Annotated in this window: 54 protein-coding genes and 1 riboswitch (1 of these 55 running past the window's edge); of the genes, 29 read left to right on the forward strand and 25 right to left on the reverse strand. The window is 72.6% G+C overall.

What is annotated here, in order from left to right; genetic code table 11:
- Window positions 1-49: 49 nt before the first annotated feature.
- On the reverse strand, window positions 50-325 hold the full coding sequence (locus ACFWYM_RS22135; RefSeq protein ID WP_384839692.1) for a GlsB/YeaQ/YmgE family stress response membrane protein: 276 nt from the start codon (window positions 323-325) through the stop codon (window positions 50-52).
- Window positions 326-537: 212 nt separating this feature from the next.
- Here ACFWYM_RS22135 and ACFWYM_RS22140 point away from each other — a divergent pair, with 212 nt between their 5' ends.
- The 3 genes from ACFWYM_RS22140 (at window position 538) to ACFWYM_RS22150 (ending at window position 1681) form a co-directional block, all read left to right on the forward strand.
- Window positions 538-924, forward strand: a complete 387-nt coding sequence (locus ACFWYM_RS22140; RefSeq protein WP_384839696.1) for a DUF3099 domain-containing protein — start codon at window positions 538-540, stop codon at window positions 922-924.
- 188 nt (window positions 925-1112) lie between these two features.
- Window positions 1113-1349: a hypothetical protein gene (locus ACFWYM_RS22145; RefSeq protein ID WP_384839699.1), complete on the forward strand. Its 237-nt coding sequence runs from the start codon at window positions 1113-1115 to the stop codon at window positions 1347-1349.
- 209 nt (window positions 1350-1558) lie between these two features.
- Window positions 1559-1681 carry a hypothetical protein gene (locus ACFWYM_RS22150; protein ID WP_384839702.1) on the forward strand — a complete coding sequence of 41 codons (123 nt, stop codon included), beginning with the start codon at window positions 1559-1561 and terminating at the stop codon, window positions 1679-1681.
- 203 nt (window positions 1682-1884) lie between these two features.
- On the opposite strand, the gene moaA is transcribed toward ACFWYM_RS22150, so the two are convergent.
- The 3 genes from moaA to ACFWYM_RS22165 all read right to left on the reverse strand — a co-directional run bounded on the left by moaA (window position 1885) and on the right by ACFWYM_RS22165 (window position 5063).
- Window positions 1885-2889, reverse strand: coding sequence for a GTP 3',8-cyclase MoaA (gene moaA, locus ACFWYM_RS22155; protein ID WP_384839705.1), 1005 nt, complete (start codon window positions 2887-2889; stop codon window positions 1885-1887).
- A gap of 180 nt (window positions 2890-3069) precedes the next feature.
- Entirely contained in the window at window positions 3070-4695 is a 1626-nt protein-coding gene (locus ACFWYM_RS22160; RefSeq protein WP_384839708.1) for a cation acetate symporter, read from the reverse strand.
- On the reverse strand, window positions 4692-5063 hold the full coding sequence (locus ACFWYM_RS22165) for a DUF485 domain-containing protein (protein ID WP_384839711.1): 372 nt from the start codon (window positions 5061-5063) through the stop codon (window positions 4692-4694). Before ACFWYM_RS22165 ends, ACFWYM_RS22160 begins: the two co-directional genes overlap by 4 nt.
- Before the next feature lie 360 nt (window positions 5064-5423).
- Here ACFWYM_RS22165 and ACFWYM_RS22170 point away from each other — a divergent pair, with 360 nt between their 5' ends.
- The 4 genes from ACFWYM_RS22170 (at window position 5424) to ACFWYM_RS22185 (ending at window position 11249) form a co-directional block, all read left to right on the forward strand.
- Window positions 5424-6983 carry a S8 family serine peptidase gene (locus tag ACFWYM_RS22170; protein ID WP_384839714.1) on the forward strand — a complete coding sequence of 520 codons (1560 nt, stop codon included), beginning with the start codon at window positions 5424-5426 and terminating at the stop codon, window positions 6981-6983.
- Between the two features lie 14 nt (window positions 6984-6997).
- Window positions 6998-8572, forward strand: a complete 1575-nt coding sequence (locus tag ACFWYM_RS22175) for a S8 family serine peptidase (protein WP_384839717.1) — start codon at window positions 6998-7000, stop codon at window positions 8570-8572.
- A gap of 133 nt (window positions 8573-8705) precedes the next feature.
- A complete protein-coding gene (locus tag ACFWYM_RS22180) occupies window positions 8706-10112 on the forward strand; it encodes a CoA transferase (protein ID WP_384839720.1) in 1407 nt (468 codons plus the stop codon).
- 81 nt (window positions 10113-10193) lie between these two features.
- Window positions 10194-11249: a CopD family protein gene (locus ACFWYM_RS22185; RefSeq protein ID WP_384839723.1), complete on the forward strand. Its 1056-nt coding sequence runs from the start codon at window positions 10194-10196 to the stop codon at window positions 11247-11249.
- 62 nt (window positions 11250-11311) lie between these two features.
- Here the strand turns inward: ACFWYM_RS22185 and ACFWYM_RS22190 are convergent, their stop codons facing one another.
- The 8 genes from ACFWYM_RS22190 to ACFWYM_RS22225 all read right to left on the reverse strand — a co-directional run bounded on the left by ACFWYM_RS22190 (window position 11312) and on the right by ACFWYM_RS22225 (window position 19163).
- A complete protein-coding gene (locus tag ACFWYM_RS22190) occupies window positions 11312-12355 on the reverse strand; it encodes a zinc-dependent alcohol dehydrogenase family protein (RefSeq protein WP_384839726.1) in 1044 nt (347 codons plus the stop codon).
- A 21-nt stretch (window positions 12356-12376) separates the two neighbouring features.
- Window positions 12377-13099, reverse strand: coding sequence for a lysoplasmalogenase (locus ACFWYM_RS22195; protein ID WP_384840032.1), 723 nt, complete (start codon window positions 13097-13099; stop codon window positions 12377-12379).
- A 23-nt stretch (window positions 13100-13122) separates the two neighbouring features.
- Window positions 13123-14016 carry a sterol desaturase family protein gene (locus ACFWYM_RS22200; RefSeq protein ID WP_384839729.1) on the reverse strand — a complete coding sequence of 298 codons (894 nt, stop codon included), beginning with the start codon at window positions 14014-14016 and terminating at the stop codon, window positions 13123-13125.
- 147 nt (window positions 14017-14163) lie between these two features.
- Complete coding sequence (locus ACFWYM_RS22205; protein ID WP_384839732.1) at window positions 14164-14898, reverse strand: VIT family protein; 735 nt, start codon at window positions 14896-14898, stop codon at window positions 14164-14166.
- Window positions 14899-14945: 47 nt separating this feature from the next.
- Window positions 14946-16172 (reverse strand): amidohydrolase family protein, encoded by a 1227-nt coding sequence (locus ACFWYM_RS22210; RefSeq protein WP_384839735.1) that lies wholly within the window; start codon window positions 16170-16172, stop codon window positions 14946-14948.
- Entirely contained in the window at window positions 16169-17464 is a 1296-nt protein-coding gene (locus ACFWYM_RS22215) for an amidohydrolase family protein (protein WP_384839738.1), read from the reverse strand. The genes ACFWYM_RS22210 and ACFWYM_RS22215 overlap by 4 nt, the downstream gene beginning before the upstream one ends.
- A 17-nt stretch (window positions 17465-17481) precedes the next feature.
- The gene (locus ACFWYM_RS22220) at window positions 17482-18366 is read right to left on the reverse strand and encodes an SDR family NAD(P)-dependent oxidoreductase (protein ID WP_384839741.1); all 885 of its coding nucleotides are present in this window, start codon (window positions 18364-18366) and stop codon (window positions 17482-17484) included.
- Window positions 18366-19163 (reverse strand): acetoacetate decarboxylase family protein, encoded by a 798-nt coding sequence (locus ACFWYM_RS22225; protein WP_384839744.1) that lies wholly within the window; start codon window positions 19161-19163, stop codon window positions 18366-18368. Before ACFWYM_RS22225 ends, ACFWYM_RS22220 begins: the two co-directional genes overlap by 1 nt.
- 164 nt (window positions 19164-19327) lie before the next feature.
- Here ACFWYM_RS22225 and ACFWYM_RS22230 point away from each other — a divergent pair, with 164 nt between their 5' ends.
- From ACFWYM_RS22230 to ACFWYM_RS22250, 5 genes are all read left to right on the forward strand, one after another.
- Entirely contained in the window at window positions 19328-19951 is a 624-nt protein-coding gene (locus ACFWYM_RS22230) for a TetR/AcrR family transcriptional regulator (RefSeq protein WP_384839747.1), read from the forward strand.
- Window positions 19952-19982: 31 nt separating this feature from the next.
- Entirely contained in the window at window positions 19983-20993 is a 1011-nt protein-coding gene (locus ACFWYM_RS22235) for a DEDDh family exonuclease (protein WP_384839750.1), read from the forward strand.
- Window positions 20994-21096: 103 nt separating this feature from the next.
- Window positions 21097-21330, forward strand: coding sequence for a hypothetical protein (locus ACFWYM_RS22240; RefSeq protein WP_384839753.1), 234 nt, complete (start codon window positions 21097-21099; stop codon window positions 21328-21330).
- 95 nt (window positions 21331-21425) lie between these two features.
- On the forward strand, window positions 21426-22208 hold the full coding sequence (locus ACFWYM_RS22245; RefSeq protein WP_384839756.1) for an SURF1 family protein: 783 nt from the start codon (window positions 21426-21428) through the stop codon (window positions 22206-22208).
- Between the two features lie 65 nt (window positions 22209-22273).
- Window positions 22274-23029 (forward strand): SDR family oxidoreductase, encoded by a 756-nt coding sequence (locus ACFWYM_RS22250; RefSeq protein ID WP_384839759.1) that lies wholly within the window; start codon window positions 22274-22276, stop codon window positions 23027-23029.
- A gap of 40 nt (window positions 23030-23069) precedes the next feature.
- Here ACFWYM_RS22250 and amaP read toward each other — a convergent pair whose 3' ends face one another.
- The 5 genes from amaP to ACFWYM_RS22275 all read right to left on the reverse strand — a co-directional run bounded on the left by amaP (window position 23070) and on the right by ACFWYM_RS22275 (window position 25449).
- Window positions 23070-23648: an alkaline shock response membrane anchor protein AmaP gene (gene amaP, locus ACFWYM_RS22255; protein ID WP_384839762.1), complete on the reverse strand. Its 579-nt coding sequence runs from the start codon at window positions 23646-23648 to the stop codon at window positions 23070-23072.
- 3 nt (window positions 23649-23651) lie between these two features.
- The gene (locus ACFWYM_RS22260) at window positions 23652-24344 is read right to left on the reverse strand and encodes a DUF6286 domain-containing protein (RefSeq protein ID WP_384839765.1); all 693 of its coding nucleotides are present in this window, start codon (window positions 24342-24344) and stop codon (window positions 23652-23654) included.
- On the reverse strand, window positions 24341-24685 hold the full coding sequence (locus ACFWYM_RS22265; RefSeq protein ID WP_384839768.1) for an Asp23/Gls24 family envelope stress response protein: 345 nt from the start codon (window positions 24683-24685) through the stop codon (window positions 24341-24343). Before ACFWYM_RS22265 ends, ACFWYM_RS22260 begins: the two co-directional genes overlap by 4 nt.
- A gap of 3 nt (window positions 24686-24688) precedes the next feature.
- Complete coding sequence (locus ACFWYM_RS22270) at window positions 24689-24877, reverse strand: hypothetical protein (protein WP_363275329.1); 189 nt, start codon at window positions 24875-24877, stop codon at window positions 24689-24691.
- Between the two features lie 83 nt (window positions 24878-24960).
- The gene (locus ACFWYM_RS22275; RefSeq protein WP_384839771.1) at window positions 24961-25449 is read right to left on the reverse strand and encodes an Asp23/Gls24 family envelope stress response protein; all 489 of its coding nucleotides are present in this window, start codon (window positions 25447-25449) and stop codon (window positions 24961-24963) included.
- Between the two features lie 103 nt (window positions 25450-25552).
- Between ACFWYM_RS22275 and ACFWYM_RS22280 the strand changes: the two genes are divergently transcribed.
- A complete protein-coding gene (locus ACFWYM_RS22280) occupies window positions 25553-26302 on the forward strand; it encodes a nucleopolyhedrovirus P10 family protein (protein WP_384839774.1) in 750 nt (249 codons plus the stop codon).
- Window positions 26303-26437: 135 nt separating this feature from the next.
- On the opposite strand, the gene ACFWYM_RS22285 is transcribed toward ACFWYM_RS22280, so the two are convergent.
- The 4 genes from ACFWYM_RS22285 to ACFWYM_RS22300 all read right to left on the reverse strand — a co-directional run bounded on the left by ACFWYM_RS22285 (window position 26438) and on the right by ACFWYM_RS22300 (window position 30390).
- Window positions 26438-27217, reverse strand: a complete 780-nt coding sequence (locus ACFWYM_RS22285; RefSeq protein WP_384839777.1) for an enoyl-CoA hydratase/isomerase family protein — start codon at window positions 27215-27217, stop codon at window positions 26438-26440.
- A gap of 114 nt (window positions 27218-27331) precedes the next feature.
- Complete coding sequence (locus tag ACFWYM_RS22290; protein WP_016645426.1) at window positions 27332-27553, reverse strand: helix-turn-helix domain-containing protein; 222 nt, start codon at window positions 27551-27553, stop codon at window positions 27332-27334.
- A 335-nt stretch (window positions 27554-27888) separates the two neighbouring features.
- Window positions 27889-29487 carry an ABC-F family ATP-binding cassette domain-containing protein gene (locus ACFWYM_RS22295; protein WP_384839780.1) on the reverse strand — a complete coding sequence of 533 codons (1599 nt, stop codon included), beginning with the start codon at window positions 29485-29487 and terminating at the stop codon, window positions 27889-27891.
- A 114-nt stretch (window positions 29488-29601) separates the two neighbouring features.
- Window positions 29602-30390, reverse strand: coding sequence for a hypothetical protein (locus tag ACFWYM_RS22300; protein WP_384839783.1), 789 nt, complete (start codon window positions 30388-30390; stop codon window positions 29602-29604).
- A gap of 233 nt (window positions 30391-30623) precedes the next feature.
- Here ACFWYM_RS22300 and ACFWYM_RS22305 point away from each other — a divergent pair, with 233 nt between their 5' ends.
- Window positions 30624-31514 carry a neutral zinc metallopeptidase gene (locus tag ACFWYM_RS22305; protein WP_384839786.1) on the forward strand — a complete coding sequence of 297 codons (891 nt, stop codon included), beginning with the start codon at window positions 30624-30626 and terminating at the stop codon, window positions 31512-31514.
- A 23-nt stretch (window positions 31515-31537) separates the two neighbouring features.
- Here ACFWYM_RS22305 and ACFWYM_RS22310 read toward each other — a convergent pair whose 3' ends face one another.
- From ACFWYM_RS22310 to ACFWYM_RS22320, 3 genes are all read right to left on the reverse strand, one after another.
- The gene (locus ACFWYM_RS22310) at window positions 31538-32995 is read right to left on the reverse strand and encodes a hypothetical protein (RefSeq protein ID WP_384839789.1); all 1458 of its coding nucleotides are present in this window, start codon (window positions 32993-32995) and stop codon (window positions 31538-31540) included.
- A gap of 68 nt (window positions 32996-33063) precedes the next feature.
- A complete protein-coding gene (locus ACFWYM_RS22315; RefSeq protein ID WP_384839792.1) occupies window positions 33064-34200 on the reverse strand; it encodes an alpha/beta hydrolase family protein in 1137 nt (378 codons plus the stop codon).
- A 225-nt stretch (window positions 34201-34425) separates the two neighbouring features.
- A complete protein-coding gene (locus tag ACFWYM_RS22320; protein ID WP_384839795.1) occupies window positions 34426-35127 on the reverse strand; it encodes a class II aldolase/adducin family protein in 702 nt (233 codons plus the stop codon).
- A 189-nt stretch (window positions 35128-35316) separates the two neighbouring features.
- On the opposite strand from ACFWYM_RS22320, the gene ACFWYM_RS22325 reads away from it, so the two are divergent.
- The 10 genes from ACFWYM_RS22325 to cobI all read left to right on the forward strand — a co-directional run bounded on the left by ACFWYM_RS22325 (window position 35317) and on the right by cobI (window position 49280).
- The gene (locus tag ACFWYM_RS22325; protein ID WP_384839798.1) at window positions 35317-36057 is read left to right on the forward strand and encodes a lysozyme; all 741 of its coding nucleotides are present in this window, start codon (window positions 35317-35319) and stop codon (window positions 36055-36057) included.
- Between the two features lie 212 nt (window positions 36058-36269).
- Window positions 36270-37565, forward strand: coding sequence for an anion permease (locus tag ACFWYM_RS22330; protein WP_384839800.1), 1296 nt, complete (start codon window positions 36270-36272; stop codon window positions 37563-37565).
- Between the two features lie 12 nt (window positions 37566-37577).
- Window positions 37578-37808 (forward strand): hypothetical protein, encoded by a 231-nt coding sequence (locus ACFWYM_RS22335; protein WP_384839803.1) that lies wholly within the window; start codon window positions 37578-37580, stop codon window positions 37806-37808.
- 190 nt (window positions 37809-37998) lie between these two features.
- A riboswitch (cobalamin riboswitch) is annotated at window positions 37999-38082 on the forward strand.
- A 126-nt stretch (window positions 38083-38208) separates the two neighbouring features.
- On the forward strand, window positions 38209-39183 hold the full coding sequence (locus ACFWYM_RS22340; RefSeq protein ID WP_384839805.1) for a cobalamin biosynthesis protein: 975 nt from the start codon (window positions 38209-38211) through the stop codon (window positions 39181-39183).
- The gene (locus tag ACFWYM_RS22345) at window positions 39180-40688 is read left to right on the forward strand and encodes a cobyric acid synthase (RefSeq protein WP_384839808.1); all 1509 of its coding nucleotides are present in this window, start codon (window positions 39180-39182) and stop codon (window positions 40686-40688) included. The genes ACFWYM_RS22340 and ACFWYM_RS22345 overlap by 4 nt, the downstream gene beginning before the upstream one ends.
- Complete coding sequence (gene cobN, locus ACFWYM_RS22350; RefSeq protein WP_384839811.1) at window positions 40685-44335, forward strand: cobaltochelatase subunit CobN; 3651 nt, start codon at window positions 40685-40687, stop codon at window positions 44333-44335. The genes ACFWYM_RS22345 and cobN overlap by 4 nt, the downstream gene beginning before the upstream one ends.
- A 127-nt stretch (window positions 44336-44462) precedes the next feature.
- The gene (locus ACFWYM_RS22355; protein WP_384839814.1) at window positions 44463-46511 is read left to right on the forward strand and encodes a putative cobaltochelatase; all 2049 of its coding nucleotides are present in this window, start codon (window positions 44463-44465) and stop codon (window positions 46509-46511) included.
- The gene (gene cobO, locus ACFWYM_RS22360) at window positions 46511-47110 is read left to right on the forward strand and encodes a cob(I)yrinic acid a,c-diamide adenosyltransferase (RefSeq protein ID WP_384839817.1); all 600 of its coding nucleotides are present in this window, start codon (window positions 46511-46513) and stop codon (window positions 47108-47110) included. The genes ACFWYM_RS22355 and cobO overlap by 1 nt, the downstream gene beginning before the upstream one ends.
- Window positions 47104-48549, forward strand: a complete 1446-nt coding sequence (locus ACFWYM_RS22365; protein ID WP_384839820.1) for a cobyrinate a,c-diamide synthase — start codon at window positions 47104-47106, stop codon at window positions 48547-48549. The genes cobO and ACFWYM_RS22365 overlap by 7 nt, the downstream gene beginning before the upstream one ends.
- Complete coding sequence (gene cobI / locus ACFWYM_RS22370; protein ID WP_384839823.1) at window positions 48546-49280, forward strand: precorrin-2 C(20)-methyltransferase; 735 nt, start codon at window positions 48546-48548, stop codon at window positions 49278-49280. Before ACFWYM_RS22365 ends, cobI begins: the two co-directional genes overlap by 4 nt.
- Before the next feature lie 37 nt (window positions 49281-49317).
- Here the strand turns inward: cobI and ACFWYM_RS22375 are convergent, their stop codons facing one another.
- Window positions 49318-50049, reverse strand: a complete 732-nt coding sequence (locus ACFWYM_RS22375) for a ZIP family metal transporter (protein WP_384839826.1) — start codon at window positions 50047-50049, stop codon at window positions 49318-49320.
- A 214-nt stretch (window positions 50050-50263) separates the two neighbouring features.
- Between ACFWYM_RS22375 and cobM the strand changes: the two genes are divergently transcribed.
- The 5 genes in view from cobM to cobC are tightly spaced (each overlapping or abutting the next) and all read left to right on the forward strand, a layout consistent with a single transcriptional unit that may run on beyond the window.
- Window positions 50264-51148 (forward strand): precorrin-4 C(11)-methyltransferase, encoded by an 885-nt coding sequence (gene cobM / locus ACFWYM_RS22380; RefSeq protein WP_384839830.1) that lies wholly within the window; start codon window positions 50264-50266, stop codon window positions 51146-51148.
- Window positions 51145-52476, forward strand: a complete 1332-nt coding sequence (cbiE, locus tag ACFWYM_RS22385) for a precorrin-6y C5,15-methyltransferase (decarboxylating) subunit CbiE (protein ID WP_384839833.1) — start codon at window positions 51145-51147, stop codon at window positions 52474-52476. The genes cobM and cbiE overlap by 4 nt, the downstream gene beginning before the upstream one ends.
- On the forward strand, window positions 52473-54263 hold the full coding sequence (cobJ, locus tag ACFWYM_RS22390) for a precorrin-3B C(17)-methyltransferase (RefSeq protein WP_384839836.1): 1791 nt from the start codon (window positions 52473-52475) through the stop codon (window positions 54261-54263). The genes cbiE and cobJ overlap by 4 nt, the downstream gene beginning before the upstream one ends.
- Window positions 54260-55207, forward strand: coding sequence for a sirohydrochlorin chelatase (locus tag ACFWYM_RS22395; RefSeq protein ID WP_384839839.1), 948 nt, complete (start codon window positions 54260-54262; stop codon window positions 55205-55207). The genes cobJ and ACFWYM_RS22395 overlap by 4 nt, the downstream gene beginning before the upstream one ends.
- Window positions 55191-55508, forward strand: partial view of an Rv2231c family pyridoxal phosphate-dependent protein CobC gene (gene cobC / locus ACFWYM_RS22400; protein WP_384839842.1) — the 5' portion only. It continues 798 nt past the right edge of the window; only the first 318 of its 1116 coding nucleotides appear in the window; its start codon is at window positions 55191-55193; the stop codon falls past the right edge of the window. Before ACFWYM_RS22395 ends, cobC begins: the two co-directional genes overlap by 17 nt.

A 55508-nucleotide genomic window follows, 5' to 3' on the forward strand; every position in this document is an offset into this window, starting at 1 on the left:
GCCGGTCATTGTGGACCGGCCCCGCTTCATGTGTGTCCGCCGCCGGCGCCTAGGCCGCCTGTCTGTCGCCCTTGATCGCCTTGTAGATCACGTCTCCGACACCGACGATGACGACGGCCGCCGCGAGCTGCAGCGCGTGCCGCCCCCAGTCGATGCCCTTGGTCTCGTTGATGCCGAACTTGGTGGCGAGCCAGTTGCCCAGGACTCCGCCGATGATGCCGAACACGGTGGTCAGCCAGAGCGGGCTGTGCTGCTTTCCGGGCAGGATCGCCTTGGCGATCAGCCCCAGCACGAGTCCCACGATGATCGCCCACAACCAGCCCATAGCTGCCTCCTCATACGGCTCGACATGAGCAGTACGCCCAGTTTCGACCCGTCCGCCATACGGCGCATGTCGGACACCGCCATACGTGGCACGGCGCAGCCACGTCGCCGAGGTCAGAGGTGCCCCGGTCTCGTAGGCGGCGGAGCCGCGGCGTAACGTGAGGGATGTCCGGGCCGGGGAGAGCTCGGCGACAGGGCAGGTGGTGGAACGTGATGCGGAAGCAGAGCAGCGCCGAGGTCTTCCGGATCACGGGGGCCAGGCAGGGGCTCGCGGACGATGTGCGCGGCAGGCAGCGCCGGTACGTGATCTCCATGTCCGTCCGTACGGTTTCGGTCATTGCGGCGGCCGTGCTGTGGAACGTGGAGCGTCATGTCGCCCTGGTCGCACTGGTGCTCGGCATCTTCCTGCCGTACGTCTCCGTGGTGATCGCCAACGCGGGCCGGGAGAACGCGCCCTCGCTGCCGTCGACCTTCGTACCGGCGCCGTCGCGGCCGATGCTCGCGGCGCCGTCACCGAGCGCGGCCGCGGAACCCGTCCCGGAGGATGCCGCGGGCGCCCCGCGCGAGGAGCGCGGCGCTTCCGCGCCGGAGCAGGGCTGACCGTCGACGATGCGCCAAGCTCAAAGAAAGCTCAGATCAATCATGTAGTTCCGGTGCCAGGCACCGGGTCCCCCATGACATACTTCGTACGCGCTCCGCATCCCCCGTCGGAGCGACAGACCGACGCCGGGCAGCTCCCCCCGTGGCTGCTCGGCGTCGCCTTGTTTTGAACGCACTTGGATGTACGTGTGAGTGACGAAATCCCGATCTGTTCGGCCAAGGGCTGCCGCGCCGCCGCGGTGTGGGTACTGGCTTGGAACAACCCGAAGATTCACACCCCGGAGCGCCGCAAGACGTGGCTCGCATGTGAGGAACACCGCGAGCACCTCTCCCAATTCCTGGGCGTGCGCGGAATGTTGAAGGAAGTGGTGACTCTCGAGGAGTGGGAGTCCCGCGACGGCGGTGGCCCGGACGCGGAGCGCTGAGCGACCGGACACGGAGCGCTGAGCGGACCGCCCCGTACGCCAACTACCCACCCTCCAGGGGCTATTGGGCCGCTCTGACCTGCCGCCAAGCTCAAGAAAAGCTCAGATCAATCATGTAGTTCCGGTGCCAGGCACCGGGTCCCCCGTGACATACTTCGAGCGCTCCGCGTCCCCCGCCGGAGCGGCGACAGCCGAAGGGGGGTGAACAAATGAATGATCGTCAGCGGAAGCCGCGCAAGCGGTGGACCGGCCCCGAGAAGTGGCAGGTCTCCATCGGATTGCTCGGCTTACTCGTAGCGATCACCGGATGTGTGGGGCAGTACGTCCAGTAGGGCGCCCACGCACGGCACGGCCGCAACGACCGTCGCTGCACACGCAGCGAGCCCGGTCGAGTCTTGGGCGACCGGGCTCGTGAACTACTGCGCGGAGGGCCTCACTCTTGCCGGAGTCGGGGCCTTCCGTCGTGACCGGCGACGGCCGCTCACAACGCTGGGAATACTACAGCGCGCGGCACGTCCCCGTTAAGTTATAAGGGTCATCCGCCGATCGCCGACATCGGCCTCTCCGGCTGCAGGAACGACGGGTCGTCCAGGCCCGAGCCTGCCTTCTTGCCCCACATCGCGAGCTTCCAGATGCGGGCGATCTCCTCGTCCGCCGCCTGGGTGTCGGGGGACTCGGTGCGCAGGGCCACTCGCAGGTCCGTCTCCTCCGTGGCGAACAGGCAGGTGCGGACCTGGCCGTCGGCGGTGAGGCGGGTGCGGTCGCAGGCCGCGCAGAAGGGGCGGGTCACGGAGGCGATGACGCCGACGCGGTGCGGGCCGCCGTCCACGATCCAGCGCTCGGCGGGGGCGGAGCCGCGCTCGCCCGCGCCCTCCTCCGTGAGCTCGAAGCGGGTGCGGAGCGAGGTCAGGATGTCACCGGCGGTGATCATGCCGTCGCGCTTCCAGCCGTGCTGGGCGTCCAGGGGCATCTGCTCGATGAAGCGGAGCTCGTAGTCGTGCTCCACGGCCCAGGCGAGGAGGTCGGGGGCCTCGTCCTCGTTCAGCCCCGGCATCAGGACCGTGTTGACCTTGACCGGGGTGAGTCCCGCGTCGCGGGCGGCCTCGAGGCCCTCCAGGACGTCCTTGTGGCGGTCGCGGCGGGTGAGGGTCTTGAAGACGTCGGGGCGGAGGGTGTCCAGGGAGACGTTGACCCGGTCGAGCCCGGCGGCCTTGAGGGCCTTCGCGGTGCGCTTGAGTCCGATGCCGTTCGTCGTCAGGGACATCTTGGGGCGGGGCTCCAGCTGGGCGCAGCGCTCGACGATGCCGACGAGGCCGGGGCGCAGCAGGGGCTCGCCGCCGGTGAAGCGGACTTCCCTGATGCCGAGGCGGGTGACGGCGATGCGGACGAGGCGGACGATCTCGTCGTCCGTCAGCAGGTCCGGCTTGGCCAGCCACTGGAGGCCCTCTTCGGGCATGCAGTACGTGCAGCGGAGATTGCACCGATCGGTCAGTGAGACCCGCAGATCGGTGGCCACTCGGCCGTAGGTGTCGATGAGCACGTTGGGCCCCCTCCCCTGTTCCGGATCAGTAGTTCGGCTCTGCATCTTCGAGCCTACGTGACGGCACTGACACGAGCAGGGGCCCGATCCCACGAGGAGCGCGCGGGCCGTGTCGTAGAGATCTACGACTCTCTACGACACGGCCTCTGACGTGCGCGGATCCGGTCAGCTGCGGTTCACTCAGTGCGCCCCGGTGCCGGTGAGCGAGCGCACCTCCAGCTCGGCGTACTTGCCCTTGTCCGGCTCCTCCTTCGAGAGCATCGTGCCGAGCCAGCCGAGCAGGAAGCCGACCGGGATCGAGATGATGCCGGGGTTCTCCAGCGGGAACCAGTGGAAGTCGACGCCCTTGAACATCGACGACTTCGGGTTGCCGGAGACGACCGGGGAGAAGAGGACCAGGAAGACCGCCGTGAACAGGCCGCCGTAGATCGACCACAGCGCGCCCTGGGTGGTGAAGCGCTTCCAGAAGAGGCTGTAGAGGATCGTCGGGAGGTTGGCGGAGGCGGCGACCGCGAAGGCGAGGGCCACCAGACCGGCCACGTTCATGTCGCGGGCGAGCGCGCCCAGGGCGATGGAGATGATGCCGATGACGACGGTGGCCCCGCGCGCGGCGCGCAGCTCCTCCTTCTCTGTCGCCTTGCCCTTCTTGATGACGTTCGCGTAGATGTCGTGCGCGAACGAGGAGGACGAGGCGAGGGTGAGGCCCGCGACAACCGCGAGGATCGTGGCGAAGGCGACCGCCGAGATGGTGGCGAGCAGGATGGCGCCCCAGTTGGAGTCGGTGCCTCCCAGGTGCAACGCCAGCAAGGGAGCCGCCGTGTTGCCCGCCGGGTTGGACTTGATGATCTCGTCGGGCTTGATGAGCGCGGCGGCGCCGAAGCCGAGCGCGATCGTCATCAGGTAGAACGCGCCGATGATGCCGATCGCCCAGTTCACGGACTTACGGGCGGCCTTGGCCGTCGGCACCGTGTAGAAGCGGATCAGGATGTGCGGCAGGCCCGCGGTGCCGAGGACCAGGGCGATGCCGAGCGAGATGAAGTCCAGCTTGCTGGTGCCCGTCTTGCCGTATTTGAGGCCGGGTTCGAGGAACTTGCTGCCCTGGCCGCTGTTGTCGGCCGCCGTGCCGAGCAGGTCCGAGATGTTGAAGTCGAACTTCAGCAGGACCAGGAAGGTCAGCAGCAGCGTGCCCGCGATGAGCAGGACGGCCTTGACCATCTGCACCCACGTGGTGCCCTTCATGCCGCCGATCGTCACGTACACGATCATCAGGACGCCGACGAGGGCGACGATGCCGACCTTGCCCGCGTCGCTCTTGATGCCGAGCAGCAGCGAGACGAGGACGCCCGCGCCCGCCATCTGCGCGAGCAGATAGAAGATCGAGACGACGATGGTGGAGGTGCCCGCCGCGGTGCGCACCGGGCGCTGGCGCATGCGGTACGCGAGGACGTCGCCCATCGTGTACCGGCCGGAGTTGCGCAGCGGTTCGGCGACCAGGAGCAGGGCCACCAGCCAGGCGACGAGGAAGCCGATCGAGTAGAGGAAGCCGTCGTACCCGAAGAGGGCGATGGCGCCCGCGATGCCGAGGAAGGATGCCGCCGACATGTAGTCGCCGGAGACGGCGAGGCCGTTCTGGAAGCCGGTGAACTGGCGGCCGCCCGCGTAGAAGTCGGCGGCGTCCTTGGTCTGGCGGCCCGCCCAGACGGTGATGACGAGGGTCGCGGCGACGAACACCGCGAACAGGGTGATGATCAGCGGCCGGTGCTCGCTGGCCTCGCCGGCGGCGACGAGGGTCATTGCGGGGCTCATGCGCCGCCCTCCATACGGGACTTGATGGCCTCGGCCTTGGGGTCGAGCTTGGTCGCGGCGTGCCGCGAGTACCACCAGGCGATGAGGAACGTGGTCAGGAACTGGGCGAGGCCGAGGACGAGGGCGACGTTGATGTTGCCGACGACCTTGGTGCCCATGAAGTCGCCCGCGTAGTTCGACAGCAGGACGTACACCAGGTACCAGGCGATGAAGGCGACGGTGAGCGGGAAGGCGAACGAGCGGTGGGCACGGCGCAGTTCACCGAACTCGGCGCTCTCCTGCACCGCGATGAACTCCTCCGTGGTCGGCCCTTGGGGAGCGGCGGGGGCCGGCCCGTCCGGGGGTGGTGGTGTTGCGTCGGTGGCCACGGAGTCTTCTCCTCGTGGTGCGGGTGTGATGGGGACGGACTTCTGGTCCATGTGTGCTCTCTTGCTCGAGTGGCTCGAACGTGCTCGAACCACCTGGGGAGTGACGAGGATCACGCGGACCGAGGATGGTGATGCTAAGGCCAAGGCGCGTGATCCGACAGGGGGTCGATGTTGCTTCTCGCGCTGCTCAACGCCGCGACGGCGCGCCCGGCGTCAGCCAACTCCACGGTTTCTTCAAGAAGTCGTTGCTGACCAGGGAGTTCGGGGGATAACTTCACCCTGAACCACCCGTCATGCACCTGACTGCCCGAGCACCAACTGTGTTCGGGCAGCTCCGTTTCCGGATGATGTGGAGATCCCATGGCTCATCTGCGTTCCAGACGCCGGCTCGCCCTGACCGTGCCGCTCGGCATGGCGCTCGCCGCCACGCTCGGCTTCGCGCCCGGCGCCGCGACAGCCGCCCCGGCGGGCGCTCCGGCGCGCGCGACGGCCGCGGACGCGGACGCCCCGAAGCTGGCGTACGTCGTCAACACCCGCCCGGATCACCGGACGGTGGAGTACGTGAAGAAGGCCATAGCCAAGGCGGACGGCACCGTCGTCGCCACGTACCCGAAGATCGGCGTCATCGTCGCGCACTCCGCGAACCCGGACTTCGGGAAGCGAATACGGGACGTGCGCGGTGTGCAGTCGGCGGGCGCGACGCGCACGGCGCCGCTGACGGCGGCGGGCACGACGCAGGACGGCGCCCCGGAGTACGTGTCGAAGGCGCGGGCGAAGGCCCTGAACGCCAAGTCCGCCGCGCAGGGCGGGGGTTCGGCCGCGGACGCCGAACCCATGGAAGCCGATCAGTGGGACCTGCGCGCGATAGGCGCCGACAAGGCCGCCGCGATCAACCCGGGCAGCAAGAAGGTGACCGTCGGCGTCATCGACACCGGCGTGGACGACACCCACCCCGACCTCGCCCCCAACTTCTCGCCCTCGCAGTCCGCGAGCTGTGTCGGCGGCAAGGCGGACACCTCGTCCGGCGCCTGGCGCCCGGCGAAGAAGGAGCACTACCACGGCACGCACGTGGCCGGTGAGATAGCCGCCGCCCGCAACGGGGTCGGCGTCGCGGGCGTGGCGCCCGGCGTGAAGGTCGCGGGCATCCGCGTGGCCGACCCGGCCACCGAGCTGTTCTACCCGGAGAGCGTGGTCTGCGCCTTCGTGTTCGCCGCCGACCACGGCGTCGAGGTCACCAACAGCAGCTACTACGTGGACCCGTGGCTCTACAACTGCATGGACGACCCGGACCAGCGGGCCATCGTCGACGCGGTGAACCGGGCCCAGCTGTACGCCCAGAAGAAGGGCACCCTGAACCTCGCCTCGGCGGGCAACTCCAACCACGACCTGGACTCCGACGCGATCGTCGACGACTCCAGCCCCGACGACTCGACCCCCGTCCCGCGCACCATCGACCCGCACAAGTGCTTTGACGTACCGACCCAGTTGCCGGGTGTCGCCACGATCAGCGCGACGGGTGTGAAGGGCGCGAAGTCGTACTACTCCAGCTACGGCAACGGCGTCGTGGACGTGGCGGCCCCGGGCGGCGACCGCAAGTACCAGATCCCGGACACCCCGTCGAAGAACGGCGGGATCCTCTCGACGATGCCGGGCGGCGAGTACGCCTACCTCCAGGGCACGTCGATGGCGTCCCCGCACGCGGCCGGGGTGGCCGCGCTGCTGAAGTCCACGCACCCCAAGGCGGGCCCGGCCCAGCTGCAGCGGATGCTCAAGTCCCAGGCGGACAACCCGGGTTGCCCGACCGCCCCGTACGACCCGGACGGCGACGGCAAGGTCGACGCGGTCTGCAAGGGCGACAAGAACAGGAACGGCTTCTACGGCTACGGGATCGTCGACGCGCTCGACGCCGTGAAGAAGTGAGGGGACTCCACACCATGACCGCACCTCTGGCGCGCTCCCGGCGCGCCCTGGCCCTCCCGCTCGGCGTCGCGGCCGTCGCGGCGCTCGCCCTGCTGCCCGGCTCGGCGTCGGCGCGGCCCGCGCTGCCGGACACCTCCGGCTCGGCCTCCGGTGCCTCAGCGGCCTCCGGGTCCCTCGGGGCGCAGGCCGCGGACGCCTCGTCGATGAGCTATGTCATCAACCTCCGCTCGAAGCACGGCAGTTCGCGGGAGGTGGAGAAGGCGGTCGCCAAGGCGGGCGGCACCGTCGTCATCGCGTACAAGCAGATAGGCGTGATCGTCGCGCACTCCGCGAACCCGGACTTCGCGAAGACGCTGCGGAAGGTCCGCGGGGTGGCCTCGGCGGGCGCCACACGCACCGCGCCGCTGTCCGCGCAGGCCGATGACGCGACCGACGCGGAGCGGACGCTGACCGCCGCCGAGGCGAGGAAGGCGGCCGGTGGCGCCAAGGCCGGCCAGGACGAACTCGAGCCGCTGCAGTGGGACCTGCCCGCGATCAAGGCGGACCAGGCGCACAAGGTCTCGCTGGGCAGCCGGGACGTCACCGTCGGCGTGCTCGACTCCGGCGTCGACGACACGCACCCGGACATCGCCCCGAACTTCGACCGCAAGGCGTCCGCGAGCTGCCTGGGCGGCGTGCCCACGCAGAAGGGCGACGCATGGCGTCCGGTGGCCAAGGAGAGCGACCACGGCATGCACGTGGCGGGCACCATCGCCGCCGCGAAGAACGGCACGGGCGTCACCGGTGTCGCGCCGGGCGTGAAGGTCGCGAGCCTGAAGGTGGCCGAGCCCGCCACCGGCATGTACTACACGGAGGCCGTGGTCTGCGGCTTCCTGTGGGCGGCCGACCACGGCGTGGACGTCACCAACTCCAGCTACTACACCGACCCGTGGCTCTTCAACTGCACGACGGACGCGGACCAGAAGGCCCTCGTCGACGCCGTGGGCCGGGCCACCCGGTACGCGGAGCGCAAGGGCGCCGTGAATGTGGCGGCGGCCGGTAACGCGGAGACGGACCTCGCCCAGGAGGAGCTCGTCGACGACTCCAGCCCCGACGACACGACGCCCACCAAGCGGACCATCAAGACCGCCGACTGCTTCGACATCCCCTCGCAGCTCCCGGGTGTCGTCACGGTCTCCGCGACCGGCGCGAAGGGCCTGAAGTCCTCGTACTCGAACTACGGCAAGGGCGTCGTCGACATCGCGGCCCCCGGCGGTGACTCCACGAAGTACCAGCCGCCGCAGGCCCCGGCGGTCAATGGCGGCATCCTGTCGACGCTGCCGGGCAACAAGTTCGGCTACAAGTCCGGCACTTCGATGGCCTCCCCGCACGTCGCGGGCGTCGCGGCCCTGGTCAAGTCGGCCCACCCGCACGCCTCGGCCCGCCAGGTGAAGGCCCTCCTGTACCGCGAGGCCGACGCCACCGAGTGCACCAACCCGTACGACATCGACGGCGACGGCAAGGTCGACGCGGTGTGCGAGGGCGGCAAGAACAAGAACGGCTTCTACGGGGTCGGCATGGCCGACGCCCTGGACGCCGTGCGCAAGTAGCTCACCTGATGTGCAAGTAGCCCACGGCGTGGGTGAGTCGGGCCGGGCGGCCATGGTCGCCCGGCCCTTCGCGAGAGCGGAGAACCCGCGCGACCGGCCGACACGGCACCGCGCCTGGCGGCATAGTGCTTGTATGACGCACTCAGCCATGTCCCCCCTCGACGGCACCCGTTCCCTCTGGACCGCCCTGGGCGGTGACCCCGCCCTGCCCGCGGATGTCTCGACCGTCGTACGGGACGGGGCGCTGCCCGCACGGCTGCCCGTCATGGAGCTGGCCCGGGCCTGCGTGGGGGCCTGCGCGCTCGCCGCCGCCGAGCTGACGGCGGTGCGCACCGGCCGGGACGCCGTGCCCCAGGTCCGGCTCGACGACGGGGCGGTGGCGACGGCCTTCGCCAGCGAGCGGCATCTCCTGGTGGACGGACGGGCGCCGGTGACCTTCGCGCCGCTGTCCCGGTTCTGGCGCACCGCGGACGGCTGGGTGCGCACCCACGCCAACTACCCGCACCACCGGGCGCGGTTGCTGGCCGCGCTCGGCCTGGGCGGGGACGACGCGCCGGTCGAGGTGGTGGCCGCCCGGATCGCGGAGCGCCCCGCCGTGGAGGTGGAGGACGCCGTGTACGCGGCCGGTGGCCTCGCCGTCGCGCTGCGCACCCCGAAGGAGTGGGTCGCGCATCCGCAGGGGGCCGCGGTGGCCGAGCGGCCGCTGGTGGTGCGGGAGCGGGTGGGCGAGGGGCCGGTGCGGGGGCTGTCCGTGCTCGACGGGGATCCTCTGCTGCCCGCCGCCGGGCTCCGCGTGCTCGACCTCACCCGCGTCATCGCGGGCCCCGTCGCGACCCGCACCCTCGCGCTGCTCGGCGCCGACGTCCTGCGGATCGACTCGCCCCGCCTGCCCGAACTCCCCGACCAGCACACGGACACCGGCTTCGGGAAGCGCTCCGCCGTGCTCGACCTCGAAGGGCGCGCGGACCGGCGTACGTTCGAGGAGCTCCTGGAGCGGGCCGACGTCGTGGTCACCGGCTACCGGCCGGGCGCCCTCGACCGGTTCGGGCTCGCTCCGCAGGCGCTGGCCGAGCGGCGGCCGGGCCTCGTGCTCGCCCGGCTCTCCGCGTGGGGCGACCACGGGCCGTGGGCGGGGCGGCGGGGCTTCGACAGCCTTGTGCAGGTGGCCACGGGCATCGCCACCGTGGAAGGGACCCCCGACCATCCGGGCGCGCTGCCCGCGCAGGCGCTCGACCACGGCACCGGGTATCTGCTGGCGGCCGCCGTGCTGCGCGCACTGACCGAGCGGGCCCAGAGCGGCGGCACGCACTCCGTACGCCTCGCGCTCGCGCGGACGGCGGGCCTCTTGACGGGCGGCCTCGGCACGCGGGCGTACGGAAGCACCGGCACCGTGTACGACCCCGCGCCCTGGCGCACCGAGACGGACAGTCCGCTGGGGCGGCTGCGGCACGCGCTGCCCCCGGTCTCCTTCACCGGCGGACCGGACAACTGGGCGTGCCCGCCGGGCCGTTGGGGCGCCGACGCACCCGAGTGGCACTGAGGCGGCGGCGCCGGGCGCAACGGCATTGCGCCAGTTGTTTGCCAGGACTTGCCCGTTGTGGGCACCCCTGGTGAAGATCTTGTGGTGAGTTCCATACGACCGTCAGCCGAACCCGGAGGCGAGGCGACCGCCGAAGCCGCCCCCGCGCGCCCCTCGACCCGCGGCACCCACCGCCGCCCGTCCTCGGGCACCGCCGTCGCCGTTCTCGTCCTGGTGGCGGTGGCCGCCCTGGTCCCGCTGCTCGGCCCCTCGATGGCGCTGCGCGGCACCGGGGAGGCCGAGGCGCCGGGCACGCCGGGCATCACGCTCCTGCGGGGCGTGCTGTTCGCCGCGCTCTGTGTGCAGCTGGGCGAGGTGTTCGCGACGCGGCTCGCCCGGCGGGTGCCGAGGGCGCCGCTGGAGCGGGCGCCGGAGGGCTGGGGGGCGTACGCGGCCTGGGCGGGGTTCGTGGCGGCGCTCGGGCTCGCCTCGGTGGTGGCGACCGGCAACCTCGTACCGCACAGCCTTTCGGACATGGATGTGGGCGGGCTCTACCAATCGCGGGACGGCCGGCTCGCCCTCCTGGAGGTCAACGCCTTCCTGGTGGCGGCCCTGTGCGGGCGTTCACGGCGCCCCTCGACGGCCGCCCTGCCGCTGGCCGCCGTGATCGTCGCGGAGGCCCTGCGCGCCCACCCGCCGGTGGAGGACAGCCCGCTCGTCGGCTCCGGACTCACCCTGGTGCATCTGACGAGCGGGGCGCTGTGGGCGGGCGGGCTCCTGTATGTGCTGCGGACGCTGCGCCGCTGGCGGCAGTCCGCCCCGGAGGCCGCCGCCGGGGTGCTCGGCCTGTACGCGCGCGTGGCCGCCGTCCTGTTCGCCGCGATCACCGCGACGGGCGTGTGCAGCTCGCTGCGCCGGATGCCGCCCGGCACGATCCTCGACCAGCTCACCGAGACGGCGTACGGGCGTGTGCTGGTGGCCAAGCTGCTGTTCGTGGTGGCCGTCGCGGTGCTCGCGGTGCTTGCCCGGCGGCGGCTGCGGGGCGGCGGCGACCGGCTCACCGCCTACTCCCCCGCGCGCGGCGAGGTGATCGCGCTCGGCGTGGTGGTGGCCGTGTCGGCGCTGCTCACGGCGGTGCCGCTGCCGATCCGCTGGTGAGCTGAACTCCCCCGCCGGGTCTGCCAGTCGGTTCTGTCAGTCGGCTCTGCCAGTCGGCTCTGTCAGTTGGTGACGAGGACCTTCAGGGCCGTGCGCTCGTCCATCGCCTTGTAGCCGTCCGGCACGCCCTCCAGGTCCACCGTCATGTCGAAGACGGGCGAGGGGTCGAGGGTGCCGTCGAGCACGTCGGGGAGCAGCTCCGGGATGTACGCCCGCACGGGCGCGACACCGCCGCGCAGCGCGATGTTCCGGTCGAACATGGCGCTCAGGTCGAGCCCGGTGCCGCTGCCGTGCGGGACGCCGACGAAGCCGATGGCGCCGCCGTCCCGGGTGACGTGCACGGCGGTGCGCATGGACTGCTCGGTGCCGACCGCCTCGACGACGGCGTGCGCGCCCTGTCCGCCGGTCAGTTCACGGACGGCCGCCACGGCCTCCTCGCCGCGCTCGGCGACGACGTCGGTGGCGCCGAAGCGGCGCGCGATGTCCGTACGGGCCTGGTGGCGGCCGAGCGCGATGATCCGCTCGGCGCCGAGGCGCCTGGCCGCGAGGACCGCGCACAGGCCGACCGCGCCGTCCCCGACGACCACCGTCGTGGCCCCGGGCCGCACCCCCGCGCCGAGCGCCGCGTGGTGCCCGGTGCCCAGCACGTCGGAGAGGCTGAGCAGCGCGGTCAGGAGCCGCTCGTCGGAGGCCGCCGCCGAGGGCAGCGTGACGAGGGTGCCGTCCGCGAAGGGGACCCGCACGGCCTCGCCCTGCCCGCCGTCGTAACCGGCCGAGCCCCAGAACCCGCCGTGCTCGCACGACGTCGTCAGGCCCTCGCGGCAGTAGTCGCACACCCCGTCGGACCACATGAAGGGCGCCACGACCAGGTCACCGCGCCGGACCCCGGAGACCTCGCCCCCGGTCTCCTCCACGATCCCGAGGAACTCGTGGCCGATGCGCTGCCCCGCCTGCCGCGCGGCCTCACCCCGGTACGCCCACAGGTCGCTGCCGCAGATGCAGGCCCGCAACACCCGCACCACCGCGTCGGTGGGCAGCTGGATCACGGGCTCGGGCACGTCCTCCACCCGCATGTCGTAGGGGGCGTGGATGGTGGTGGCGCGCATGGGGTGGTTCCTTTGTGCAGGTCAGGCGGTGGTGCTCGGGGTACTCCTGTCACGGTACGCCGGGGTCGGCAGGGCGCGCGCCCCGGCCGCCCCGAGGACGGCGCTCGCCAGCAGATACTGCGCCGCGAGATACGTGAGCATGATCCAGAGGTCCGGCCTGGGCGCCTGCGGCCACTCGGCGACGCCGGTCGCGATGAGCGTGTCCGACAGCAGGAAGAGCGCGCCCCCGGCCGCGGCCGTGAGCCCGAGCCTGCTCGCCCCGAAGGCCATCGCGGTGAGCAGCAGGCTGTACCCGGCGACGGGCCCGCGCATATCGGCGGGCAGGTCGGGCCAGAGCAGCGCGACGGTGGTGACGAGGGCCAGGGCGTACGCGGCGACGAGCAGGGCCCCGCGCGGGTTCGGGTGTGCGGTGCCGTGGCGGCGGAACAGGAGGAGGTAGCAGATGTGGCCGGCCGCGAAGGAGGCCATTCCGGCGAGGAAGGCGGGGTCCTTGTCGGACAGGAGCAGGGTGTCGCCGCCCCAGCCGAAGAGGAGGGCGGCGAGCAGGAGCCGTGGGGCGCCCTGGCCGGCCGCGTACGCCATGAGCAGGGGCATCAGCAGCGGCTTGAGTACGACGTGGCCGCCGTGCCAGCCTGCCGCGAGGCTTGCCAGGTCCCCTAGGGAGGCTACGGCGAAAGCCGTCAAAAGGGCGCCCGGCACGTGTGGTTGTGCCCACCCGTTCCGCCGTGCGGAACGCCTGCCCACAACGGTACGTGCGTTGCCGTCCGTCACGCCGCCGTCTCCGTGGCGCGCTCAGGCTGCTGTGAGGACGCGGGGCGGCTCTCCGTCGGCCCGGGCTGCCACCCCGGCCCCCCGAACACCCTCCCCGCCCGTTCCCGCCAACTCTCCGCCGCCTTCAGGTCCTTGGCGATCGAGACGTACTCGTGCGTGGCGACGCGCAGCGGGTTGTACGTGGAGATGTTCTTCGTCAGGCCGTACACGGGGCGCTCGGTCTCGGCGACCCAGGAGCCGAACATCCGGTCCCAGATGATCAGGATGCCGCCGAAGTTCCGGTCCAGGTAGCCGCCTTGGGAGGCGTGGTGGACGCGGTGGTGGGAGGGCGTGTTGAAGACGTACTCGAAGGGGCGCCACATCTTGTCGATGCGTTCGGTGTGGATCCAGAACTGGTAGACGAGGTTGGCCGAGGAGCAGAAGGCGAGCGCCGCGGGGTGCACGCCGCAGGCGATGAGCGGCAGGTAGAACGGCCAGACCGTGAGGCTCGTCCAGGGCTGGCGCAGCGCCGTCGTGAGGTTGAACTTGCGGCTGGAGTGGTGCACCACGTGGCAGGCCCACAGGATGCGGATGACGTGGTGGCCGCGGTGGGACCAGTAGTAGAAGAAGTCCTGCGCGAGCAGCATCAGCGGGACGGTCCACCACAGGACCGGCACGTGCAGCGGCGTCAGCGCGTACACCGCCGAGTAGATCGCGACGATCGGGATCTTCCACAGAAAGTCGAAGACGAGGCTGCCGAGGCCCATGGTGATGCTGGTGGCGGCGTCCTTCGTCTCGTACCCGGCGGCGTCCTCGTCGGGATGGATCCGATGGCTGACGATCTCGACGATCGTGAGCAGCACGAAGGCAGGTATGGACCACAGCACGACATCGGGCAGGTTCGGCGGCATGCGTGCACCGTAGAACGGGTGGTGGGTCGCCGCTAGGGGTTGTTACCGACAAGTATTACCGGGGGTACGAGGGGAGTTGTTGGCGATCTCCGCCAAAGGCCCGCCCGCAAACCTTTGGCACACATGCGGCTTCGCGGGCCCCCGCGTTCACACCCCGACCGCCCCGAGCAGCGTCCCCGCCCCGTACGTCACGGCCATCGCGAGCGCCCCGCCCGCCATGTTCCGCACCACGGCGGGGCCCACCGCCGCCGAGCCGAGGCGCGCGCTGGACCAGCCGGTGAGGGCGAGGGCGGCGAGGACGGAGAGCACCGTGACGGGCAGCCGCCAGTCGGCGGGCGGCAGCACGATGGCGAGGAGCGGAAGCAGCGCGCCGCAGGTGAAGGCGACGAAGCTGGCCGCCGCCGCGTGCCAGGGGTTGGTGAGGTCGTCGGGGTCGATGCCGAGCTCCACGCGCGCGTGGGCGCGCAGCGCGTCCCGCTCGGTGAGCTCGCGGGCGGCCTCGCGGGCCACCTCGCCGCTGAGCCCGCGCTGCTCCAACAGCTCGGTCAGTTCGGCCAGTTCGGCCTCGGGCTGCTCGCGCAGCTCCCGCTTCTCCAGGGCGAGCGCGGCCTTCTCCGAGTCGCGCTGGGTGGAGACCGAGACGTACTCGCCCGCGGCCATGGACATGGACCCGGCGAGCAGCCCGGCGAGGCCCGCCGTCAGGAGCGTGCCGCGGTCGTCGGTGGCGCCCGCGACACCCACGACGATGCCGGCCGTGGAGACCACGCCGTCGTTGGCGCCGAGCACGGCGGCCCGCAGCCAGTTGAGCCGGGCACCGAGCGCACCGCCGTGCGCCTCGTCGTGGGTGGGGGCCGATGGCGTCTCGCTTGGCTGGTCGCTCACCCGGGGAGGTTCTCATCCCGGGTGAGCGAACGCAGCCGGGCACGCCGTCACCAGACGCGCACCGACCCTCCCGCCGCGAACACAGGGCTGGTCGCGTCGGCAGGCGGCTCCTTGAGCGGCTCGGACAGCTCCGCCACGGTCGGGCCGACCGTGGCGGCCAGCGCGTCGAGGCGGTCCAGGTCGAAGCCGTAGACGCGGGCCGCGTTGCCGCCCACCATGGCGGCGACCTCCTCCTTGGGCAGGCCCGCGTAGGCGAAGCGGAGGCCCTCGCGGGAGTACGGGAAGGTGCCCTCGTCGTGCGGGTAGTCGCTGCCCCACATGACCTTGTCGAGGCCGATGCGGTCACGCAGGGCCGCCTCGTGCGGGCGCATGAAGCTCGCCCCGACGAAGCAGTTGTCCCGCCACACCTCGGAGGGCCCCTTGCCCATCGAAGAGGCGAGCCCCTGGCCGAACTTGGACTCGGCGGTGTCCGCCTTCGTCGCCGCCGCGACCAGCCGCCCGTGGTAGTAGTCCAGCATGTCGAGCACCCCCGGGATCCAGCCGGAGCCCTGCTCGGTCAGGACGAGCTTGAGGTCCGGGTGGCGCCGGAAGGCCCCGCCGAAGACGAGGTGCCACAGGGCGCGGTGGGAGAACCAGGTCGTCTCCACCATGAACACCGCGCGCGCGGCGGGCTCCTCGCCGAGCGGCGGCGAGGCCGAGCCCGCGTGGTGGTTGACGACCACGCCGCGCTCGGCGCAGGCGGTCCAGATCGGGTCGTACGTCTGCGAGTACAGCTCGGGCAGTCCCGAGCCGGGCGGGGTGCCGGGCAGCAGCAGACCGCCGGTGAGGCCCGCGTCGGCGGCCCAGTGGATCTCCTTGACGGCCTCCTCGACGTCGTTGAGGAGGATCTGGAAGACGCCCGCCCTGCGCCCCGGCGCCGCCGCGCAGAAGTCCGCGAGCCAGCGGTTGTGGGCGCGCAGCCCGGCCCAGCGCTGCTGGAACTCCTCGTGCGTGGGCGCGGGCGCCATCAGGGAGGCCGAGGGGAAGAACGGCGGGATGGTGTTGGGAAACACCACCTCGGCGACGATGCCGTCCTCCTCCATCTCGGCGAGGCGGCGCTCCGAGTTCCAGTTCTTGTCGGCCGTGTCGGCGAGGAGATCCTCGTACGGGTTGACGTAGGTGGCCGCCCACGCGTCGAAGGCGTCGTGGTGCCGGGACTCCAAGTAGGGCTTGTAGTCGAGGAGATCGGCGCCCGCGTGGCAGTCGGCCGAGATCACGGTGTAGCGCTCGCTCATGAGGTCACCCCTAGCGTCGGGAAGTCGTGGTCGGTCAGCCAGTGGCGGCCCACCTCGCGCGAGCGGGCCCAGGACGCCTCGACGGCCGCCTGGCCCGACGCGTCCGCGTCCTGGCCGAGTTCGGCGGGGGTCGGGCCGATGCGGGCGGCCAGCGGGGCCAGCTTCTCGGTGTCGAAGCCGAAGACCTCGGCGGCGGCGAGGCCCAGCATGCGCCGGGTCTCCGCGATCGGAATGTCGTGGAAGGTCTTCTTCAGCCACGCGCGCGTGTCGGGCCAGGTGCCTTCGGGGTGCGGGAAGTCGCTGCCCCAGAGGATGTTGTCGACGCCGATCTCGTAGCGCTGGGCGAGCTCGCGGCGCTTGGTGTTGGTGGCGCAGACGAAGACCTGCCGGTCCAGGTACTCGTGCGGGGCCCGCTTCAGCTCCGCGAACGGCGAGAGCTTCTTGCCGCCGTGCGCCCCCAGGTAGAGCCGGTCCATGAACCACAGGAGGTTCGGCAGCCACCAGCAACCGGACTCCGCCACCCCGAACTTGAGCCCCGGATGGCGCTCGAAGACCCCGGACCAGAGCAGGAACCACAGCGGCCGCGCGGGCCACCAGGTCACTTCGGAGACGTAGATCCCGAGGTGGTCGCCGTACTCGTGGCGCGGCGCCGCCCCGGAGTGGGTGACCAGGGGCATGGCGCACTCGGCGGCCGCGGCCCACACCGGGTCGTAACGGCGGTCGTGGTAGGGCGCCTTGTCGACCCACATGGAGGGGATCATCAGGGCGCCGAGCCCGGACTCCTTGGCCCGGTGTATCTCGGCGACGACCCGGTCGATCTCGCCGGTGACGGGCAACAGGGCGACGCCGCAGTGCCGTTCGGGGTGCTCGGACACGAACTCGGCGAGCCAGCGGTTGTGCGCCTGCGCGCCCGCCATGCCCAGCTCGGGGTCCTGGTCGCCGGAGAGGCCGAGGCCCACGCCGAAGGGCGCGGCGGTCTGGCTGTCGACGGCGTCCGCGTCGGGGAAGACGACCTCGGCGGCCACCCCGTCGCCGTCGAGCTCCTTGACGCGCTGTGCGGCGTCCCAACCGCCGCGCAGGCCCTCTTCGTTGTCGTTGAACCACTTCTCGGCGAAGGCGTCGTTGCGGATGCCGAGGCGCGTCGACTCCTCGCGGCGGGCCTGCGCCTGGCCGAGGAACTCGTCGAACTGGCGGTGGAAGCGGTGGTCGAGGTAGGGCCGGTACTCCTCGGTGGGGAGCCCGGCGTGGCAGTCGGAGGAGATGATCAGGTAGGGGTCGTTCTGTTCAGCCATCACACGTCCCTCAGTCCTCAGTCGAGAATGAAGCTCTCCAGGTACGCCGGGTTCCTGCGCTCCAGCATCGAGGCCGACCTGGCCTTGATCTGCCGGTCGCTGTGCTCGCTCGCGGGCAGCAGCCAGAAGCGGTCCTTCGTGATCCCCTCCGCCACGAAGTCCGCGACCTCCTCGACCGGCGTGAACTCGACCTCCTGGCCCGCCTCCTTCATCGCCGACTCCCACTGCGCGAGGCTGCGGTACGGGGTCTTGCGGGGCCGCTCCTTGGCGTACCGGTCGGGCCGGTTGCGGTGCGACTCCCACAGCCCGGTGCGCAGCATGTGAGGTCCGGGGAACAGCACGGAGGCGCCCACGCGCGCGTGCTCCGCCTTCAGGTGCGCGTACAGGGACTCGGTCATCGTCACGACAGCCGCCTTGGTGACCGCGTACACGGAGGCGGTGGGCAGCGGGGCGATGCCGCCGTCGCCGGAGGACGTGTTGACGACGTGGCCCGGCTCACCGCCCTCGATCATGCGGGGCAGGAACGCCTGGATGCCGTGGAAGACGCCCCACACGTTGACCTCGAACGCCCACTTCCAGTCGTTGGGTTCGTGCTGCCACATGCGGCCCTCGGCGCCCGAGCCGACGCCCGCGTTGTTGCACAGCACGTGCACGGCGCCGAACTTCTCGTACGCCGCGTCGGCGAGATCCAGCACCTGCTGCCGGTCGCCGACGTCGACCACGCGCGCGTGCACCTCGGCCCCGTCCTCGCGGAGCCCGGCGGCGGCCTTCTCCAGGGCGCTCTCCTCGACGTCCGCGAGCACGACCTTCATGCCCTCCGCCGCGAACCGCCGCACCAGGGCGAGCCCGATCCCGCCGGCCGCTCCGGTGACGACGGCGACCTGTCCGGCCTCGAGCCGCATCAGACGCTCCCCTCGGGCGGCCCGTCGAGGATCTGCTGCGGGTCGTCGTAGCGCTGGTGGACGTAGGGCAACAGCGCCTGGGCGCTGACCCGTTCGACGACCTTGCCCTTCTGGTCGGTGGTCTTCTCGCCGATGGTGATCTCGACGACGGTACGGACGGGCAGGTCGGCGATCGGGTCGTACATGGACTCGCGCAGGACGACGTCGCCGGTGATCCGCTCCAGCTTGCGGACCTTCTCGTTGCGCACGCAGTGCACCAGGACCGGGTCCGCGTCGAAGCCCGAACCGTCCACCGCGGGCAGGAACTTGAAGTAGAAGTCGGTCTTCTGGGCGGGCTCGGGCAGCGGCAGCGGGCCGCTGACGGCGCCGCGCACCTCCACGAAGGCGATGCCGTGCCGGGCGAGCGCCGCCCGCACCACGAGCCCGTCGCGCTCCACCTCGACCTCGCCGAGCTTCTTCGGCTCGCCGAAGACCTCGCGGCCGCCGATCAGGGCCCGCTCATGGGTCATCGGCATCACGAGCGGATACCAGCCCTCGACGCCGCCGTGCTCGGCGGCGACGGCGACCGAGCCCGCGCCCAGCGGGTAGCCGGGCAGGTCGACCTTGCTGATGTTGGCCCGCACCAGGGGGCGTGCGGTGGGCTTGAGCGGCGGCGGCAGGACGGCCGCCACCGCGTCCGGGTCGCTCTCCCAGACGGCGACGACGCCGGTGGACCAGATGTCGGGAAGCTTCGAACTCGCGGTGCGCGCGGCGGCGATCTCCGCCTCGGTCCGCGCCCCGTACCGTACGCGTGCCATGTCGTACCACCCTTCGTAGGTCGTGCCTTTTCCGGGGGTCTTGGGTCCTGCGGGGTCTTCCGGTCTTTGCGGGGTCTTCGGGTCTTGCGCTGGCGCCTGTAACACAGTTACACCTGACTCGACGAAGGGTAAATAGCCGTGCACGCAACGGACTTGGGGGTTCCATGGGCAGACAGCCGCTGACCCGCGAAGAGGTCCTCGAGGCCGCCGCGGCCCTGGTGAAGCAGCACGGCCCGCAGTCCCTGACGATGCGTAAGCTCGCCGCCGAGCTCGGCACCGCCGTGACCTCGATCTACTGGCACGTCGGCAACCGCGAGTCGCTCCTGGACGCCCTCGTCCTGCGCACCGTCGCCGACCTCGGCGAGATCCGCGCCACCGGCGCCACCCCCGCCCGCCGCATCGTCTCGGTGGCCCGCGCCCTCCGTCGCCAGCTGCGCACCCATCCGCACCTGGTGGCGATGGTCCACGAACGCGGCCTCACCGAGCGGATGTTCCTGCCCGCCCAGCAGGTCCTGGTGCACGAGGTGCACGCGGCGGGCCTGCGCGGCGCCCGGGCCGCGGCCGTCGTACGGGCCGTCCAGGTGCACGTCGTCGGGCACGTCCTGGTCGAGCGGAACCGCGAACGGGCCCCGGTGCAGCGCCCCGGCGAGGAGGAGCTGTGGACACCCGAGACCGCCGAGCACGACCCGGAGCTCGCCCGCGCGCTGGCCCGCCCCGTCGATCCGGAGGCGCTGTTCACGACATCCGTGCGCGCACTTGTGGCCGGACTCCTCGGACCGGGGAGCTGACTGTCGGTCGCGGCCCGTATCCTCATGGACCATGCTCGAAGACCGCACGACCGCAGCGTCCGCAGCCCCCTGGCCGGCCGCGTACCCATCGGGGTACGCGGTCGTCGACGTGGAGACCACCGGCCTCGCCAGGGACGACCGGATAGTGTCGGCCGCCGTCTACCGAGTCGACGCCCAGGGCGAGATCGAGGACCACTGGTACACCCTGGTCAACCCCCAGCGCGACCCCGGCCCCGTCTGGATCCACGGCCTGACGACCGCGATGCTCACGGACGCGCCCCTGTTCGGCGACGTCGCCGAGGAGTTCGCCGCCCGCCTGGACGGCCGCGTCCTCGTCGCGCACAACGCGGTCTTCGACTGGTCGATGATCGCCCGGGAGTACGCGCGCGCGGAGCGCACCGCCCCGGTCCGCCAGCGCCTGTGCACGATCGCGCTCTCCAAGGAGCTCGGCCTGCCGCTGCCCAACCACAAGCTGGAGTCCCTCGCCGCCCACTTCGGAGTGGAGCAGCGGCACGCGCACAACGCCCTGGACGACGCGCGCGTGCTCGCCGAGGCGTTCCGGCCGAGCCTGCGCGCGGCCGCCGCGGGCAACGTCCGCCTGCCCCTCCTGGAGTGCCGTCCGCTCACGGAGTGGTCGGACTCGGGCCCCCGCATCGTCCGCCAGCCCACCGGTCCCGGCGCCGGGAACCCCGCGTACTCCTCGTACCGCCAGGGCAGTTGGCGCCCCTCCCGCAAGCGCCCGCCGTGCCCGTATCCGAACCCGGGCCGGTACGAGCCGGGCAGCCCCCTGAAGCAGGGCATGCGCGTGGCGTTCTCCGGGGACACCTCGGTCGACCGCGAGCTCCTGGAGGACCGGGCGGTGGAGGCGGGCCTGCACATCGCCACCAGCGTCTCCCGGCTCACCAGCCTCCTGGTGACGAACGACCCGGGCTCGGGCACCTCCAAGACCACCAAGGCCCGCAGCTTCGGCACCCCGGTCATCGACGAGGCGGCCTTCGGCCAGCTCCTCCAGGACGTGGCCCCGGCGGAGAAGAAGAGCTAGGAGGAGACGCCCCCTGGCTCGCGGGCGTTCAGACGGGTGATTGTCGGGCGGGCTCCCGCCTGCCCGCTCGCTTGCGCGCGCCGGGCGTCCCACTCTGTGGCGCATGGCACGTTGCGAGGTCTGCGGAAACGACTACGGCATGTCCTTCGAGGTGCACGCGCAGGGCGCGGTGCACGTCTTCGACTGCTTCTCCTGCGCCATCCACCGCATGGCGCCCATCTGTGAGCACTGCCGCTGCCGGATCATCGGCCAGGGCGTCGAGGTCGAGGGCCACTGGTACTGCGGCGGGCACTGCTCGCGCGCGGAGGGGCGGGTGGGCATCGTCGACAAGGTGTGAGCCGAAGACCGCCCGAACTGCCCGAACTGTCCGGACCAAGCCCCCGACGGGACCCTCCCGTCGGGGGCTTCACGCGCGGGGGGTACCGTCGAGCCGTGTACCGCTTCCTGTTGTCCCGGCAGTGGGTGATCCTCACCCTCATCGCTCTCGTACTCATCCCCGTGATGATCGAGCTGGGCTTCTGGCAGCTGCACCGCCATGAGCACCGCGTCGCCCAGAACAAGCTGATCTCCGACGCGCTCGCGGCCGAGCCGGTCCCGGCCGAGCAGCTCACCTCGCCCGGCCACGCCGTCTCCCGCTCACAGCTGTACCGCCGGGTCACCGCGACCGGCACCTTCGACACGAAGCACGAGGTCGTGGTGCGGCGCCGCACCAACTCCGACGACCAGGTCGGCGCGCACGTCCTGACCCCCTTCGTCCTCAAGGACGGCAAGGTCCTGCTCGTGAACCGCGGCTGGGTCGAGGCCAACGGCCCGCAGACCGCGTTCCCGAAGGTCCCCGCCCCGCCGAAGGGCGAGATCACGGTCACCGGCCGCCTCATGGCCGACGAGACCTCCGCCGAGAGCGGCATCAAGAACGTCAAGGGGCTGCCGGACCGTCAGATCATGCTGATCAGCAGCGGCCAGCAGGCGCAGGCCCTCGGCAAGAAGGTCCTCGGCGGCTACATCGAGCAGACCGCGCCCGAGGCGGACTCCCCCGAGCTGATCGGCGAGCCCAACCACAGCGACATCGGCCCGCACATGGCGTACGCAGTGCAGTGGTGGCTGTTCGCGGCCGGTGTCCCGGCGGGCTGGGTGGTCCTGGTCCGCCGCGAGCGCCGCGACCGCGCCCAGGCCGCGGCGAGCGAGACCCCCGAGGCGGCGCCCGCCGCGGTGTGACGCGGGCCGGGCTGTGATGCGGCCCGGGGTGTGACGCGGCCGGGGCGAGGCGGCAGGATGGGGCCATGGATCTTGGACTGAAGGACCGTGTCTATGTCGTCACCGGGGCCACCCGCGGCCTCGGCAACGCCGCCGCCCGCGAGCTGGTCGCCGACGGCGCGAAGGTCGTCATCACCGGGCGCAGCGAGGAGTCCGTGACCGCCGCCGCCGAGGAGCTCGGCCCGAACGCGGTCGGGGTCGCCGCCGACAACGCGGACCCGGCCGTCGCGAGCCGCCTCGTGGCCGCGGCCCGCGAGCACTTCGGCGGCTTCGACGGCGTACTGATCAGCGTCGGCGGCCCCGCCCCCGGCTTCGCCGCCGACAACACCGACGAGCAGTGGCAGACGGCCTTCGAGTCCGTCTTCCTCGGCGCCGTCCGCCTCGCCCGCACCGCCGCCGCCGAGCTCGGCGAGGGCGGCGTCATCGGCTTCGTCCTGTCCGGTTCCGTGCACGAGCCGATCCCGGGCCTGACCATCTCGAACGGGCTGCGCCCCGGTCTCGCCGGCTTCGCCAAGTCCCTCGCCGACGAGCTGGGCCCGCGCGGCATCCGCGTGCTCGGGCTGCTCCCGGCCCGCATCGACACGGACCGGGTGCGCCAGCTCGACGGCCTGTCCGCCGACCCGGAGGCGACCCGCGCCGGCCACGAGTCCCGCATCCCGCTGCGACGCTACGGCACGCCGGAGGAGTTCGGCCGCACGGCCGCGTTCCTGCTGTCGCCCGCGGCCTCGTACCTGACGGGAATCATGCTGCCGGTCGACGGCGGCTTCCGGCACGGCTTCTGACGCCCCACGGCCTCCGGCCTCCGGAGCCCTTACGGAACGCTCAACTCACCCGCTCCGCCCGGTGCTTGACCGCACGGAGCCGGACCGTCGCGGGCAGCCGGTCGAGGCCCGCCGAGTCGCGGGCGTGCTCCAGGGCCTGGGAGGACAGCAGTTGAAGCGCGTCGCCGGGGGCGGCGTGGGGCTCCAGGACGAGCCCCACCCGCGCCTGCGGCGCGTTCCGCCGGCCGGTGAGCGCGACCTGGGCGCGCTCCACCCCGTCGAGGGCCTCGGCCTCCCCCGTCAGTACGTTCTCCAGGGCCCGCCCCCGCAGCAGCGCACCCTCCCCGTCGCCCGTCTCCACCAGGACCTCCGCGAGGCGGCGGCGCCGCAGCTGGGCCGAGAGCCACCACACGGCGAGCAGCACACAGACCGCGAGCACCGCGATGACCGTGGGCCACCACCAGCCGTCGCCGCGCCAGCGGGCCCGGTCGGCATCGCTGAGCAGCACGTCGTGCCGCCCGTCGTGGACCCACCAGGAGGGCGGCTTCAGGCCGAGGCCGATGGCGAGCACCGAGCCGCCGACCACCAGGAGGGCGAGCCCGACGAGGCCGAGCACCACCCGGTTGACCGTGCTCAGCATGGCTCAGCCCCTTCTGCCCGGGCGGGCGACCCGCACCGAGAGCGCGGGCCCCCGGGTCAGGCCGAGGTCCCGGATGCCGTCGGCGAGCGTGGTGTCCAAGTCGGCCCGTACGTCGTCGAGTTCACGGAAGTGCGCGTAGGCGCGGACGTCGACCTTGGAGCGGGTCATGCGGACCCGTACGGACTGCACGCCCGAGACGTCCATGGCCCGGTCCCGCAGGACCATCGCGGCCGCGGCCCGGTGCAGCCCCGCCCGCACGTCGGCGTGGGTGCGCCGCATCGGGAGCACGGCGCGCAGCCCGGGCGTCGCGGCGAGGACGATCAGCCACACCCCGAGGAGGGCGGCGACGGCGGCCCCGGCGAGCACCGGGGCGCCGTCGAGGGGCCGTTCGGCGAGCTCACGGGCGAGGGCGCGGCGCCAGTGCATGGCGGGGTGTCCGGCCCGCACCGCCACGACGTCGTACAGCAGCAGCCCGGCCCCGCCCAGGATCGCCAGGGCGAGCAGGACCGCGGGGGCACGCCGCTGCGACCAGAAGCGCTCGGCCCTGCCCTCCTCGGCCAGCGTGGGCGGCGCCTTGTAGGCGGCCGCGGACAGCGACTGGTCGGCCGGGTCGGGGTCGGGCCCGCCCGCCTTCTCCAGGACCGGTACGGGCTGGGTGTTCCCGTTCCCGCCCAAGGTGCCCTCGGGGTCGCTCATCGTGTCCTCCCCTGTGCCGCGCCACGCACATGTGCCGAGTGCAGCCGCTCCACCTGGACGGCCACCTCGGGCACCTCCATCCCCGCCAACGCCTTTACCCGCTGGGCGACTTGGCGACGCACGGAGCCGCACTGGGCGCCGATGTCGGAGGGGTAGTCGAGTTCGAGACTGATCCGGACGCGGGCGGCGTCATGGTGCACGGTGACCGTGGCGTGCGGCGCGGAGCCGCCCTCGGGCACCGCGTCCAGGGCCTCGCGTGCCGCGTGCGCGGCGATCTTCGCGACGACCCGGTCGGCGATCCGGGTCGCGCCGCGCTCTCCCGGTGCGACCTGGGGCTGCACCCGTCACCGCCGCCGGTCGTCGCCGCGGGTGCGGAAGAAGTCGCCGGGCTCCAGGTCCCCCTCCAGGAACCGGCCCGCGACGAAGCCGATGGCGCCGAGCGCCGCCACCAGGAGGAAGGCCCCGAACCCGCCGAAGTACCCGGCGAAGCCGAGGGCCATCCCGGCCACCATGCCGATCACGGCCATGCTCATCGTGCGCTCCTTCGCTGCTCAGCGAGTACGCGACCGTACTGGGCGGGACCCCGGGGGTGCCGGGGTCCCGTACGGAAACGGTCCTACTGGAGCCGGCCCTGAGGCTCGTCGTCTTCCTCGTCCGGCAGCTTCACATCGCTCACCGCGATGTTGACCTCGACGACCTCGAGCCCGGTCATGCGCTCGACGGCCGCGATGACGTTCTCTCGCACCGCGCGCGCGACATCGGCGATCGACACGCCGTACTCGACGACGACCTCCAGGTCGAGCGCCGTCTGGACCTCGCCGACCTCGGCCTTCACGCCCCGCGACACCGAGGACTTCGACCCGCCCGGCACCCGGTCCCGCACGGCCCCGAAGGTCCGGGCGAAGCCGCCGCCCATGGCGTGCACGCCGACCACATCACGGGCGGCGAGCCCGGCGATCTTCTCGACGACGCCGTCCGCGATGGTGGTGCGCCCCCGGGTGGCCGGGTCGCCGCCGCCGCGCCGGGTGGCGGACGCGGCCTTGACCGCGGCCTCGTTCCGCGACTCCTGCTCAGTCGTCAGGCTCTTCTGTCCGGTGTCGGTCATCGCCTGTCGTCCCTTTCGGAGGGGGATCTGCGGATTCTGCTCCTTCGCCCCACACTAAGCGCGGCCGGGCGCAAGCGCGCCGGGGATGCGGCAGGCTGGAGCAATGACGGCTGACCGATGGGCCCAGGCGGTACGCGAACAGCTCGGTCTGGGGCGGCTGCTGCCCCTTGGCGGCTCCGGGGACGGCGCCTGGATCGCGGAGTCCGCGGCGGACGGGGTGCTGCGCCAAGCGGCGCAGCGGCTCGGCGGCGTGCGCCTCGGCACGCTCCGTATCGGCCCCCTCGACCCGGAGGGCGGCGAGAGCCCGGCGGTGCCCGCGCCGCCGAGCGCGCTGCCGGTGGGGGCGCTGCGGATCACCGCGGACTTCTCGGCGGTGGCGAGCGAGCCGCTCCCGACGGCGGCGGATCGCCTCCGCTCGACGCTGGCAACGGCGGCCGCCGACGGGCTCGGGCTCGACGTGGCCGAAGTCGACCTGCGGGTGACGGGGCTGCTCGACGCGGAAGAGCCCGCTGATGCCTACGAGGGCGAGGACCCCACCGGCGTACGAGAAGCCGAGAAGGAAGGGGAGGCGCCGGACCTCGAGGGCGACGAGGACCGGGCGGGGCGGGCCGCGCTCGCCGTGCCGGGCGTGACGCGCCTGACCGGGATGCTCGGCGGGCTCGGCCGGGCGGTGCACGTGGAGGAGCGCGCGACGCCCGGCGCGCTGGCCGCGCGGCACGTGCGGGTGGAGGTCGCGGTGGACCGGGCCCACCGCGCGCTGGACGTGGCGCTCGCGATCCGGCACCAGGTCGCCGACGCCCTGCCGGACCGCCCGTCGGTGGCCGTGATCGTCACGGCCACCGAAGCACCCTGAAGGGGCGCGGGACTCTGACAGGTGCGGCCCCGCCGCGCGGGCGCGACCAGCCACGACGGACCGCCGCCCGAAGGACGACCCCCGGTCGAGGAACCCCGAGCGAGGGCGGCTAGGGCCTGATCCGCCGGACAGGTCCTAGTCCCCGATACCGGCCAGGTCGCGCAGCCGGCGCCCCTGAGCGGCCCGCTCAGCGGTGCGCTGCTCCTCGGCCGAACGGCCCGCCGCACCCTGCAGCAGCACCTTCGTCTCGATGACGGCGTCCCGGGGCGCGGCAAGGAGCGCCGCCGCCAAGTCCCGTGCGGCGCCGTCGAGTTGGCCGCCGGGCACGACGAGGTTGGCGAGGCCCACTCGCTCGGCCTCGTCGGCGTGCACGAAGCGGCCCGTGGCGCAGATCTCCAGGGCGCGGGCGTAGCCGACCAGGTTCACCAGCGGATGTGTGCCGGTGAGGTCGGGCACCAGGCCCAGGCTGGTCTCGCGCATGGCGAACTGCGCGTCGTCCGCGACGATCCGCAGATCACACGCGAGGGCCAGCTGGAAACCCGCACCGATCGCATGGCCCTGGACGGCGGCGATGGACACAATGTCGCCGCGCCGCCACCAGGTGAACGCCGCCTGGTACTCGGCGATCGTGGCGTCCAGGACGCCGTCGTCGCCGCGTGCCAGGTCGATGAAGGACGGCTCGCCGTCGAAACCTTCGGGCGTGAACGCCTGCCGGTCGAGTCCGGCGGAGAAGGACTTGCCCTCACCACGCAGCACCACGACCCGGACGCTGCCCGGCAACAGCTGTCCCGCCTCGGCCAACGCCCTCCACAGCGCGGGAGATTGGGCGTTCCGCTTGGCCGGATTGGTCAGCGTCACCGTGGCGACGGCCTCGTCGATGGTGAGGCGTACGCCGTCCTTGTCGAGTACAGCCATGGGTGGCCTCCGATGGTGTGCGGTCGGGCCGGACGCGTCAGCGCCCGTAAGTGACTGCACAGTAACCACCCGGTCGACCGGCTGATCGACCGGGTGGCCACCATCGGACCACCGTCAGCTGGAAGCGGCCTTCTTGCCCCGCGTCGCCCCGCCGCGTCCCCGCAGCGTGACTCCCGACTCGCTGAGCATCCGGTGCACAAAGCCATAGCTGCGGCCGGTCTCCTCGGCCAACGCCCGGATGCTCGCACCGCCGTCGTACTTCTTCTTCAGGTCTGCCGCGAGCTTGTCGCGCGCGGCGCCGGTTACCCGGCTGCCCTTCTTCAGAGTCTCGGCCACCCGTGCCTCCTCATGGGAAGTGCGCTCTGGACTTCTCATGATCACCCCTCCCGGGCTTCCTGGCCACCCATTCGGCAAGGTCCGTGAGACCGGGTTTCCCGCGCCAGAAGGCGCCCGCACGATCGGAATGAACGATTCCGCGATCCCCGGCCGATACGGCCGTTCGGGTAGCGCGCAGAACCGGCAGGTCAGCGCGGCGGCGGTCGCGAAGGCAGCCCTGTGCCCGGTGGGACGGGAAAATCCGTGTACACCACACCGCGGTACGAGGAGACCTCACACAGATGAAGGATCACGGCTCGGCCGAATGATCCATACGCAGTGGATCAATGGTTCGATCAAGCGAGGGCGACGAGGTCCGCGTAGTCCGCGCCCCACAGGTCCTCGACGCCGTCGGGCAGCAGAATGATCCGCTCCGGCTGCAGCGCCTCCACCGCGCCCTCGTCGTGGGTGACGAGGACGACCGCGCCCTTGTAGGTGCGCAGGGCGCCGAGGATCTCCTCGCGGCTGGCCGGGTCGAGGTTGTTCGTGGGCTCGTCCAGGAGCAGGACGTTGGCCGAGGAGACGACCAGGGTCGCGAGCGCGAGCCGGGTCTTCTCGCCGCCGGAGAGCACTCCCGCGGGCTTGTCCACGTCGTCGCCGGAGAAGAGGAAGGAGCCGAGGGTCTTGCGGACCTCGACGAGGTCGAGGTCGGGGGCGGCGGAGCGCATGTTCTCCAGGACCGTGCGCTCCGGGTCGAGGGTCTCGTGCTCCTGTGCGTAGTAGCCGAGCTTGAGGCCGTGGCCCTCGATGACCTGGCCGGTGTCGGGCTTCTCGGCGCCGCCGAGGAGCCTCAGGAGCGTGGTCTTGCCCGCGCCGTTGAGGCCGAGGATGACGACGCGCGAGCCCTTGTCGATGGCCAGGTCGACGTCCGTGAAGATCTCCAGGGAGCCGTACGACTTCGACAGGCCCTCGGCCATGAGCGGCGTCTTGCCGCAGGGCGAGGGCTCGGGGAAGCGCAGCTTGGCGACCTTGTCGCTCTGGCGCACCTCCTCCAGGCCCGCGAGGAGCTTGTCGGCGCGCTTGGCCATGTTCTGGGCGGCGACGGTCTTGGTGGCCTTGGCGCGCATCTTGTCGGCCTGCGAGTGCAGGGCGGCGGCCTTCTTCTCCGCGTTCTGGCGCTCGCGCTTGCGGCGCTTCTCGTCGGACTCGCGCTGCTGCTGGTAGAGCTTCCAGCCCATGTTGTAGACGTCGATCGCGGAGCGGTTGGCGTCCAGGTAGAAGACCTTGTTCACGACCGTCTCGACCAGGTCGACGTCGTGGGAGATCACGATGAAGCCGCCGCGGTACGTCTTCAGGTAGTCGCGCAGCCAGATGATCGAGTCGGCGTCGAGGTGGTTCGTCGGCTCGTCCAGGAGGAGCGTGTCCGCGTCCGAGAAGAGGATGCGGGCCAGCTCGATGCGGCGGCGCTGACCGCCGGAGAGGGTGTGCAGGGGCTGGCCGAGCACCCGGTCGGGGAGGTTGAGCGCGGCGGCGATGGTGGCGGCCTCCGCCTCGGCCGCGTACCCGCCCTTGGTGAGGAACTCGGTCTCCTGGCGCTCGTACTGCTTGAGCGCCTTCTCGCGGGTGGCGCCCGAGCCGTTCGCGATGCGCTGTTCGTTCTCGCGCATCTTGCGGATCAGCACGTCGAGTCCGCGCGCGGACAGGATGCGGTCGCGGGCGAGGACGTCCAGGTCGCCGGTGCGCGGGTCCTGCGGGAGGTAACCGACCTCGCCGGAGCGGGAGATGGTGCCTCCGGCCGGGATGCCCTCACCGGCGAGGCACTTGGTGAGCGTGGTCTTGCCCGCTCCATTGCGGCCGACGAGGCCGATGCGGTCGCCCTTGGCGATACGGAAGCTCGCGTTCTCGATGAGGATGCGGGCGCCGGCGCGCAGCTCGATACCGGAGGCGGTGATCACGGGACAGACTCCTGGGCAGTGGAAGGACGGCGGGTGAGGGTCACGGAGGGCGGTGCCGCGCACGGCTGCCGCCGGCGCCGTCTAGTGCAGGAGGAGAATGGCCATGCGGCAATTCTAACGGGGCGGTGCAACCACTTTTTCAGGGCCGCCCCGCCAGGCGCCCGGGCCGCCGGGAAGCGCGTTGCCGAGCGGGGTGCGGTGGGGCGCGATCCGGCCCAGGCCGTCCACCGCGACCAGTTGGGACGTCCAGGGGGCCGTGCCGTCGCCGCAGGGCTGGGCGACGAGGAGGGCGCCGCGGTGGCGTGCCGCGCGGGCGGGCTCGAAGGCGCAGCCGCGGCGGGCGGGCAGCGTCCAGCGCAGGTCGCCGTCGGCGGTGCGGTAGGCGGCGATGCGCTGCGGGGTGACGACGGCCAGCATGCGGGCGTCCGGGTCGAGCGGCTGCAGGACGCCGGCGGCGCCCCGGGCGGCGGGGGTGCGCAGCCAGGGGGCGGTGGCCGGGACGGCGCGGTGCCAGCGGACCGCGGCCCCGGTGCGCTCGGTGTCGGTGATCAGTCCGTCGTCCCAGAGCGCGATGGCGTGCCCCGGCGCCGGGAGCAGCGAGAGGGGCCGGTGCCCCGCGCGCGTGTACGTCCAGCGGGCGAGGCCGGTGCCCGGGTCGTACGCCTCGACGGAGCGGCTCCCGGTGCGCAGGCCGGGCTCGCTTTCGGCGGCCACGCGCGCGTGGACGGTGAGGTGGTCTCCGTAGGGGGCGGGCCGGGAGAGGTGGGCCGCGGTGATGAGCGGGAGGGCGAGGACGGCGAGGGCCACGGGGAGCGCGAGGCGGGTGCCGCGGCCCAGCGAGGGCGGCTCAGGCGTCGGCACAGCGGGCTCAGCGGGCATCGGTGCAGCGGGCTCAGCGGGCATCGGGCCCCCCTTCGGTACCACTCACGGCCCAGGATCAGGCGGAGCGTAGCCGCGGGCCGGTTCGCGGCGGGGACCTCGGCGCCGCGACACGGCGCGGGGCGCGGTGCGCGTCCCCCGTTCGGACCCCCGCCCGGGGCCAGGCACTGTGGGGCATATCAGGATGAAGTGGCCGGGCACCCGGCGCCGGGCGGTACGTCGCCGCACCGGATGCGAGGCAGAGGGTGGTGCGCCCCATGCAGTTCGACGACGACGCCAATCTGGACACCTCCGAGGTGCAGGATGTGCGCGGGAGTCGGATCCCCGGTGGCAAGGCGACGATCGGCGGTGGCATCGCCGGCCTCATCGCGCTCCTGATGGGGCTGTTCTTCGGGGTGGGCCCGGACCAGCTCGGCCTGTCCTCGGGCAACGACGAACCGGCCGCCTCGTCCTCGTCGATCGCGCAGGTGCAGCAGAGCTGCAAGACCGGGCGGGACGCCAACTCCAAGGAGGACTGCCGCATGGTCGCGGTGGTCAACAGCGTCCAGGACTTCTGGCGCCAGGAGTTCCCGCGCAGGAACGGCCGCTACACCCCCGCGCAGACCGTCTTCTTCACCGGCCGGGTCGGCACCGCCTGCGGCCAGGCGTCCTCCGCCGTCGGCCCGTTCTACTGCCCCGGCGACCAGAAGGTCTATCTGGACCTGGGCTTCTTCAACGAGCTGCGGTCCAAGTTCGGCGCGAGCGGCGGGGCCTTCGCGCAGGCGTACGTCGTCGCGCACGAGTACGGGCACCATGTGCAGAACCTGATGGGGACCCTGAAGCGCGCGCAGGACGGCCGTACGGGCGAGAACAGCAATGCCGTCCGGGTCGAGCTGCAGGCCGACTGCTACGCGGGCGTGTGGGCGCACCACGCGACGACCACCCCGGACGAGTCCACCGGCAAGCCGCTCATCACGAAGCTGACCGACGACGACATCCGCGACGGCCTGGACGCGGCCGCGGCGGTCGGCGACGACCGGATCCAGGAGCGCTACCAGGGCCGGGTGACCCCGGAGTCCTGGACGCACGGCTCGGCCAAGCAGCGACAGGAGTGGTTCTACGAGGGCTACCGCACCGGCGACATGGCGCGCTGCAACACCTTCCGCTGAGCCGCCGGGCCCGTACGGGTCCCTCAGTCGCCGCCGGTGTGCACCTGGAACGCGGCGCGGCGCACCGCCTTGGCGAGCGCCGGGTCGGGGTGCGCGGCCGCGAGGGCGACCAGGACCTGCACGGTGCGGGGGTGCCCGACCGTCCGCACCTCGTCGAGGAGCGCGGGGACCGTGCCCTGGACCGCCGACTCCAGGTGGCGGACGAGGAGTTGGGTCTCGCCGTGGTCGGCGACGGCGGCGGCCGTGTCCACCCACAGCCAGGTCGACTCCTCGCGGGACAGGACCTGGTGGACGTCCTCGGGGTCGGTGCCCTCCTGCTCGGCCAGCCACAGCAGGGCGTAGGGGCGCAGCGGGGGCTCGTCGACGACCGCCCGTACGTCCGGCTCGGCGGGGGCGCCGACGACGCGCAGCGCCTCGAAGGCCAGGCCGCGCAGCAGGGCGTCCTCGCCGCGCGCGGTGTCAAGGAGTTCGGTGACGGCGCTGCCGACGGGGCGGGCGGCGAGCCAGGCGCGGTACTCGGCGCGGGCCACGCCCGGCCGCAGCCGGGCGCAGCCGCGCAGCATGTCGTCCGCGGACTGCTCGATGTGCCCGGCCGGGCTCTGCGCGGCGACGCAGATCTGCTCCAGCTTGACCCAGACCGCCCAGCTGCCGAGCGGGGTGAGGGTGGCCTGCCCGTCGGCGTAGGTGAGGGCGCCGACGGCGGCGAGGCCGTGCAGGGCCCAGTCCAGGAGGTCGGCGAGCGGGGGTTCGTCGTCGGTGTCGGAGGCGACCGGCTCCGGCTGCGGCCCGTAAGGGATCTCGCAGCGCTCCGTGCGCAGTTCCGTGACGCGCTGGTCCAGGAGGTCAAGGAGCTGCGGTACGGGGACGGGGCCCGCCGACAGCTGGAGCAGGGACAGGAGCTGGGGCACCGCCTCGACGGCCTCGGCGACGGCGGCGGGCGGCAGCTCGCCGGGGGCCGGGTGGACCAGGGACCAGGCGTCGAAGAGGGCGACCCAGCCGCGCAGCACGGCGGCGTCGTCGCGGTCCCAGGCGCGCAGCCGCCAGCCGGGGCGGGCGCTGTCGCCGTGCACCTCGACGAGTCCGGCGAGCCGGGCGGTGTCCCAGTCGGCGCGCACCTGGGCAGGGGACAGTCCGAGGTCCGTGGCGGCCCGCAGGGCCGTGGCGTCGGAGAGGACTCCGTTGGTGTCGGGGGCCACGCCGTCGCGGTCCCGTGCCGGGCTCAGCGCGGCGTCGGCCCAGCGGGCCACGCGGACGGCCGCGGCGAGGCCCGCGCGCGCCATCCGGGCCAGCTCCGCGGGGGCCGGGGTGCCCTCGGGTGGACGCGGCGCGGGGCGGCGCCGGCGGCGCTCCGCGGTCGCCCGGGGTCCGACGAGCCTGGTTCGCGCTGTGCCGCGCTCCGCCTCCGCTCGCTGTTCGGCCCCCAAAAGCGGAGCGGTCCTGACGAGTCGGAGCCTGGAGTCGCGCGGGATACGGGACGTCACAGGAAGCAGTCTTCCTGTTGACGGTCCGAAAACCCAAACGGAATGGCGCGCCAGGGCCTTGCCCGGCGTTACATCAGGGGGGTGAGGAAGCGGCGGAGCGCCTCTTCATAGCCCTCCGGGTCCGCGTTCCACATCGCGCCGTGCGGCGCATCCGGAACCTGGTGCAATGTGACCAACTCGGGCCTCTTGTGGGCGAGTTCCCGCGAGAGCCCCCAGGGGGCGACGGTGTCGTCCGGGCCGTGCACGACGAGGGTCGGCACCTTCAGCACGGCGGGGTCGGCGGCCTCCAGGATGCGGTCGCCACGCAGTCCGGTGCGGCCCTGGGCGGCGCGCACGGCGAGCGGGAGCAGCGGGCCCGGGGTGCGGCGGGCGGTGGCCAGGGCACGCAGGGTGGTCTCCCAGTTGAGCACCGGGGAGTCCAGGACCAGTCCGCTGATGCGGTCGCGGAGGGCCGAGTGCGCGGCGGCGTGCAGGGCCATGGTGGCGCCGGTGGACCAGCCGTGCAGGACGACCCGTTCGGCGCCGTGGCGCACGGCGTAGCGGATCGCCGCGTCGAGGTCGCGCCACTCGGTCTCGCCGAGGTGGCCGAGGCCGTCCGGGGAGCGGGGCGCGCCGAGGTCGCCGCGGTAGGCGAGGGAGAGCACGGGGAACTGCTGCTGGTGCAGGAACTCCATGATGTTCATGGGGAGTTCGCGGGTGGTGCCGAGGCCGTGCACCGCGATGACCCAGGTGTCCCGGACGGCGGGCACGAACCAGGCGGGCAGCGGGCCGAGTTCGCCGTCGATGTCGACGTCGGCGTGGTCCAGGCCGAGCACGTCGCGCGGGTTGCCGATGTACACCTGCGGGGTGAGCCAGGCCCGGTCGCCCGCCTCGAGGGAGCCGTGGGTGACCCGCTCCAGGCGGCGCACCACTGTGTCGGCCTCGTGCGGCGCGGAGTCCAGGACGGGGCCGACGACGGCGTGCGAGCCGTCGCCGCTGAGCCCGTAGGTGCCGGGGCGGAGGCTCGCGAGGGCGCGGGTCAGGGTGATCCGGCCCGCGGCGGTGCCGTGCACGGTGAGGCGGGGCTCGGTGGGCAGGGGGCGGCCTGCGGGCGCCTTGAGGGCGGCGTCGCTGGCGTATCTGCCGGCGGCCACGGCGGCGGCTGTGGCCGCCAGGGTGGCGGTGACTGCGGTGACGGCGGCGGCCGTTGCTTGGGCTGGGCGCACGGGTTCAGTGTCTTCGGGTGCGGGGGCTACTGCCAGTGGGCGTGGGCCGGTGGGGGTGCGGGTCTTGCCTGCGGCGCCCCTTCCCCAAGCCCGCCCCTTCCCCAAGCCCGCCCCTTCCCGAATCCCCGGCTCCGCCGTGCTGGGGCACCCCGTATCGGCGCTTCGCGCCTCGTCCTCAAACGCCGGACGGGTTGGATGGTTCGCCGGACGGGCTCAAGAGAGGCATCAGCCCCTCTGGCCGTAGCCCCTCAGCTTCTCCTCCGCTTTCGCCATCTCCTCCGGAGACAGCAGCGTCATCTCGCGGCCCGGGACGCCCGATGCCAGGAGCCAGACCCTGCACATCCACTCCAGCTGGGCCGTGCGGTCGTACGCCTGGGCGAGTGTCGTGCCGTAGGCCATCGTGCCGTGGTTCTGGAGGAGGCAGGCGGTGCGGTCGGTCAGGGCGTGGAGCATGTTCTCGGCCAACTCGTCGGTGCCGTAGAGGGCATACTTCGCAACTCGGACCGGGCCGCCCAGGGCGCCCGCCATGTAGTGGATGGGCGGGAGCTCGGGGACGAGGGCGGAGACCGCGGTGGCGTGGGCCGCGTGTGTGTGGACCACCGCGGCCGCGTCCGTCGAGCGGTAGATCGCCAGGTGCATGGGGAGCTCGCTGGTGGGGGTCAGCTTGCCGAGGCGCCGCTCGCCGTGCAGGTCCACGGCGGTGAGGTCCGTGTGGTTCAGGCGGTCGTACGGGACTCCGCTCGGGGTGACGAGGACCGTGTCGCCGACGCGCACCGAGACGTTGCCCGACGTGCCGACCACGAGGCCGTCCGCCACCGTCCTGCGCGCCGTCGCCACCAGCTCGGCCCAGGCCCGGTCGAGCTCGGCCTCCTGGCGCTGCCGCTCCCAGGGGCGCTGCCGCTGTCGCTGTCCGTCGTCTGCAGTCATGCGGAGATCCTGCCAGGGCGGCCCGACCGGGGCCGGGGCACTTTAGTGCGGAGGCCAGGCGTCCGTAAGGGCGCATATGGGCATACATCCCCCTCTAGGAATGATTGGCCAGAGATCGACTGGCATGGACCGATCTTCCAGTAATCTCTGGGAGATTTGTCGTGCACGTCGCCATTTCCGGGGGGAACCATGGCTCGTGATCAGACAGCACCCCGCCGTCGCGCCCGGATCGTCGCGGCGTCCGCGGTGGCACTCGCCATCGGGGGGACCGCGCTCGCGGAGGTTCCGGTTTCGGCAGCGAGCAAGCCGCGGGGGCACGACGTGTCCTCGCACCAGAAGAACGTGAACTGGCGCAAGGCCAAGAACAAGGGCGCGCGGTTCGTCTACGTGAAGGCGACCGAGGCCACCGACTACCGCAACCCCTACTTCACCCAGCAGTACAACGGCTCGCGCAACGTGGGGCTCATCCGCGGCGCCTACCACTTCGCCGTGCCGAACAAGTCGTCGGGCAGGAAGCAGGCCGCGTACTTCCTGCGCCACGGCGGCCGCTGGTCGCGGGACGGGTGGACGCTGCCGCCCGCCCTCGACATCGAGCACAACCCGTACAGCTCGCGCCGCTGCTCCGGGATGAGCAAGGGGCAGATGATCCACTGGATCAAGTCGTTCAGCAATGAGGTCAAGCGGCAGACCGGGCGGCGCCCCGTGATCTACACGAACGCGATCTGGTGGAACACCTGCACCGGCGGCAGCCGCGCCTTCGCGTCCAGCCATCCGCTCTGGCTGGCGCGCTGGGGCGCGAGCGCCGGGGCCCTGCCCAGGGGCTGGTCGTACTGGACCTTCTGGCAGCACGACAACGGCGGCCGGTTCCCGGGTGATCAGAATCTCTTCAATGGGTCCATGAGGCAGTTGAAGCGGTTCGCGCGCGGGTAGGCCGGGCCGTCCGGCGGAGCCGGGGAGCCCGGGATTCCGGGGCCCCCGGCTCCGTGGTGACTGTGTGCGATCGGAAGTGTTCGACCTTCGATCCGAAAGTGGGAGACCACTTCCCGCATGAGGCCACTCCCCCGCCCGCCCGAGTTCACCTTCCGTTCACTCGGCTTTCCTACGTTCAACGAGCCACTGACGTCCAACAGAAGCCTGGGTAAATGGAACACATCACGCTTCTCCTCGGGATCGTGATCGTTACCGCTCTCGTGTTCGATTTCACGAACGGTTTCCACGACACTGCCAACGCGATGGCGACGACCATCTCGACCGGCGCTCTCAAGCCCAAGACGGCGGTGGCCATGTCCGCCGTGCTCAACCTCGTCGGCGCTTTCCTCTCCGTGGAAGTCGCCAAGACGATCTCCGGCGGCATCGTCAACGAGGACGGGCTGAAGACATCAGTCATCTTCGCGGCGCTCGTCGGCGCCATTCTGTGGAACCTCCTCACCTGGCTGGTGGGGCTCCCCTCCAGTTCCTCGCACGCCCTGTTCGGCGGCCTCATCGGCGCCGCGGTCATGTCGATGGGCTGGTCGTCGATCAACGGCGGCACCGTCGTCACCAAGATCCTCATCCCGGCCGTGGCCGCGCCGATCGTGGCGGGCCTCGCCGCGACGTTCGCGACCCGCCTCACGTACCGGATCGGCCGGAACACGGACGACAAGGCGACCGCCAAGGGCTACCGCGCCGGACAGATCGCCTCCGCGGGCCTCGTCTCGCTGGCCCACGGCACCAACGACGCGCAGAAGACGATGGGCATCATCACCCTCGCCCTCATCACCGGCGGCGTCCTGAGCCCCGGCGCCAACCCCCCGATGTGGGTCATCGTCTCGGCCGGTCTCGCCATCGCGCTCGGCACCTACCTGGGCGGCTGGCGCATCATCCGCACCATGGGCAAGGGCCTCACCGACCTCCAGCCGCAGCAGGGCTTCGCCGCCCAGACCAGCGCGGCGACCGCGATCCTCGCCTCCTCGCACATCGGCTTCTCGCTCTCCACCACCCAGGTCTGCTCCGGCGCCGTGATGGGCGCGGGCCTCGGCCGCAAGGGCGGCGTGGTCCGCTGGTCCACGGCGACGCGGATGTTCGTGGCGTGGGGCCTGACCCTGCCGGCCGCCGGACTGGTCGGCGCGGGCGCGGAGTTCCTCACCAAGCAGGGCGACTGGGGCGTCGCGGTGACCGCGGCCCTGCTGATCGCCGGTGCGGCCGTCATCTGGGCCCTGTCCCGGCGCAACTCGATCGACCACACGAACGTCACGGACGACCACGCCCCCGGCGAGACCGTCCCCGCCGCCGAGCCCGCGGGCGTCGTGACCACCGCGATCGCCGCCGTCACGCCGCCGCCCGCCGGGACGGTCGCCGCGTCGGCCGCCGACGAGACGGCCGCGGAGCCCGTGCAGACGACCACCTTCTCGGCCCCGACCGGATCCGTGGCGGACCCCGCCCGGCCCGCCACGGTGTAAGGACACATCAGCATGAACATCGACTGGGCAGCACTGGGCTCCGTCTTCGGAGTCAGCCTCGCGGTGACGGTGGCCCTCGTGGGCCTGTTCTCCCTCGGGATCATCGGCCTCGCCAAGCAGGAGGCGGGCGCCGCGCAGGGGCGGAGCGGCGGGTCGGTCACCGCTGCGCGCGGTGGCGCGTACCTCTGCTTCGCGCTGTGCGCCGCCGCGGTGGCCTACGGGATCTTCCTGATCGTCGCCTGAACCTGATCGTCGTGCGCAGGGGCGCCCCGCCTCGGTGGGGCGCCCTTGCGCGTCCCGTTTCGCACCCCTTTTCGCGTCTCGGGAAGGCCGGTGGGAGTGGTCCTCGCAACACTCTCCCGTCGCAGGTCAAAGGCGAGTTGACGGGCGTCGCGGGCCATGGTGGACTGCCCCAGCCACTTACGGCGGCAGGAGAGGAAGCCGGTGCGAATCCGGCGCGGTCCCGCCACTGTCACCGGGCACGGCCACAGCGTCCGTCCCCGGAAGCCAGGAACTCTCACCGCCGATCACGTCGAACCAGGGCGCGGACACCCTGAGTGAGGACCCATCGCCATGCGCGGCTGCCCGTTGCCGGTTCAGTTCAGTGTGAGAGCTCCACTTCGCGTATCGGCGGGCTGAACTCATGTGTGCCGATCGCGACTTTGCGTACGGCGCCGCCGCCGGCCTCCTCGGTGACCTGCTCCTCGGCGATCCCCGCCGCGGGCACCCGGTCGCCGCGTTCGGGCGTGCGGCCGGGGCCGTCGAGCGGGTGCTGTGGCGTGACCGCCGGGGGCGGGGCGCCGCGCACGCCGTGGTGTGCGCGGGGGGTGCCGCACTCGTCGGTGCGCTCGCCGCCGCCGCCGTACGACGGTCCCGGGCCGGGTCCGTCGCCCTGACCGCCGCCGCCACCTGGGCCGTTGTGGGCGGGACCTCCCTCGCGCGCGAGGCGCAGGCCATCGGTGGGGCGCTCGCCGTCGGGGACGTGGAGGTGGCGCGGGAGCGGCTGCCGCATCTGTGCGGGCGGGATCCGCAGTCGCTGGACGCCGACGGGATCGCCCGGGCCGTGGTGGAGTCCGTCGCCGAGAACACGTCCGACGCGGTCGTGGGGGCGTTGGTGTGGGGTGCGGTCGGGGGTGTGCCGGGGCTCGTCGGGTTCCGGGCCGTGAACACGCTGGACGCGATGGTGGGGCACAAGTCGCCCAAGTACCGGAGGTTCGGCTGGGCTTCGGCTCGGCTGGACGACGTGGTGGGGTGGCCCGGTGCCCGGCTCACGGCTGCGCTCGCTGTTCTTTCGGGGGGCTCCCCTGCGGGGGCCGTTCGGGCGTGGCGGGCCGATGCGGGGGCTCATCCGAGCCCCAACGCGGGGCCTGTCGAGGCCGCCTTCGCCGGGGCCCTTGGGGTGCGGCTCGGGGGAACACTTGCTTATGGGGGGCGGGTTGAGCATCGGCCCGTGCTGAACCCTGCGGGGCGGCAGGTCTCGGCGGCGGACATCGAGAGGGCTGTCCGGCTGTCGCGGCGGGTTACCTGGCTTGCCCTTGGGGTTGCGGTCGCCGCTGATGCCGCGCTCCGTTCCGCCATGCGGAACGCCTGCCCACAGAGAGTAGGAGCGCGCTCATGACCGGTGGACTGCTCGTTGCCGGGACCACCTCTGATGCCGGGAAGAGTGTCGTCACCGCCGGGATCTGTCGGTGGCTTGCCCGTAAGGGAGTTGCCGTCGCGCCCTTCAAGGCGCAGAACATGTCGCTCAACTCCTTCGTCACGCGCGAAGGCGCCGAGATCGGGCGGGCGCAGGCCATGCAGGCGCAGGCCGCCCGGGTCGAGCCGAGTGCGCTGATGAACCCCGTGCTGCTGAAGCCGGGGAGTGACCGGAGCAGTCAGGTCGTTCTCATGGGGAAGCCCGTGGGCGAGATGAGTGCGCGGGGGTACCACGGGGGGCGGCAGCGGGCGCTGCTCGACACCGTCGTGGGATGCCTGGAGGAACTTCGGGGCAGCTATGACGCCGTGATCTGTGAGGGGGCGGGCTCACCCGCCGAGATCAATCTGCGGCGCACCGACATCGTGAACATGGGGATCGCCCGGGCCGCCCGCTTTCCCGTGCTCGTGGTCGGGGACATCGACCGGGGCGGGGTCTTCGCCTCGTTCTTCGGGACGACCGCGCTGCTCAGTGCCGAGGACCAGGAGCTGGTCGCCGGGTACTTGGTGAACAAGTTCCGGGGCGACGTGTCGCTGCTCGAACCCGGGCTCGACATGCTGCACGGGCTCACCGGGCGGCGTACGTACGGTGTGCTGCCCTTCCGGCACGGGCTCGGCATCGACGAGGAGGACGGGCTGCGGGTCTCCCTGCGGGGGGCCGTGCGGGAGTCCGCCGTGGCGCCGCCCGTCGGGGACGACGTGCTGCGCGTCGCCGTGTGTGCCGTGCCGCTGATGTCCAACTTCACCGATGTGGACGCCCTCGCCGCCGAACCCGGTGTCGTCGTGCGGTTCGTGGACCGGGCCGAGGAGCTCGTCGACGCCGACCTCGTGATCGTGCCGGGGACGCGTGGCACCGTACGGGCCCTGCAGTGGCTGCGCGAGCGCGGGCTCGCCGACGCGCTCGCCCGGCGCGCCGCCGAGGGACGCCCGGTGCTCGGGATCTGCGGCGGGTTTCAAGTGCTCGGCCGGCACATCGAGGATGACGTGGAGTCGCGGGCCGGGGCCGTCGACGGGCTCGGCCTGCTCCCCGTACGCGTGCGGTTCGAGAAGGAGAAGACGCTGGCGCGGCCCGTCGGGGAGGCCCTCGGTGAAGTCGTCGAGGGATACGAGATCCATCACGGCGTCGCCCGAGTCGGCGGTGGCGAGCCCTTCTTGGACGGGTGCCGGGTCGGGGAGACCTGGGGCACCCACTGGCACGGCTCGCTGGAGAGCGACGCGTTCCGGCGGCGGTTCCTGACGGAGGTCGCCCGTGCCGCCGGGCGCCGCTTCGTCCCCGCGCCCGACACCAGCTTCGGGGCGCTGCGCGAGGAGCAGCTCGACCTGCTCGGCGACCTCATCGAAGACCACGCGGACACCGACGCGCTGCTGCGCCTCATCGAGACCGGCGCACCCGCCGGCCTCCCCTTCATCGCACCGGGGGCTCCCTCATGACCGTCCTGCTTCTGTCCACCGCCGACACGGACCTGCTGGCCGCCCGCGCGTCCGGCGCCCCGTACCGGATCGCCAACCCGACGCGCGTCGACGTGCGCGAGGAGCTGCCCGGGCTCATCGACGGCGCCGACCTGGCCGTCGTACGACTTCTGGGTGGCAAGCGGGCGTGGGAGGACGGGCTTGCCGCGCTCAAGTCCGCCGGTATTCCCACCGTGTTGCTGGGCGGCGAGGCCGTGCCCGACGCCGAGCTCATGGCCGAGTCGTCGGTGCCCGCGGGCGTGGTCGCCGAGGCGCTGCGCTATCTCGTGGAGGGCGGGCCCGGCAACTTCGTGGAGCTCGCCCGGTTCCTGTCCGACACCGTCCTGCTGACCGGCGAGGGCTTCTCGGAGCCGCAGCGCATGCCCGCCTTCGGGGTGCACGGCTCGCGCCCGTACGAGGAGGGGCGGCCCACCGTCGGCGTGCTCTTCTACCGCGCGCACCAGCTGTCCGGGAACACCGCCTTCGTGGACACCCTGTGCGACGCGGTCGAGGCGCGCGGCGCCAACGCCCTTCCGGTGTACTGCGGTTCGCTGCGCGGCGCCGACCCGGAGCTGTACGAGATCCTCGGCCGGGCCGACGTACTGGTCGCCACCGTCCTGGCCGCGGGCGGCACACACGCGTCCGAGGCGAGCGCGGGCGGGGACGAGGAAGCCTGGGACATCGGTGCCCTCGCGGACCTCGACATCCCCGTCCTGCAAGGGCTCTGCCTCACCTCGTCGCGGGCCGCCTGGGAGGCGTCGGACGCCGCCCTCTCCCCCATGGACGCCGCGATGCAGGTCGCGATCCCCGAGTTCGACGGGCGGATCGTCACCGTGCCCTTCTCCTTCAAGGAGCAGGGCCCCGACGACGTCCCGGTGTACGCCGCCGATCCCGAGCGGGCCGCGCGCGTCGCCGGAATCGCCGTACGGCACGGGCAGTTGAGGCACAAGGAGAACCGGGACAAGCGGCTCGCGCTCGTCTTCACCGCCTACCCGACCAAGCACTCGCGCGTCGGCAACGCCGTCGGCCTGGACACGCCCGCCTCCGCCGTACGGGTCCTCGACGCCCTGCGCGACGCCGGCTACGTCGTGGAGGGGCACCCCGACAACGGTGACGAGCTGATCCACCGGCTCATCAACGCCGGTGGCCACGACGTCGAGTGGCTCACCGAGGAGCAGCTGGCCGCCGCCCCCGCGCGCGTGCCGCTCGCCGACTACCAGGCGTGGTTCGCCACGCTCGACCCGGAGCTGCGCGACGGGATGCTTCAGGCGTGGGGCGAGCCGCCGGGGTCGCTGTACGTCGACGGCGACGACATCGTGCTGGCCTCCCTGCAGTTCGGGAACGTCGTCGTGATGATCCAGCCGCCGCGCGGCTTCGGCGAGAACCCCATCGCGATCTACCACGACCCGGACATGCCGCCCTCGCACCACTACATGGCGGCCTACCGCTGGCTGGACAACACGTTCGGCGCCGACGCCGTCGTGCACATGGGCAAGCACGGCACGATGGAGTGGCTGCCCGGCAAGGGACTCGGGCTCAGCGGCGGGTGCGCGCCGGACGCCGTCCTCGGTGATCTGCCGCTGATCTACCCGTTCATCGTCAACGACCCCGGCGAGGGCACCCAGGCCAAGCGGCGCGGGCACGCCACCGTCGTGGACCACCTGGTGCCGCCGATGGCCCGCGCCGACACCTACGGGGACCTCGCCAAGCTGGAGCAACTCCTCGACGAGTACGCCCTGGTGAGCGACCTCGACCCGACGAAGGCACCGGCCGTGCGCGCGCAGATCTGGACGCTCGTGAAGGCCGCCGAGCTCCACCACGACCTGCATGTCGACGAGCAGCCCGACGACGGCGACTTCGACGAGTTCGTCATGCACATCGACGGCTATCTGTGCGAGATCAAGGACGTGCAGATCAGGGACGGCCTGCACATCCTCGGCGGCGGCCCGGTCGGCGAACCGCGCGTCAACCTCGTCCTCGCCGTGCTGCGCGCCTCCCAGGTGTGGGGCGGCCGCGCCAACGCGCTGCCGGGCCTGCGGGCCTGCCTGGCCGAGCACTTCGGGCTCAGCGAGAAGGAGCTGCTCGGCGAGCCCGGCGCACCGGTGAAGGACGTCTCGGCGGCCCTCACCTCGCTGGTCGACGGGCCCGCCCGCACGGCCGCCGACGTCATCGACCTGCTTGAGCAGCTCTGCCGCCGGCTCGCCGAGGGCATGGAGGAGCGCGGCTGGGAGCTCACGGCCGCGCGCGAGCTGGTGCGCGAGGTCGTCGGGACCGAACTCCCGGGCGCCGTCGCCGTGCTGGGCTTCGCCTGCGAGGAGGTCGTGCCGCGCCTCGCCCGTACGACGGACGAGATCGGGCACATCCTGCGGGCCCTGAACGGCGGTTACGTCCCGGCGGGCCCGTCGGGCTCGCCCACGCGCGGCCTGGTGAACGTGCTGCCGACCGGCCGCAACTTCTACTCCGTCGACCCCAAGGCCATTCCCTCCAGGCTGAGTTGGGAGGTCGGGCAGTCGCTCGCCGACTCGCTGGTGGCACGGTATCTGGCGGACACGGGGGACTATCCGAAGTCCGTGGGCCTGACCGTGTGGGGAACGTCCGCCATGCGGACCCAGGGTGACGACATCGCGGAGATCCTCGCGCTGCTCGGGTGCCGTCCGGTGTGGGACGACGCGTCGCGGCGGGTCACCGGCTTCGAGGTCGTGCCGGTGGGCGAGTTGGGGCGGCCGCGGATCGATGTGACGGTCAGGATCTCCGGCTTCTTCCGGGACGCCTTCCCGCATGTGGTCGGGCTGATCGACGACGCGGTACGGGCTGTCGCCGCGCTGGACGAGCCGGATGAGGACAATTTCGTACGGGCGCACGTCGAGGAGGACGCAGCCGGGCACGGGGACCGGCGGCGGGCCACGGCTCGCATCTTCGGGTCCAAGCCGGGGGCGTACGGGGCCGGACTGCTGCCGCTCATCGACGCGCGGAACTGGCGGTCGGACGCCGACCTCGCCGAGGTGTACGCGGTGTGGGGCGGCTATGCGTACGGGCGGGGGCTCGACGGGCGGGCGGCGCGGGGGGACATGGAGACGGCGTTCCGGCGGATCGCCGTCGCCGCGAAGAACGTCGACACGAGGGAACACGATCTCGTCGACGCCGACGACTACTTCCAGTACCACGGCGGGATGGTCGCCATGGTGCGGCACCTGACGGGGGCGTCGCCCGAGGCGTACGTGGGTGACTCCGCCGTGCCCGATCAGGTCAAGACGCGGACGCTCGGGGAAGAGACCCATCGCGTGTTCCGTGCGCGGGTCGTCAATCCGCGGTGGATGGCGGCGATGCGGAGGCACGGGTACAAGGGAGCCTTCGAGATGGCGGCCACGGTCGACTATCTCTTCGGGTACGACGCGACGGCGGGCGTCGTCGACGACTGGATGTACGAGAAGTTGTCGGCGGAGTACGTGTTCGACCCGGAGAACCGGGAGTTCATGGAGAAGTCCAACCCGTGGGCGCTGCGGGGGATTTCGGAGCGGTTGCTGGAGGCGGCTGAGCGGGGGCTGTGGGCCGAGCCGGACCAGGAGACGCTGGAGCGGTTGCGGGCCACTTATCTGGAGCTTGAGGGTGAGCTGGAGGGCGACGAGTGAGATTCCCCAGTCCCACCCCTTCCCGGAACTGTGGGCTTCGCCCCCAGACCCTGCTCTCGGCTACCCCTTGTCGCCTGAACGGCTCGTCCTCAAACGCCGGACGGGCTGAAATGCTGGAGGTCCACGCATGAGTGCCCCTTATCCGTTCACCGCCCTCGTCGGGCAGGACGACCTGCGGCTCGCGCTGTTGCTCAATGCCGTCTCCCCCGCCGTGGGCGGCGTTCTCGTACGAGGAGAGAAGGGCACCGCCAAGTCCACCGCCGTGCGGGCCCTTTCCGCGCTGTTGCCCGATGTCGAAGTCGTCGCCGGGTGCCGGTTCTCGTGTGATCCGGGGGCGCCCGACCCGGAGTGCCCGGACGGGCCCCACGAGGTGGCCGCCGGGGCCGCCCGGGCCTCGCGCATGGTCGAGCTTCCGGTGGGGGCCTCCGAGGACCGGCTTGTGGGGGCGCTCGACATCGAGCGGGCGCTCGCCGAAGGGGTCAAGGCGTTCGAGCCGGGGCTGCTCGCCGACGCCCATCGCGGGATCCTCTACGTCGACGAGGTCAATCTGCTCCATGACCACCTCGTCGATCTCCTCCTCGACGCCGCCGCCATGGGTGCCTCCTACGTCGAGCGTGAGGGCGTCTCCGTACGGCATGCCGCACGGTTCCTGCTCGTGGGGACCATGAACCCCGAAGAGGGCGAACTGCGGCCGCAGTTGCTCGACCGGTTCGGGCTCACCGTGGAGGTCGCCGCCTCGCGGGAGACCGATCAGCGCGTGGAGGTCGTCAGGCGGCGGCTCGCCTATGACGACGACCCCGGGGGCTTCGCGGCCCGGTGGGGGGACGAAGAGGCCGCCGTGCGGGGGCGCATCGTCGCCGCGCGGGCGCTGCTGCCCCGGGTACGGCTCGGGGACGGGGCGCTGCGGCAGATCGCGGCCACCTGTGCCGCGTTCGAGGTCGACGGGATGCGCGCCGACATCGTGATGGCGCGCACCGCGACCGCCCTCGCCGCGTGGGCGGGCCGCGAGGACGTGCTCGCCGAGGACGTGCGGCAGGCCGCGCTGCTCGCCCTTCCGCACCGGCGGCGGCGCAATCCCTTCGACGCGCCGGGACTTGACGAGGACAAGCTCGACGAGACGCTCGAGCAGAACAGCGGGAGTGACCCGGGGGACGATGACCCCGATCCTGACGGGCCCGGGGGCGGGGGTGGGCAGCCGCCGCAGGGCGACGGGCCCGACCGTGGGCCCGACGACAGCTCTTCGGCCCCGGACAGCGGCGATCTGCCCGCGCAGGGCCGGCCGTCCGAGGACGGTCAGGCCCGGTCCGCCGGGAGCGGGGAGCAGCAGCCGGTACGGGCCGGTGAGCCGTTCCGTACGAAGGTGCTGAGCGTGCCGGGGCTCGGGGAGGGCGCGGCCGGGCGGCGGTCGAGGGCGCGTACCGAGCACGGGCGTACGACCGGGGCCCGGCGGCCCCGGGGCGCCCTGACGAAGCTGCACCTGGCCGCCACCGTGCAGGCCGCGGCGCCGCACCAGCGGGCGCGCGGGCGGTCGGGGCGCGGGCTCGTCGTACGCCGTGACGATCTGCGGCAGGCCACGCGGGAGGGGCGCGAGGGGAACCTCGTGCTGTTCGTCGTGGACGCCTCCGGGTCGATGGCGGCGCGGCAGCGGATGAGCGCCGTCAAGGGCGCGGTGCTCTCGCTGCTGCTCGACGCCTATCAGCGGCGGGACAAGGTGGGGCTCGTGACGTTCCGGGGGTCGTCGGCGGATGTCGCGCTGCCGCCCACCTCGTCCGTGGACGCGGCCGCCGTACGGCTGGAGTCGCTGCCCACGGGCGGGCGGACGCCGCTGGCCGCCGGGCTGTTGAAGGCGCACGAGGTGCTGCGCGTGGAACGGCTGCGGGATCCCGCGCGGCGGCCGCTGGTCGTGACGGTGACCGACGGGCGGGCCACGGGCGGCCCGGAGCCGGTGGCGCTCGCCGGGCGCGCGGCGGGGCTGCTCGCCGCCGAAGGGGTCGCCTCCGTGGTCGTCGACTGCGAGTCGGGGCCCGTGCGGCTCGGGCTCGCGGGGCAGCTCGCGGGTCGACTCGGCGGTACCGCCGTGACGTTGGACGAGCTGCGGGCCGATTCCATCGCCGGACTCGTACGGGATGTGCAGCAGGGTGGCGGGAACGGAAACGGAAGCAGGAGGGCCGCTTAATGCCTCAGGGGCAGCCGAGTGTCGTACCGGACGACGGGCTGACGACGCGTCAGCGCCGGAACCGGCCGCTGGTCGTCGTGCACACGGGCATCGGCAAGGGCAAGTCGACGGCCGCCTTCGGGCTCGCCCTGCGGGCCTGGAACCAGGGGTGGCCCATCGGGGTGTTCCAGTTCGTCAAGTCGGCGAAGTGGAAGGTGGGGGAAGAGAACGCGCTGCGGGTCCTCGGAGCCAGTGGGGAAGGGGGCTCCGTCGACTGGCACAAGATGGGTGAGGGCTGGTCGTGGGTGCAGCGCGACTCCCAGATGGACAACGAGGAGAAGGCGCGCGAGGGGTGGGAGCAGGTCAAGCGGGACCTCGCCGCGGAGACCTACCGGCTGTACGTGCTCGATGAGTTCGCCTACCCGATGCACTGGGGGTGGGTCGATGTCGAGGAGGTCGTGTCCGTGCTGCGGGAGCGGCCGGGGACGCAGCATGTGGTGATCACCGGGCGTAACGCCCCCGAGAAGTTGGTTGAGTTCGCTGACCTCGTCACCGACATGTCCAAGGTCAAGCACCCGATGGACGCGGGGCAGAAGGGGCAGCGGGGCATCGAGTGGTGAACGTTCCTCGGCTTGTCATCGCCGCGCCGTCGTCGGGCAGCGGGAAGACCACCGTCGCGACGGGGCTCATGGCCGCGTTCGCCGAGCGGGGGCTCCGTGTGTCCCCGCACAAGGTGGGGCCCGACTACATCGACCCCGGGTACCACGCGCTCGCGTGCGGGCGGGTGGGGCGGAATCTCGATGCCTATCTGTGCGGGGCCGAGTCGGTCGCTCCGCTGTTCGCGCATGGGGCGGCGGGGTGCGACCTCGCGGTGGTCGAAGGTGTGATGGGGCTCTATGACGGGGCCTCGGGGCAGGGAGAGCTCGCCTCCACCGCTCATGTGGCGAAGCTGCTGCGGGCGCCTGTTGTGCTGGTGGTCGATGCGTCTTCGCAGTCGCGGTCCGTTGCCGCGCTGGTGCACGGGTTCGCCTCGTGGGATCCCGAAGTGCGGGTGGGGGGCGTCATCTTGAACAAGGTGGGGTCCGCGCGGCACGAGGAGTTGTTGCGGGAGGCGCTCGACGAGAGCGGGGTGCCCGTGTTGGGGGCGCTGGCCCGGGTGCGGCAAGTGCGGGCGCCTTCGCGGCACTTGGGGCTTGTGCCTGTGGTGGAGCGGCGGGGTGAGGCTGTCGAGTCCGTGCGGGCTCTTGCCGAGCAGGTGCGGGGTGGGTGCGACCTTGAGGGGTTGCTGGCTCTTGCTCGGAGTGCGCCGGGTTTGGAGAGTGCGGCTTGGGATGCGGGTGCGGCTGTTGCCTGCGGCGGTTCTTTCCCCAGTCCCGCCCCTTCCCGAAATCGCGACTCCGTCGCCCTGGGGCGCCCCGATCGCCTGAACGGCTCGTCCTCAAACGCCGGACGGGCTGAGAAGCCTCTCGTTGCTCTTGCCTCTGGAGCCGCCTTCAGCTTTGCCTACGCCGAGCACTCCGAGCTGCTCTCCGCCGCCGGCGCCGATGTCGTCCCCTTTGATCCGCTGCACGATGAGCAACTGCCCGACGGGACCAGTGGGTTGGTGATCGGTGGGGGGTTTCCTGAGGTGTATGCGCCTGAGCTCTCCGCCAATGAGCCGTTGCGGAAGGCCGTGGCCGAGCTTGCCCTCAGTGGGGCGCCGGTCGCCGCCGAGTGTGCGGGGTTGCTGTATCTGGGGCGGGAGTTGGACGGGAAGCCCATGTGCGGGGTGCTGGACGCGTCGGCACGGATGTCGGAGCGGCTCACGCTGGGGTATCGGGAAGCCGTTGCCGTGTCCGACAGTGTTCTCGGCGCCGCCGGGACGCGGATGCGGGGGCACGAGTTTCATCGCACCGTCGTCGAGCCGGGCGCCGGGGCGGCTCCCGCCTGGGGGTTCACCGCCCCTGAACGGCGCGTCGAAGGTTTCGTACAACAGGGAGTGCACGCCAGTTATCTGCACACCCACTGGGCGGCCGAGCCCCGGTTCGCCCGTCGGTTCGTAGAGAGGTGCACTCCATGACAGACCACGTGCTCGTCGGGGTCGGGGTCGGGCCCGGTGACCCGGAGCTGGTGACCGTCAAGGGCGTCAACGCGCTGCGGGACGCCGCCGTCGTCGTCGTGCCCGTGATGGACAGCGGGGAGCGGGGGCGGGCCGAGGCCACCGTGCTGCACTACGTGCCGGAGGAGAAGGTCGTACGGGTCGTGTTCGCGCTCAACGAGCGGAGCGACCGGGCGCGGCGCGAGGCCGCCTGGGACGCCGCCGGGGAGCGCGTTGCCGGGCTGCTGCGGGAGCACGGCAGCGTGGCCTTCGCGACCATCGGGGACCCCAATGTCTACTCGACGTTCACGTATCTCGCGCAGACCATCGGCGAGCTGGTCGCCGGTGTGCGGATCGAGACCGTGCCCGGGATCACCGCCATGCAGGACCTCGCCGCGCGCAGCGGGGCCGTCCTGACGGAAGGGACCGAGCCGTTGACGCTCGTGCCCGTGACCGCGGGGGCAGCCGTCCTGAAGGACGCGCTGCACGGGCCCGGCACCGTGGTGGCGTACAAGTTCGGGCGGCTCGCGCACGAAGTGGCGGCCGCGCTGCGGGAGACGGGGCGGACCGGGGACGCCGTGTGGGGGTCGGCGCTCGGGCTCGCCGAGGAGTCGATCAGGCCCGCCGGGGAGCTGGGCGACGGCCCGCTGCCGTATCTCTCCACGCTCATCTCGCCCGCGCGCCGCGACGGTGGCCGCGGCGGGAAGCTGTGAGGGGCGAGACGGCATGAGCTCCCCCCGGGGCACCGCGTCACTCCGCCGCCGTGCCGATCACCAGCCACATCAGCGCCGCGCCGGCCACGGTGCACAGCAGCGTCGTCCTGGCCGGGTGCTCGTGGCTGGCCTCGGGCAGGATCTCGGCGGCCGCGATGTAGAGCAGGACGCCGCCGAAGAAGCCGAGATAGCAGGCGAGCGCTTGCGCCGGAATGGTGAAGAGGAGCGTCGACGCGGCGCCCACCACCGGTGCGAGGGCGTCCGCGCCGAGCATCGCGAGGGCCTTGCGGCGGGCGTTCCCGTAGGCGCGCGTGAGCGTGTACGTGTTGAAGCCGTCCGCGAAGTCATGGGTGATGACCGCGAGTGCGACGGTGTAGCCCATCGCGTTGTTCACCTGGAACGAGGCGCCGATCGCGACGCCGTCCGCGACGCTGTGCCCGACCATCGCGGCCGCCGCCCCCAGGCCCACCTCGGGCACCAGGTCGGGGTCGTCGTGCGCGCCGTGCGCCGCCTGCCGCATGGCCATCAGGCGCTCGACGACGTGCGCGACGAGGAAGCCCGCGACGAACAGGAGCAGCGCCGCCGGGACCCCGTACACGTCCTGCCCCGCGCCCTCCAGGGCCTCCGGGAGCAGGTCGAAGCCGACGACACCGAGCATCAGGCCGCCCGCGAAGCCGAGCACCAAGTGGCGCCGGTCGGCGACGTGCTGCGCGGTCCAGCCGCCGACCAGCGTCATCACGAAGGAGCCCAGGGCGACGAGCACGGCCATGGTCCTTTGCTAGCGGATCGGGCCGGGGGCCGCATGTCCGTGGCCGCCGCCCCGGTCCCGGTCCCTGTCTCCGTGCCCGTGCCCGTCTCCGTCTCCGTCCCCGTACCCGTCTCCTTCCCCGTCTCCGTCCCCGGGTGCTGTCGCTGACCTCGGTCGGCGGCCCCGCCCCTTCCGCACCACTTCACTTCGTACGATCCGAGAGGACCCCCATCCCATGGCCGATGCCGCCGCAGCCGCCAGCCCCGGCAAGGTGACCTTCGTCGGCGCCGGGCCCGGCGCCGCCGATCTGCTCACCTTCCGCGCCGCGCGGGCCATCGCGGACGCCGACGTCGTCATCTGGGCGGCCAGCCTGGTGCAGGCCGAGGTCCTGGAGCACGCGCGGGACGGCGCCGAGATCCTCGACTCGGCGGCGATGTCCCTCGAAGACGTCGTCGCCGTGTACGAGCGGGCCGCCCGTGACGGGCTGAAGGTCGCCCGGATCCACTCCGGCGACCCCGCCCTGTGGGGCGGCACGCAGGAGCAGCTCGACCGGTGCGCGGCGCTCGGCGTGGCCACGGAGATCGTGCCGGGCGTCTCGTCGTTCTCGGCGGTCGCCGCGATCGCCGGGCGTGAGCTGACGATCCCCGAGGTCGCGCAGTCCGTGATCCTCACCCGGCTCGGCGGCGGCAAGACGCCGATGCCACCCGGCGAGGAGGTGCGCGAGTTCGCCCGGCACGGCACGACGATGGCGCTGTTCCTGTCGGCGGCGCGCAGCGGCCAGCTGGTGCGGGAGCTCCTGGAGGGCGGCTATCCGACATCGACGCCGGTCGTCGTCGCGTACCAGGCGACCTGGCCCGAGGAGCTCGTCCTCACCTGCACCATCGGGACCCTCGAAGAGACGGTCAAGGAGCACCGGCTCTGGAAGCACACGCTGTTCCTCGTCGGCCCGGCGCTCGCCGCGCACGGCACCCGCTCGCACCTCTACCACCCGGGGCACTTCCACGGCTTCCGGCGGGCCGACCCGGCGGCGCGGGCCGCGCTGCGCGCCGAGCGTGCGGAGGGCACCGGGCCCGCGGGCGCGGAGCGCGCCGGGCACGGGAGTCCGGAGGCCGAGGCGTGATCGTCGTCGTCGGTACGGGGACGGGGGCGCCGCTGGACGCGGCGGCCCGCGAAGCCGTGCGCGCGGCGGGGCTCGTGGCCGGGGCCCGGCGCCATCTCGACGCGGCCGCGGACGAGGTGCCGCCGGACGCCGAGCGCGTGGTGATGGGTCCGCTCGCGCCCGCGCTCGACGCCATCGAGCGACACGTCGAGAAGGCAGCGAAGCGGGACTCCGCGACGGAGGCGTTCCTGTCCGGCTCCGCCGCCCGCGCGAGCGCGGCCGGTGTCGTCGTCCTCGCCTCCGGGGACCCCGGGTTCTTCGGGATCGTGCGGGCGCTCGCGGAGCGGTTCGGGCCCGCGGCGCTCGACGTGCGGCCCGGTGTCTCGTCCGTGGCCACCGCCTTCGCGCGGATCGGGCTGCCGTGGGACGACGCCGTCGTGGTGAGCGCGCACGGCCGGGACGTCCGCACCGCCCTGCACGCCTGCCGCGCCCACCCGAAGGTCGCCGTCCTGACCGGCCCCGGCGCCGGCCCCGCCGAGCTCGGCGCCGAACTGGCGCGCCGCACCGGCACCCGCACCCTCGTCGTCGCCACCGCCCTCGGCGACCCCGAGCACGAGCGGATCGAACGGGTCTCCCCCGCCGAGGCCGCCGCCCGCGACTGGGGCGCCGCCGTGAGCGTCGTGCTCTGCCTCGACGAGGACCGTGCCCTCGCGCCGGTGCGGGCCTTCACGGGGGTGGGCCCAGGACCCGCCCAATGGGCCCTGGACGAGAGCGAGTTCGCGCACCGCGACTCGATGATCACCAAGTTCGAGGTGCGGGCGCTCGCCCTGGCCCGGCTCGGCCCGCGCCTGGGCGACCTGGTGTGGGACATCGGCTCGGGCTCCGGCTCGGTCGCCGTGGAGTGCGCGCGGTTCGGGGCGGCCGTCGTCGCGGTGGAGAAGACCGCGTCCGGCTGCGAGCAGATCCGCGCCAACGCGGCCGCGCACGGCGTCGACGTGCGCGTCGTGCACGGCGCCGCGCCCACGATCCTGTCCGACTTCTCCGACCCGGACGCGGTCTTCATCGGCGGCGGTGGGCGCGAGCTGCCCGCCATCGTGACGTCCTGCGCGCGGCGGGCGCGGCGCGCGGTGGTGGTGGCGATGGCCGCACTGGACCGGGTGCCGGTGGTGCGGGACACGCTCGTCGCGGCGGGCTACGCGTGCGACGGCGTGCTGCTGCAGTCGTCGCGGCTCGCGCCGCTGCCGGGCGAGGTGTCGCGGCTCGCGGCCACGAACCCGGTGTTCCTGCTGTGGGGCGTCCGCCCCGCGGCTTCTTCCACACGTACCTTCGGTGAAGGGGTAGTTCAGTGATCGGCCTGATCTCCGCGACGAGTTCCGGCGGAGGCGCCTGCAGCCGTCTCGCCTCGGCCTGGCCGGGGCGCACCCGGGTGTACGAGGGGCCCGTGCGGGACGCCTTTGAGCGGGCCTTCGCGGAGTGCGAGCAGGTGGTGGCGTTCCTCGCGACGGGGGCGGTGGTGCGGCTCGTGGCGCCGCTGCTCTCGGACAAGCGGACCGACCCCGGTGTCGTCTGCGTCGACGAGGCGGGGCGGTTCGCGGTGTCCCTGGTGGGTGGGCACGCCGGGGGTGCGAACGCGCTCGCGCGCGACGTGGCGGACGTCCTCGGGGCCGAGCCCGTCATCACCACGGCCACGGATGCGGTGGGGCTGCCGGGTCTCGATACGTTGGGCGTTCCCTTCGAGGGTGACGTCGCGGGGGTCAGCCGGGCCCTCCTGGACGGCGAAGACGTTGCCCTCCACGCCGAGTTGAGCTGGCCTTTCCCTGCCCTTCCCGCTCATGTACCGCGCTCTACCGGTGGGGCTGTGCCCAGCATCCGCGTGAGCGACCGGCTCGTCGCCCCTGCCGAGTGCGAGGTCGTCCTTCGGCCTCCCTCCCTCGTCGTGGGCGTCGGCGCCAGCAAGGGAGCCGCCCTCTCTGAAGTCCTCGGGCTCGTGCGGGAGTCGCTGCGTGAGGGTGGGCTCTCGGAGCTGTGTGTGCGGGAGTTGGCGACCGTCGACGCCAAGGCGGACGAGGCCGGGATCGTGGGGGCCGCGGCGGCCCTCGGGGTGCCGCTGGTGACCTACGGCGCCGAGGAGTTGGCGGGCGTCGAGGTCCCGCACCCCTCCGCCGCGCCGCTCGCCGCCGTCGGGACGCCCTCCGTCGCGGAGGCCGCCGCCCTGGTGGGCGGGGGCGAACTCCTCGTACCGAAGCGGAAGTCGGCGCCCGAGGGGCGGGCCGCGATGGCGACCTGTGCCGTCGTGCGGCGCCCGGCGCGGGGGCGGCTCGCGGTCGTCGGGCTCGGGCCCGGGGCGCGCGATCTGCTCACGCCGCGCGCCCGCGAGGAGCTGCGCCGCGCCTCGGTCCTGGTGGGCCTCGACCAGTACGTGGACCAGATCCGGGACCTGCTCAGGCCCGGTACGCGGATCATCGAGTCGGGGCTCGGCGCCGAGGAGGAGCGGGCCCGTACGGCCGTCGCCGAGGCGCAGCGCGGGCAGGCCGTGGCGCTGATCGGGTCGGGGGACGCGGGCGTGTACGCGATGGCGTCGCCCGCGCTCGCCGAGGCCGGGGGCGACATCGACGTGGTGGGTGTGCCGGGGGTGACCGCGGCGCTCGCCGCGGCGGCCGTGCTCGGGGCGCCGCTCGGCCACGACCACGTCTCCATCAGCCTGTCCGACCTGCACACGCCGTGGGAGGTCATCGAGCGGCGGGTGCGCGCGGCCGCCGCGGCCGACCTCGTCGTCACCTTCTACAACCCGCGCAGCCGGGGCCGTGACTGGCAGCTCCCGAAGGCCCTGGCGATCCTCGGGGAGCACCGCGAGCCGTCGACGCCCGTGGGGGTCGTACGCAATGCCTCGCGGCCCGACGAGTCCGCGCGCCACACGACGCTCGGCGGGCTCGACCCGGCGAGCGTCGACATGATGACCGTCGTGACCGTGGGCAACACGGCGACGCGTGCCGTCGCCGGCCGCATGGTGACGCCTCGCGGCTACCGCTGGCAGGCCGATTCAGCCGCCGATTCAGCCGCCGGGACAGCTGCCGGGACGGCTGCCGAGACCGCCACAGAGAACCAGAACACCTCACGCTCCAAGGAGTCCCAGTGACCACGCCCCCCGCCCTGCTCATCGCCGGACACGGCACCCGCGACGAGGCGGGGGCCGCCGCCTTCCGGGACTTCGTGGCCGAACTGGCCCGCCGCCGCCCCGAGATCCCCGTCGCGGGCGGCTTCATCGAGCTGTCGCCGCCGCCGCTCGGGGAGGCCGTCACGGAGCTCGTGGAGCGCGGCGTCACGCGCTTCGCCGCGGTCCCGCTGATGCTCGTGTCCGCCGGGCACGCCAAGGGCGACATCCCCGCGGCGCTGACCCGCGAGAAGGAGCGCCACCCCGGGATCTCGTACTCCTACGGGCGTCCGCTCGGCCCGCACCCGAAGCTCCTGAACGTCCTGGAGCGGCGCCTTGACGAGGCGCTGGGCGGCGCGGCGCGCTCGCCCGAGGACCGCGCCGACGTCACGGTCCTGCTGGTGGGGCGCGGTTCGACGGACCCGGACGCCAACGCCGAGGTGCACAAGGCGGCGCGGCTGCTGTGGGAGGGGCGCGGCTACGCGGGTGTGGAGACGGCGTTCGTGTCGCTCGCGGCGCCGGACGTGCCGTCGGGCCTGGACCGCTGCGTGCGGCTCGGCGCGCGCCGCGTCGTCGTCCTGCCGTACTTCCTGTTCACCGGGATCCTGCCGGACCGGGTGCGGCAGCAGACGGAGGGCTGGGCGGCCGCGCACCCCGACGTGGAGGTTCACTCCGCCGATGTGATCGGACCGGAGGAGGAGCTCCTTGACCTGGTCATGGAGCGGTACGAGGAGGCGGTCAAGGGCGATCTGCGGATGAACTGCGACTCGTGCGTGTACCGCATCGCGCTGCCGGGCTTCGAGGACAAGGTGGGCCTGCCCCAGCAGCCGCACTTCCACCCGGACGACGACGGACACCACCACGGGGGCCACGGGGACCACGGTCACCACCACGGGCACAGCCACGGAAGCCATGCGCACTCCCACTGAGGCGGCCGGGCTCGCGGAGGCGGCCGGGCCCTCGGAGGCCGCCGCGTCCGTGGATCTGCGCCACCACGGCGACGCGGAGATGCGGGACGGCGACGGTGCCCGCTCCGGCCTCACGGACCTGGCGGTGAACGTCCGCGCGGACACGCCGCCGGGCTGGCTGAAGGAGCGCATCGCGGCGTCCCTCGACGGCCTGGCCGCCTACCCGGACGGCCGCGCGGCACGTGCGGCGGTGGCGGCCCGGCATCAACTCCCGCCGGAGCACGTCCTGTTGACGGCGGGCGCGGCGGAGGCGTTCATCCTG

It is taken from the genome of Streptomyces sp. NPDC059009 (genome assembly GCF_042740175.1).
Lineage (GTDB): Bacteria > Actinomycetota > Actinomycetes > Streptomycetales > Streptomycetaceae > Streptomyces.

Coding starts and splice junctions, on each gene's coding strand:
- ACFWYM_RS22225 (WP_384839744.1), bottom strand. CDS start 19,163: ATGGCACGCGTACGGTACGGGGCGCGGACCGAGGCGGAGATCGCCGCC.
- ACFWYM_RS22215 (WP_384839738.1), bottom strand. CDS start 17,464: ATGGCTGAACAGAACGACCCCTACCTGATCATCTCCTCCGACTGCCAC.
- ACFWYM_RS22220 (WP_384839741.1), bottom strand. CDS start 18,366: ATGCGGCTCGAGGCCGGACAGGTCGCCGTCGTCACCGGAGCGGCCGGC.
- ACFWYM_RS22200 (WP_384839729.1), bottom strand. CDS start 14,016: ATGCCGCCGAACCTGCCCGATGTCGTGCTGTGGTCCATACCTGCCTTC.
- ACFWYM_RS22140 (WP_384839696.1), top strand. CDS start 538: ATGCGGAAGCAGAGCAGCGCCGAGGTCTTCCGGATCACGGGGGCCAGG.
- ACFWYM_RS22355 (WP_384839814.1), top strand. CDS start 44,463: ATGAGTGCCCCTTATCCGTTCACCGCCCTCGTCGGGCAGGACGACCTG.
- ACFWYM_RS22345 (WP_384839808.1), top strand. CDS start 39,180: ATGACCGGTGGACTGCTCGTTGCCGGGACCACCTCTGATGCCGGGAAG.
- ACFWYM_RS22180 (WP_384839720.1), top strand. CDS start 8,706: ATGACGCACTCAGCCATGTCCCCCCTCGACGGCACCCGTTCCCTCTGG.
- ACFWYM_RS22335 (WP_384839803.1), top strand. CDS start 37,578: ATGAACATCGACTGGGCAGCACTGGGCTCCGTCTTCGGAGTCAGCCTC.
- ACFWYM_RS22190 (WP_384839726.1), bottom strand. CDS start 12,355: ATGCGCGCCACCACCATCCACGCCCCCTACGACATGCGGGTGGAGGAC.
- amaP (WP_384839762.1), bottom strand. CDS start 23,648: ATGCTGAGCACGGTCAACCGGGTGGTGCTCGGCCTCGTCGGGCTCGCC.
- ACFWYM_RS22305 (WP_384839786.1), top strand. CDS start 30,624: ATGCAGTTCGACGACGACGCCAATCTGGACACCTCCGAGGTGCAGGAT.
- ACFWYM_RS22280 (WP_384839774.1), top strand. CDS start 25,553: ATGACGGCTGACCGATGGGCCCAGGCGGTACGCGAACAGCTCGGTCTG.
- ACFWYM_RS22160 (WP_384839708.1), bottom strand. CDS start 4,695: ATGAGCCCCGCAATGACCCTCGTCGCCGCCGGCGAGGCCAGCGAGCAC.
- ACFWYM_RS22325 (WP_384839798.1), top strand. CDS start 35,317: ATGGCTCGTGATCAGACAGCACCCCGCCGTCGCGCCCGGATCGTCGCG.
- ACFWYM_RS22210 (WP_384839735.1), bottom strand. CDS start 16,172: ATGAGCGAGCGCTACACCGTGATCTCGGCCGACTGCCACGCGGGCGCC.
- cobO (WP_384839817.1), top strand. CDS start 46,511: ATGCCTCAGGGGCAGCCGAGTGTCGTACCGGACGACGGGCTGACGACG.
- ACFWYM_RS22260 (WP_384839765.1), bottom strand. CDS start 24,344: ATGAGCGACCCCGAGGGCACCTTGGGCGGGAACGGGAACACCCAGCCC.
- ACFWYM_RS22170 (WP_384839714.1), top strand. CDS start 5,424: ATGGCTCATCTGCGTTCCAGACGCCGGCTCGCCCTGACCGTGCCGCTC.
- ACFWYM_RS22240 (WP_384839753.1), top strand. CDS start 21,097: ATGGCACGTTGCGAGGTCTGCGGAAACGACTACGGCATGTCCTTCGAG.
- ACFWYM_RS22375 (WP_384839826.1), bottom strand. CDS start 50,049: ATGGCCGTGCTCGTCGCCCTGGGCTCCTTCGTGATGACGCTGGTCGGC.
- ACFWYM_RS22230 (WP_384839747.1), top strand. CDS start 19,328: ATGGGCAGACAGCCGCTGACCCGCGAAGAGGTCCTCGAGGCCGCCGCG.
- ACFWYM_RS22340 (WP_384839805.1), top strand. CDS start 38,209: ATGTGTGCCGATCGCGACTTTGCGTACGGCGCCGCCGCCGGCCTCCTC.
- ACFWYM_RS22320 (WP_384839795.1), bottom strand. CDS start 35,127: ATGACTGCAGACGACGGACAGCGACAGCGGCAGCGCCCCTGGGAGCGG.
- ACFWYM_RS22330 (WP_384839800.1), top strand. CDS start 36,270: ATGGAACACATCACGCTTCTCCTCGGGATCGTGATCGTTACCGCTCTC.
- cobI (WP_384839823.1), top strand. CDS start 48,546: ATGACAGACCACGTGCTCGTCGGGGTCGGGGTCGGGCCCGGTGACCCG.
- ACFWYM_RS22135 (WP_384839692.1), bottom strand. CDS start 325: ATGGGCTGGTTGTGGGCGATCATCGTGGGACTCGTGCTGGGGCTGATC.
- ACFWYM_RS22300 (WP_384839783.1), bottom strand. CDS start 30,390: ATGCCCGCTGAGCCCGCTGCACCGATGCCCGCTGAGCCCGCTGTGCCG.
- cobM (WP_384839830.1), top strand. CDS start 50,264: ATGGCCGATGCCGCCGCAGCCGCCAGCCCCGGCAAGGTGACCTTCGTC.
- ACFWYM_RS22285 (WP_384839777.1), bottom strand. CDS start 27,217: ATGGCTGTACTCGACAAGGACGGCGTACGCCTCACCATCGACGAGGCC.
- ACFWYM_RS22270 (WP_363275329.1), bottom strand. CDS start 24,877: ATGAGCATGGCCGTGATCGGCATGGTGGCCGGGATGGCCCTCGGCTTC.
- ACFWYM_RS22275 (WP_384839771.1), bottom strand. CDS start 25,449: ATGACCGACACCGGACAGAAGAGCCTGACGACTGAGCAGGAGTCGCGG.
- ACFWYM_RS22235 (WP_384839750.1), top strand. CDS start 19,983: ATGCTCGAAGACCGCACGACCGCAGCGTCCGCAGCCCCCTGGCCGGCC.
- ACFWYM_RS22250 (WP_384839759.1), top strand. CDS start 22,274: ATGGATCTTGGACTGAAGGACCGTGTCTATGTCGTCACCGGGGCCACC.
- cobN (WP_384839811.1), top strand. CDS start 40,685: ATGACCGTCCTGCTTCTGTCCACCGCCGACACGGACCTGCTGGCCGCC.
- ACFWYM_RS22175 (WP_384839717.1), top strand. CDS start 6,998: ATGACCGCACCTCTGGCGCGCTCCCGGCGCGCCCTGGCCCTCCCGCTC.
- ACFWYM_RS22150 (WP_384839702.1), top strand. CDS start 1,559: ATGAATGATCGTCAGCGGAAGCCGCGCAAGCGGTGGACCGGCCCCGAG.